The sequence below is a fragment of the Chthonomonas sp. genome (genome assembly GCF_035294165.1).
In the GTDB taxonomy this organism is placed as follows: Bacteria; Armatimonadota; Chthonomonadetes; order Chthonomonadales; family Chthonomonadaceae; genus Chthonomonas.
In genome coordinates, this window is record NZ_DATGLN010000267.1 from 1 (window position 1) to 47,791 (window position 47,791).

42 protein-coding genes, 1 tRNA gene and 1 pseudogene are annotated in these 47,791 nt (G+C 56.6%); 27 read left to right on the plus strand and 17 right to left on the minus strand.

The window, feature by feature from the left end; translation table 11 throughout:
- Positions 1–326: 326 nt before the first annotated feature.
- Complete coding sequence (locus VKV29_RS14945) at positions 327–2,444, plus strand: beta-galactosidase (protein ID WP_324202120.1); 2,118 nt, start codon at positions 327–329, stop codon at positions 2,442–2,444.
- Between the two features lie 32 nt (positions 2,445–2,476).
- Positions 2,477–4,681: a DUF5060 domain-containing protein gene (locus VKV29_RS14950; protein ID WP_324202121.1), complete on the plus strand. Its 2,205-nt coding sequence runs from the start codon at positions 2,477–2,479 to the stop codon at positions 4,679–4,681.
- A gap of 46 nt (positions 4,682–4,727) precedes the next feature.
- Here VKV29_RS14950 and VKV29_RS14955 read toward each other — a convergent pair whose 3' ends face one another.
- Positions 4,728–6,362, minus strand: coding sequence for a hypothetical protein (locus VKV29_RS14955; RefSeq protein WP_324202122.1), 1,635 nt, complete (start codon positions 6,360–6,362; stop codon positions 4,728–4,730).
- Between the two features lie 46 nt (positions 6,363–6,408).
- Complete coding sequence (locus VKV29_RS14960) at positions 6,409–8,751, minus strand: bifunctional (p)ppGpp synthetase/guanosine-3',5'-bis(diphosphate) 3'-pyrophosphohydrolase (RefSeq protein WP_324202123.1); 2,343 nt, start codon at positions 8,749–8,751, stop codon at positions 6,409–6,411.
- A 243-nt stretch (positions 8,752–8,994) separates the two neighbouring features.
- On the opposite strand from VKV29_RS14960, the gene VKV29_RS14965 reads away from it, so the two are divergent.
- The gene (locus VKV29_RS14965) at positions 8,995–10,224 is read left to right on the plus strand and encodes a hypothetical protein (protein ID WP_324202124.1); all 1,230 of its coding nucleotides are present in this window, start codon (positions 8,995–8,997) and stop codon (positions 10,222–10,224) included.
- A 73-nt stretch (positions 10,225–10,297) separates the two neighbouring features.
- Here VKV29_RS14965 and VKV29_RS14970 read toward each other — a convergent pair whose 3' ends face one another.
- Positions 10,298–10,984 (minus strand): type II secretion system protein, encoded by a 687-nt coding sequence (locus tag VKV29_RS14970; RefSeq protein ID WP_324202125.1) that lies wholly within the window; start codon positions 10,982–10,984, stop codon positions 10,298–10,300.
- Between the two features lie 364 nt (positions 10,985–11,348).
- Between VKV29_RS14970 and VKV29_RS14975 the strand changes: the two genes are divergently transcribed.
- Positions 11,349–12,047: a DUF1559 domain-containing protein gene (locus tag VKV29_RS14975; protein ID WP_324202126.1), complete on the plus strand. Its 699-nt coding sequence runs from the start codon at positions 11,349–11,351 to the stop codon at positions 12,045–12,047.
- Positions 12,048–12,062: 15 nt separating this feature from the next.
- Positions 12,063–12,239: pseudogene (locus VKV29_RS14980) on the plus strand (H-X9-DG-CTERM domain-containing protein); the annotation flags it as partial.
- A gap of 94 nt (positions 12,240–12,333) precedes the next feature.
- Here VKV29_RS14980 and VKV29_RS14985 read toward each other — a convergent pair.
- Positions 12,334–12,594, minus strand: coding sequence for a hypothetical protein (locus VKV29_RS14985; RefSeq protein ID WP_324202127.1), 261 nt, complete (start codon positions 12,592–12,594; stop codon positions 12,334–12,336).
- Between the two features lie 245 nt (positions 12,595–12,839).
- On the opposite strand from VKV29_RS14985, the gene VKV29_RS14990 reads away from it, so the two are divergent.
- From VKV29_RS14990 to VKV29_RS15015, 6 genes are all read left to right on the plus strand, one after another.
- Positions 12,840–15,512, plus strand: a complete 2,673-nt coding sequence (locus VKV29_RS14990; RefSeq protein ID WP_324202128.1) for a glycoside hydrolase family 78 protein — start codon at positions 12,840–12,842, stop codon at positions 15,510–15,512.
- Positions 15,513–15,633: 121 nt separating this feature from the next.
- Positions 15,634–16,518, plus strand: coding sequence for a regulatory iron-sulfur-containing complex subunit RicT (locus tag VKV29_RS14995; protein WP_324202129.1), 885 nt, complete (start codon positions 15,634–15,636; stop codon positions 16,516–16,518).
- Positions 16,519–16,542: 24 nt separating this feature from the next.
- The gene (locus tag VKV29_RS15000) at positions 16,543–16,734 is read left to right on the plus strand and encodes a zinc ribbon domain-containing protein (protein ID WP_324202130.1); all 192 of its coding nucleotides are present in this window, start codon (positions 16,543–16,545) and stop codon (positions 16,732–16,734) included.
- A 70-nt stretch (positions 16,735–16,804) separates the two neighbouring features.
- Entirely contained in the window at positions 16,805–17,092 is a 288-nt protein-coding gene (locus VKV29_RS15005; protein WP_324202131.1) for a hypothetical protein, read from the plus strand.
- Positions 17,093–17,099: 7 nt separating this feature from the next.
- Positions 17,100–19,121, plus strand: coding sequence for a methionine--tRNA ligase (gene metG, locus VKV29_RS15010; RefSeq protein ID WP_324202132.1), 2,022 nt, complete (start codon positions 17,100–17,102; stop codon positions 19,119–19,121).
- A 20-nt stretch (positions 19,122–19,141) separates the two neighbouring features.
- On the plus strand, positions 19,142–20,383 hold the full coding sequence (locus VKV29_RS15015) for an ABC transporter permease (protein WP_324202133.1): 1,242 nt from the start codon (positions 19,142–19,144) through the stop codon (positions 20,381–20,383).
- A gap of 69 nt (positions 20,384–20,452) precedes the next feature.
- Here the strand turns inward: VKV29_RS15015 and VKV29_RS15020 are convergent, their stop codons facing one another.
- Genes VKV29_RS15020 through VKV29_RS15035 form a run of 4 tightly spaced genes read right to left on the minus strand, consistent with a single transcriptional unit; the run spans position 20,453 to position 24,777 of the window.
- Entirely contained in the window at positions 20,453–21,601 is a 1,149-nt protein-coding gene (locus VKV29_RS15020; RefSeq protein WP_324202134.1) for a glycosyltransferase family 2 protein, read from the minus strand.
- Positions 21,602–21,617: 16 nt separating this feature from the next.
- Positions 21,618–22,784, minus strand: a complete 1,167-nt coding sequence (locus VKV29_RS15025) for a hypothetical protein (protein ID WP_324202135.1) — start codon at positions 22,782–22,784, stop codon at positions 21,618–21,620.
- A gap of 5 nt (positions 22,785–22,789) precedes the next feature.
- Positions 22,790–23,575, minus strand: a complete 786-nt coding sequence (locus tag VKV29_RS15030; RefSeq protein ID WP_324202136.1) for an alpha/beta hydrolase — start codon at positions 23,573–23,575, stop codon at positions 22,790–22,792.
- Positions 23,576–23,592: 17 nt separating this feature from the next.
- On the minus strand, positions 23,593–24,777 hold the full coding sequence (locus VKV29_RS15035; protein ID WP_324202137.1) for an LL-diaminopimelate aminotransferase: 1,185 nt from the start codon (positions 24,775–24,777) through the stop codon (positions 23,593–23,595).
- Between the two features lie 162 nt (positions 24,778–24,939).
- On the opposite strand from VKV29_RS15035, the gene folP reads away from it, so the two are divergent.
- Both folP and VKV29_RS15045 read left to right on the plus strand, forming a co-directional pair.
- Positions 24,940–25,812, plus strand: a complete 873-nt coding sequence (gene folP / locus VKV29_RS15040; RefSeq protein WP_324202138.1) for a dihydropteroate synthase — start codon at positions 24,940–24,942, stop codon at positions 25,810–25,812.
- Entirely contained in the window at positions 25,809–26,666 is an 858-nt protein-coding gene (locus tag VKV29_RS15045) for a 7-carboxy-7-deazaguanine synthase QueE (protein ID WP_324202139.1), read from the plus strand. The genes folP and VKV29_RS15045 overlap by 4 nt, the downstream gene beginning before the upstream one ends.
- On the opposite strand, the gene galT is transcribed toward VKV29_RS15045, so the two are convergent.
- The 7 genes from galT to VKV29_RS15080 form a co-directional block, all read right to left on the minus strand.
- Entirely contained in the window at positions 26,655–27,647 is a 993-nt protein-coding gene (galT, locus tag VKV29_RS15050; RefSeq protein WP_324202140.1) for a galactose-1-phosphate uridylyltransferase, read from the minus strand. The genes VKV29_RS15045 and galT overlap by 12 nt on opposite strands.
- Positions 27,640–27,801 carry a hypothetical protein gene (locus VKV29_RS15055; RefSeq protein WP_324202141.1) on the minus strand — a complete coding sequence of 54 codons (162 nt, stop codon included), beginning with the start codon at positions 27,799–27,801 and terminating at the stop codon, positions 27,640–27,642. Before VKV29_RS15055 ends, galT begins: the two co-directional genes overlap by 8 nt.
- Before the next feature lie 40 nt (positions 27,802–27,841).
- On the minus strand, positions 27,842–28,771 hold the full coding sequence (locus VKV29_RS15060; protein WP_324202142.1) for a GNAT family N-acetyltransferase: 930 nt from the start codon (positions 28,769–28,771) through the stop codon (positions 27,842–27,844).
- 20 nt (positions 28,772–28,791) lie between these two features.
- Positions 28,792–29,937, minus strand: coding sequence for a PLP-dependent aspartate aminotransferase family protein (locus VKV29_RS15065; protein WP_324202143.1), 1,146 nt, complete (start codon positions 29,935–29,937; stop codon positions 28,792–28,794).
- 319 nt (positions 29,938–30,256) lie between these two features.
- Positions 30,257–31,810 (minus strand): xylulokinase, encoded by a 1,554-nt coding sequence (gene xylB, locus VKV29_RS15070; protein WP_324202144.1) that lies wholly within the window; start codon positions 31,808–31,810, stop codon positions 30,257–30,259.
- A gap of 107 nt (positions 31,811–31,917) precedes the next feature.
- Entirely contained in the window at positions 31,918–33,279 is a 1,362-nt protein-coding gene (locus VKV29_RS15075) for an Nramp family divalent metal transporter (RefSeq protein WP_324202145.1), read from the minus strand.
- Between the two features lie 2 nt (positions 33,280–33,281).
- Positions 33,282–34,052, minus strand: coding sequence for a metal-dependent transcriptional regulator (locus VKV29_RS15080; RefSeq protein ID WP_324202146.1), 771 nt, complete (start codon positions 34,050–34,052; stop codon positions 33,282–33,284).
- Positions 34,053–34,251: 199 nt separating this feature from the next.
- Here VKV29_RS15080 and VKV29_RS15085 point away from each other — a divergent pair.
- Positions 34,252–34,324 (plus strand) — tRNA-Lys (locus VKV29_RS15085).
- Between the two features lie 77 nt (positions 34,325–34,401).
- Here the strand turns inward: VKV29_RS15085 and VKV29_RS15090 are convergent.
- On the minus strand, positions 34,402–35,625 hold the full coding sequence (locus tag VKV29_RS15090) for an MFS transporter (protein WP_324202147.1): 1,224 nt from the start codon (positions 35,623–35,625) through the stop codon (positions 34,402–34,404).
- 56 nt (positions 35,626–35,681) lie between these two features.
- The gene (locus VKV29_RS15095) at positions 35,682–36,521 is read right to left on the minus strand and encodes a sugar phosphate isomerase/epimerase family protein (RefSeq protein WP_324202148.1); all 840 of its coding nucleotides are present in this window, start codon (positions 36,519–36,521) and stop codon (positions 35,682–35,684) included.
- A gap of 140 nt (positions 36,522–36,661) precedes the next feature.
- On the opposite strand from VKV29_RS15095, the gene VKV29_RS15100 reads away from it, so the two are divergent.
- The 13 genes from VKV29_RS15100 to flgL form a co-directional block, all read left to right on the plus strand.
- Positions 36,662–37,618 carry a carbohydrate kinase family protein gene (locus tag VKV29_RS15100; RefSeq protein ID WP_324202149.1) on the plus strand — a complete coding sequence of 319 codons (957 nt, stop codon included), beginning with the start codon at positions 36,662–36,664 and terminating at the stop codon, positions 37,616–37,618.
- A 1-nt stretch (position 37,619) separates the two neighbouring features.
- On the plus strand, positions 37,620–38,774 hold the full coding sequence (locus VKV29_RS15105; protein ID WP_324202150.1) for a glycosyltransferase: 1,155 nt from the start codon (positions 37,620–37,622) through the stop codon (positions 38,772–38,774).
- Positions 38,775–38,780: 6 nt separating this feature from the next.
- Complete coding sequence (locus VKV29_RS15110; RefSeq protein ID WP_324202151.1) at positions 38,781–39,932, plus strand: glycosyltransferase family 1 protein; 1,152 nt, start codon at positions 38,781–38,783, stop codon at positions 39,930–39,932.
- 237 nt (positions 39,933–40,169) lie between these two features.
- Entirely contained in the window at positions 40,170–40,925 is a 756-nt protein-coding gene (locus tag VKV29_RS15115) for a flagellar hook-basal body protein (RefSeq protein WP_324202152.1), read from the plus strand.
- A 1-nt stretch (position 40,926) separates the two neighbouring features.
- The gene (locus tag VKV29_RS15120) at positions 40,927–41,088 is read left to right on the plus strand and encodes a hypothetical protein (RefSeq protein ID WP_324202153.1); all 162 of its coding nucleotides are present in this window, start codon (positions 40,927–40,929) and stop codon (positions 41,086–41,088) included.
- Positions 41,089–41,091: 3 nt separating this feature from the next.
- Positions 41,092–41,883, plus strand: a complete 792-nt coding sequence (gene flgG / locus VKV29_RS15125) for a flagellar basal-body rod protein FlgG (RefSeq protein WP_324202154.1) — start codon at positions 41,092–41,094, stop codon at positions 41,881–41,883.
- Between the two features lie 4 nt (positions 41,884–41,887).
- Positions 41,888–42,880, plus strand: coding sequence for a flagellar basal body P-ring formation chaperone FlgA (gene flgA, locus VKV29_RS15130; RefSeq protein WP_324202155.1), 993 nt, complete (start codon positions 41,888–41,890; stop codon positions 42,878–42,880).
- Positions 42,881–42,894: 14 nt separating this feature from the next.
- Complete coding sequence (locus VKV29_RS15135; RefSeq protein ID WP_324202156.1) at positions 42,895–43,533, plus strand: flagellar basal body L-ring protein FlgH; 639 nt, start codon at positions 42,895–42,897, stop codon at positions 43,531–43,533.
- 33 nt (positions 43,534–43,566) lie between these two features.
- Positions 43,567–44,784: a flagellar basal body P-ring protein FlgI gene (locus tag VKV29_RS15140; protein WP_324202157.1), complete on the plus strand. Its 1,218-nt coding sequence runs from the start codon at positions 43,567–43,569 to the stop codon at positions 44,782–44,784.
- A gap of 11 nt (positions 44,785–44,795) precedes the next feature.
- On the plus strand, positions 44,796–45,125 hold the full coding sequence (locus VKV29_RS15145) for a rod-binding protein (protein ID WP_324202158.1): 330 nt from the start codon (positions 44,796–44,798) through the stop codon (positions 45,123–45,125).
- 6 nt (positions 45,126–45,131) lie between these two features.
- Positions 45,132–45,638 (plus strand): flagellar protein FlgN, encoded by a 507-nt coding sequence (locus tag VKV29_RS15150; RefSeq protein ID WP_324202159.1) that lies wholly within the window; start codon positions 45,132–45,134, stop codon positions 45,636–45,638.
- Between the two features lie 90 nt (positions 45,639–45,728).
- Positions 45,729–47,195, plus strand: a complete 1,467-nt coding sequence (gene flgK / locus VKV29_RS15155; RefSeq protein WP_324202160.1) for a flagellar hook-associated protein FlgK — start codon at positions 45,729–45,731, stop codon at positions 47,193–47,195.
- A gap of 92 nt (positions 47,196–47,287) precedes the next feature.
- Positions 47,288–47,791: flagellar hook-associated protein FlgL (gene flgL / locus VKV29_RS15160; RefSeq protein WP_324202161.1), on the plus strand; the 504-nt coding region annotated here is incomplete at its 3' end.

Consider the following 47,791-nt stretch of genomic DNA (forward strand, 5'->3'; position numbering starts at 1 on the left):
TTCCAATTGGGTTAGACCGGGCACGATTTTCTGGTTCCGACTGGTTCTCAGAATAGGAATTCAGTGAATTCGTATTCTCAACTCCCATTATAACATAGCCTACGCAAATTGTCAAGGGCTGCCCTAAAAAATTTCGCGAACAGTCTCTCCATAACGAATTCCCTAATCTCATCTATTCTCAATCTCTCTCAAAATAGTCGCTATGCCAAAAATAAATACCGTCCCTTTCACTCTATGCGCCTGTCTTCCTTAAGCCTACCCTCAAGCGGGATCGCCCGAATCTCTGCTAAAATAGTACTAAACGTTTCAAGGATGGGAAAAAGCCCATGAAGCTCTATCCGCTGCTTTTGCTCCTAGGTACCTCTGCAACGCTTTGGGCGCGTGCGCAGGGGGCCACCGACCTGCACTTTTCCGGCCTCCCCTTGCAGCTAAGCGATGCTGACGGTACGGTAGTTACCGAACAGGGACAAACCGCATTGCGCATCACCTTTCACAAAAATGCGGAGTGGCCCCATGTGCTCTTTAAGCCCGCCAACCCTTTGGACTGGAGCGGAATGGAGGCTATCTCCTTCACCCTCCGCAACCCGGGAAAACGCCCTATCGCGTTCGGTTTTCGTATAGACGACTCGATAGAAGCTGACGGCTATAACCACTCGCGAACGGCAAACGGCAGCATCGCGCCCGGCCAAACCCAGACCTTTGCCGTGTGCTTTAGCCCAGACCCCATGAGCCTCGGAATGCGTGGGCTTCCTCCCATACCCGGCATGGTGACCCTGGGCGTCTCCGGTGGGAACCCCTTCAGCTTTGGGCATATAGTGCAGTTTCAGTTGTTCTTGCATAGCCCCCACCAAAACGAAACCCTGCTGCTTTCGCCCTTCAAAACCTTGCCGTTGCAACAAGAGGACCTCAGGGGTGTGGTGGACGCCTATGGCCAGTATGCTAAGGCCGACTGGCCGGGCAAAGTACATAGCGATGCCGACCTGATGCGACAACGAAGAGAGGAAGAGGCCGATCTGAAAGCCCATCCACCCCTGCCCGATCGCGATCCGTACGGCGGATGGGCACAAGGCCCCAAACTAGAGGCTACCGGCTATTTCCGAACGGCGAAGTACGACGGCAAATGGATGCTTGTGACGCCTTCGGGGCACCTATTCTTCTCATTGGGCATAGATGTGGTGCAGCTGAACTCCCCTACCTTTATCACCGGTCGCGAATCGCTGTTTGCCGCCCTTCCAGACCCTAACGGGCCGCTAGGTGCCTTTTACGGCCAGAGCAGCGCCTACATGGGGCCGCTGGCAGGCAAGCAGGGCAAGACTTTCGACTTTTATCGTGCCAACCTCTATCGTAAGTACGGCGCCGATTACCAAGCGGTATGGCAGCAGATGGCCTTAAAGCGTCTGCCTTCTTGGGGGTTCAACACCATAGGAAACTGGTCTGACCCTGTTTTCTATCAAAACCAACAGGTGCCCTTCGTGGCAACCGGCCGTGTTCACGGCGATTTCGCCACGGTGAGCAGCGGCTCCGACTATTGGGGGCGTATGCCCGATCCCTTCGACCCGCGCTTTGCAGCTGCCGCCGATAGTGATATGAAAGACCTCGCCGCCCGTGTGCGTAACTCCCCATGGTGCGTAGGCTACTTTGTAGACAATGAGCTAAGTTGGGCCAACTCCGGGCCGAATGGGGACGTGGGGCTTGCCATTGGCGCGCTGAAGGAGGAAGCGGCGAACTCGCCGGCCAAACGCGCTTTTCTGCATCAACTGCAACAGAAGTATGGCGACATCGCTAACTTCAATGCGGCGTGGAAGACCGATGTCGGCTCCTGGCAGCAGCTTGAGGCGCCCTACAAAGCATCGTTGCCGCTTACCCAGGAGGCGCACAAAGACGCCGAGACGTTTGTGCGCGCCTTTGCCGATAGGTATTTCCAAACCGTTCGGGAGGCGTTAAAACGATACGATCCCAACCATCTCTATCTCGGCTGCCGTTTCGCCTGGCACAGCCGTGCCGAAGTGGAGGAGGCCGCAAAGTACTGCGACGTGATAAGCTTCAACATCTATGCCCCGCGTGTGGATGCCAGCCAATGGGGCTATTTGGCCGATCTCAATCGTCCCTGCATTATCGGCGAGTTCCATTTTGGCGCACTTGATAGAGGAATGTGGCATCCGGGGCTTGTCTCCACGCCGAACCAGGAGGCGCGCGCGCAGATGTTCATTGACTATGTGCACAGCGTGCTCGATAACCCCGCTTTCGTGGGCTGCCACTGGTTCCAATACGTGGATGAGCCGCTAACGGGGCGAACGTGGGACGGTGAAAACTATAACATCGGGTTTGTGGCACAAACCGACAGGCCGTACCGCCACATGGTGGCTGCGGCACGTCATGTGGGGGCAGAGCTTTATACCTACCGCTTTGGGGCGTCACGTGCTGCCTCCGAATCGGGTAGATAGTCTCATTGAGATGTTTTAGAGAGGGCAGGATAATGCGAAATCGGCGGTGGTTTTGGTGGCTATGCGGGCTTTTCCCCGGCGTTCTGGTGGCGTTGTGTGCAGGGTGTGGCGGGGCCGACTTTGGAGGCCTTCAACAAAATCTTAGTGGCGACATTGCTCCAGGCTACAACACACCTATCGCGATGCAAAATCGAAACACGTCCGCCCGCCTCTTGCCCGGACAAGGATGTTATCCCATGATCGAAACCTCGTTTCAACTCGCTAAGGTGCCCGGCGACCCCTTCGATTTTGAAAAGGTGAACGTGCAGGTTGTCTTCCAGAGGCCGGATGGGGGCACCGTTTCGGTGCCGGCTTTCTACGATGGAGATCAAACCTGGCGTGCCCGCTATACACCCATCGCTCCTGGCCGGTATGTCGTGCAAAAGGTGCTCTTAAATGGCCAGATCGCCCATGAAACGAACCTGAACCCCACACAATGGAACGTCTCCGGCACACCCGAGCCAGGATTCATTCGCATCAACCCGGCCGATACCACACGCTTCGTTTTTGACAACGGCAACACCTACTATCCCGTGGGTAATAATGAGGCATGGCCTTCTCCGAATCTGCCCGATATCCCCGCTCTCTTTGCAAAGATGCACGTGGCCGGCGAAAACTGGTCGCGCGTGTGGATGACCCACTGGGCTAACCAAAATCTGGATTGGGTGCCGGGCAAAAAGATCGCTCCTGGAGATATCGATCTCGATGTGGCTCGGCGTTGGGATAAGATCGTGGAAGCCGCTCAGCAAAACGGCATCTACTTTCAGATGGTGCTGCAACATCACGGGCAGTACTCCTCGAACGTGAACCCGAACTGGAACGAGAACCCTTACAATGTGAAAAACGGCGGCTTTCTGCAAGCGCCGGACGATTTCTTTACCAACCCGCAGGCCATTGAGGCTACAAAGCGGAAGCTCTACTATATTCTCGCGAGATGGGGCTATTCGCCCAACATCATGGCATTTGAGCTTTTCAATGAGGTGCAGTTCACCGATGCCTACCAGCACAAACACGATGCCGCCATCGCGCAATGGCACCGTGAAATGGCCGATTTCCTTAGGCGCTACGACATCAATCATCATCTCATCACCACCAGTTCGGCGCCCGATGTGCCCTACGATAGCCCCATTTGGCAAAGTATGGACTACATCCAAGTACACTCCTATCCGCCCGACCCGCTAACCACATTGGCTGCCGGCCCGCCTGCGCAAGCCCTAAAGCTGAACAAACCGATCTTTGTGGGGGAGTTTGGGCCGGCAACTTTAGACGATCCCAACGGTGTGGCGCTACACAATGGCCTCTGGGCCGGCCTTATGCGCTGGCCGTCCGGTTCCCCCGAATACTGGTCATGGGACGTTATAGAACAACATGATCTCTACGGAAACTATGCGGCCGCTACCGCTTTTTTGAACGCCTCTGAGCTGCCGGAGCAGAGGGGGCTTCAGTCGCTCACCCTGTCGGTAGAGACCCAACAACATGCCGATCTGGTGCTCGCCCCGGGCGGCGGGTTCGAGCCGGCAAAACAGTCTACCTTTACCATAAGCCCGGAAGGCGCTCCTCCCGCTTTCGGAACCTATCCCTCCTTCTTACAAGGTCAGTTCCATCGTGACATGATGCCCGAACCGCTTGCCCTGCAGGTGAACTGTGCGGAGCCTATAAAAGGGGAGGTACAGGTTGATCGCGTTGCAAAGGCCGGTGCTGTTATTCAGATTGGCGTGGATGGGCAGGTGGTGGTCACGCGCAAATTTGACGCAGCGGATAGCGACTACACTCCGGATAAGGAGCAGGGCACACTTGCCTTCGACCTACCTGCAGGGCAGCACACGTTGACTCTGCAGAACACAGGGTCGGACTGGGTTCAGATACGCCGTATCGTTCTCAGGAACTATGCCTTGGCCCTACAGTGTTTGGCACGCGTTGGCAAGGACTATGTGGCGGGGTGGGTGTACAATCGCTCCGGTATCTATGCGCCTGCCGATGCGCAACCGGAGCCGGCCGATGGGCGACTTACACTGCCTGCGCTAACACCTGGAACCTATCGCCTCGTTTGGTGGGATACCCATGCCGGTAAGGCGCTATCGGAAACTCGGTTAACGGTGGGGGGCACAGAAAAGATGACGATAGCCATTCCGCCGATCGCACGCGATGTGGCCTTCTACGTTATCGCCTTACACAACGAGGCACGAAAGGCAAAATAGGCATCTGTCTGCAAAAAACGGGCATTCTGCCTTGTAAGGCGAAAGCTCAGAATACTTTCACCAAATGGGTAGTACCCTTGCCACAGCCACAAGGCCGCAACGCAGCAGGGGAGATGAGAAGAGCATAGTCGCCCCTTTGGCCTAAGGTCTCCGTGAAGGCAGGTGCGGGTGGTAACAAACTATGGCTCTCTGCCTTGATGAGTTTGAGGTAGCGTTCTTTGAGCACGTCGTCGTTGCCGGCAAGCAGTTTATGCGCCAACACCACCGATTTGCAGAGGCGTAGGAAACGAATTTGGCGTGCCTGCGCACAATCCGCCTGCTCTTCCTGGGCATCTAAGTCCTCTGTGCGCTTCTCCGCATCGAGTAGGTCTTTCCAAGGAGACTTTTGTGCATTTTGAGCAAGCCAATCTATGGCGGCCTTTTTGGCATCTTCTCTGTCGGCCCCGTGACCGCGCAGTTTAGGGAAGTTATCTAGGAGAATCTCTTTGGCGTCGCGCAGTTGGCCTTCCAGCTCCGATTCGGCGTTAGCAGAGCGGGCGCGCAGAGTTCTGAGGTTTGAATCGTCTTGTGCGAGGTTAAAGGCGGTTTGCGCCCGATTTTCGCCTTGAAGTTGTAGCTGGTCGGCAATCGCTTCGAGGGCAGCGCGCTGGGCCGGGGTGGCCCATGCCAACAGATCGTGCCATGGCGTGGAGAACACCTCCTGGTCGCTTGCTTGTACAAAATGTCGGAGGAAGACATCGGAAGTGCAGACGGGGGTATCTATGGAGGGGTCATGGATGAGGGTATAGTAGAAGGCCTCGTCCATTCCCACACGTCCATCGTGATTATAGTCGGCGCCGGTAACGGGGCGTCCTAGCCTGTCACGGCCGGTGAGGGCTGCAAAGAAATAGGAAGTAAAGTCGTGGTACTCGGCCTCGTTTACCTCGGAAGTGCAGCCGGCAGCCTCACGCTGCGGCACGGCAGCAAAAAATCCCACAAGGTCTCTATCGAGATAGGGGCGCTGTGGGTCGCCTCCACCGAAAAGGAGATCGCCGAAACCGCCGGAGAAGCATTGCACCATAATGAGTGTCACGGGCACGTTGGGCGGTATTTGTTCCAGGAGATTGGCCAGCGTGCGGACATCCAAATCGGGCCCCGGTTTCCAAAGGTCGTACCGATTGTTGGCATAGGTAGGGCGGTCTGGGCTGCCGTGGCCGGTGAAATAGAGCAGCAACGGCGCAGGATCGTCGGTAGATGTTGCATACTGTTGATGCATGCGCTCAAAAAAGCGACGGATGGCCGGAAGGCGCGAAGGGCCATCGGGGCCGTGGAGCAGATGTGGGGTGCGATAGCGATCGGCGGAGTAGGTGCTATCCTCATGGATGAGGAGATCGTAGAGGTGTTGCCCGACAGGGGTAGGAGCCGGATCGGTATAGTAGACGGTTTCATGGTTCGGATTGCCATCGGCAAAGAGGGTAGTGCATTGGGCGGCGGCCGGGAGAAGCCGTTGAACGTAGCGGACGTTGCTTTCTATCGCCACTTGGTTGTAGTTAGGCTCTGGCCCTCCGCCCACGATCAGCACATTGAGGGGGGAACCGGCATTTGAGGAAGGCAGCGTGGCTTGCGGAAGCGAAAGCCCCCCGAACAGGAGGAAGAACGCTCCAGAAAACAGCAGACGACGAACCCACGATGTGCCTTTCACCGCTCTTTCCCTTTACTTTTAGTTATAGGTTAGACAGATGAAAGGGCTATTTTGTTTTGCCTTCATCACGGCTACCGAAAGCGCGGTGTACGTCCAAAATATCGCCAATGGCGTAGACTTTCTTGATGATGTCGTCGAGGTGCTCGGTATTACGCACTTCAATGGCAAGTTCGAGTGTGGCGGTTTTATCGCGATGCGACTGGGTTCGTAGCGCGGTAATGTTGGTTTTGTTCTCCCCAAAAACGGAGCCAATGTCGGCCAATAGCCCGGTGCGATCCAAACAAACGATGGTCAGATAGACCTGATAGACCTGTCCATCGTTGCCCACATACTCTACCGGCACACAGCGGTCCGGCTCGTTTGCAAGATAGTAGCGTGCGTTGGGACACTCGCGGCGATGAAGGGCCATGCCGCGCCCGCGCGTGATATAGCCGATAACATCGTCGCCGGGGATAGGCAAGCAACAGCGAGAGCGGCGAAAGAGCAGATTTTCGGTGTCAAGCCCACCGGCCACGATGTGGAGCTTCTCTTCACTGGCGCGTTTTCCTCCGATAGGAATGCTCACTGCAAGGCCGGCGCCCTCCCCCTCGGTGGGAGCGACGGGGCGCAGGCGGTTCAACACGGTGAGAGGGGCGATGGTGCCATAGCCTATAGAGGCCAGCAGCTCGATCTCGCTCGGCACGTTGAACGAGGCGGCCACACTGCGCAGCGATTCATCTTTCAGGAGGTCACGTGGGTTTTCGCCCCACCTATGAGGGTCGCGCTCCAGTTGATTGGCCAGCTCCTTTTCCAGAAGGTCGCGCCCGCGCTGTACATTTTCGCGATGATGAAGCCGTTTAAAGTAGTTCTTGATCTTTGCGCGCGCATGGGAGGTCTTCACGAAGGCGAGCCAGTCCCGGCTTGGGGTGGCGCCTGGGCGGGTGATGATCTCCACCGTATCGCCGTTACGGAACTGGTAAGAGAGCGGCACCAGGCGCCCGTTTACCTTTGCTCCCACGCAGTGGTCACCCACCTCGCTATGCACCCGATAGGCAAAATCTATGGGGCAACTCCCTGCCGGCAGGTCTATAACATCGCCTTTCGGGGTTAGCACAAAGACCTGGTCGGTGAACAGGTCTTCCGTGATATTGCGTAAAAACTCTCCGCTATCTTTGCTATCGTTTTGCCAATCGAAGAGTTGCTGGCGCAGAAAAGCGAGACGACGCTCGAACTGATCGTTGGCTTTGCCGCCCTCTTTGTACTGCCAGTGCGCCGCCACACCGAACTCCGCGGTACGGTGCATCTCCCATGTACGAATCTGTACCTCTAGGGGCGTGCCCTTCGGCCCGATTACCTTAATGTGGATGGACTGGTACATATTGCTTTTGGGCTGGGCGATGTAGTCGGAAAACATGCCGGGAATAGGCGCCCAAAGTGCGCTCACCACTCCCAGAGCATGGTAGCAATCGGGGCGCGTTGGCACAATCACCCGGAGAGCAATAAGGTCATAGAGTTGGGTGAAATCCAGCCCTTGCTGTCGCATTTTGTTGTAGATGCTGTAGAGGTGTTTCGGGCGCCCCATGACTTGAGCATCTATCCCCTCCTCTTTCAGCTTCTGCTGGAGAATGGCGACGGCCTCATCCACCTCCGCTTGGCGTTCCGCCCGAGTGCGCGCCACCATAGCCGCCACCTGTTCGTAGGCTTCCGGTTCAACGTAGCGGAAAGCAAGGTCTTCTAGCTCCCATTTCAGGCGCCAAATTCCGAGCCGATGGGCTAAAGGGGCAAAAATCTGCAGGGTCTCTTGGGCGATGCGCATTTGGCGGGCGGGTGGCAGAGCCGAAAGGGTACGCATATTATGCAGCCTATCGGCCAATTTAATGACAATGACCCGCAGGTCGCGGGCCATCGCCAGAAAGATTTTACGTAAGTTGGCAGCCTTCTTGGCCATCTCGGCCTGCTTCTTGCGCCGGTCAATAGCGGTTGGCGTAAGCTCCTCTTCGTCTTCGGGCAGATTGGGGCGCGTTTTTCCTTCATCTACACCTATGATCTGCAGTTTCGTAACGCCGTCCACCAACTGCGCTACCGCGGGGCCAAATCGGCTTTGAATCTCCTCAAGGGGGACTCCGCAATCCTCTATCACATCGTGCAGAAGAGCGGCGGCCAACGTCGTTTCGTCCATCTCCAACTCGGCCAGAATGGCCGTAACGGCGAGGGGATGGGTAATGTAGGGCGAGCCATCGCTGCGGGTTTGCCCACAATGCTTTTCGGCGGCAAAAGCGTAGGCACGGCGCACAAGGTCTTTATCCGCCTCAGGCCGATAGGTTGCGAGACGTTCCAAAATGTTTTCCAGGTCTTGAGCGTTATCGGCACTCTGTGGAGTTATGGAGACCTCTTGGGTGGTTTCCGACATACGTGCGTTCCTTGTGCAACCGATACCGTATGAATAGAGCTTTCTATAAAGGTATGCTAGTATACCACATGCCGGCGCCAACTGCTCATGGGCTGTGTCCTTTGAAAAGGGCAGGCACGGTATCCTTTGAGAAGGGTAGGCGCAAGGCCTACCTCTACGGCAGCGGCACTGCATTCAAGAATCTATACGCTATTTGGGTACATAACTTTACCCTGGCAGACTCAACGCCAAAGGAAGCGTAAAATGCGTCTCGAATATTTAGGCCTCATCGGGCTTGGCTTTATCCTCCTACCGGGGCTGGCAGGGGACCGGCCTAAGACGTTTGCGGTGCCACCGACCCACACGGCAACAGATCGGGCACCCTATGCGCAATGGAAATACGGCCCTCCTGCGACACCCAACTATTTTCCGATCGCTGTTTGGCTTCAGTCTCCGGAGAACGCCTTAAAGTACAAGGCGGCCGGTTTCAACCTCTACGTGGGGCTTTGGCAAGGCCCTACAGAGGAGCAGCTTTCCGCGCTCAGGGCCGCCCATATGCCGGTGATCTGCGCACAAAACGCAGTAGGGCTGGCGCACCGAAACGATCCGATTATCGTTGGTTGGATGCACGACGATGAGCCAGACAATGCCCAACCGATGGTAGACCCCAACACGGGCAAACAGAGCTGGGGGCCTTGTGTGCCGCCGGAACGCATTGTGGCCGAGTATGAGAGGTTTCGCGCTGCCGACCCCACCCGCCCCATCATGCTCAACTTAGGACAGGGGGTAGCGAACGACGCCTGGTATGGACGCGGGCCGGGGGCAAAACTGTCGGACTATGAGACTTATGTCAAGGGGTGTGACATCGTTTCCTTTGATGTCTATCCGGTCGCCGGTTTAGATAGGCCGGATGGCGAGAACTACCTGTGGTATGTGGCCAAAGGCGTTGAACGGTTGGTTCGTTGGACAAAGGGGCAGAAGGTGGTGTGGAACTGCATTGAATGCACGCGGATAAGCGGCAACAAAAAGGCGACACCGCATGAGGTGCGCGCGGAGGTATGGATGGCGCTTATTCACGGCTCACGGGGGCTTATCTACTTTGTGCATCAGTTCAAACCGACCTTTGACGAACATGCACTGCTCGACGACCCTCCCATGTTGGCGGCAGTAACCCAGATCAACCAACAGGTTCATCGTCTTGCCCCTGTTTTAAACAGCCCTACCATAGAGCAGGCGGCCACGGTGGTCTCCTCCTCTGCCCAAGTGCCCATTCACATGATGGTAAAGCGCTACCGAGGCGCAACCTACCTTTTTGCGGTTGCCATGCGCAATGGAGCCACGAAGGGCACTTTCGAGGTGAGGAACCTACCTGCAAAGGCGACTGCAGAGGTGCTGGGCGAGAATCGAAGCATCTCGGTGGTTGGCGGCAAGTTTGAGGACGCCTTTCAGCCCTACGATGTGCATCTCTATCGCATCGTCGCCTCATCTTCTTGAGGATAAGGACATCGGCGTGGGGCGAAGGAACAGAAAGAGAGGCCACAGAGTTGGGCACCGTGAAACGGCTGCTTCACGGTAACGTGTCGTGGTAGGTATAGGGCGCGCTTTTGCCCTGTCCTATAAAAGGCCAATGAAGGTCGGGGCCGTTACCGTAGCGTGCGCTTGTAGTATCCTGCAACCAGACGCTTTTGGCATGTCCGTCCACAAACACCGTGTTGAGGTGGGCACGCGAGTCATGCTCCGAATAGTGCTCCGGATCGTGATAGTCCCACTGTTCCCAAACCATGGCCGTGTCGGCAGGATACTCCACGTCGTTGATGTGAACACCTTCGGATAGGAACATCTTGAACTCGTAGGAGGTTATAGGACGCGCTTTTCGGTCGGTATCTGCGGGGCAGAAGAGGGGGGAATCGCCCTGTGTTGACATGCCATAGAGGTCGCTAAGGGCATAGGGAAGAGCCAGGGAGGCCCACGATATCTGAGACGGTTTGAGGTCTTGGGCACGACAGAAATTGTTGTGCCAGGCGAGGAGGTCTTCCGGGTGCGCACGGTTATCTGGGTCTACGGTATAGGAGGGAAACGCTTCGTCGTAGTCCTGAACATAAAGCGCAAGGGCGATGCCGATTTGGTGCAGGTTCTGCAGGCAGGCCGCCTTTTGTGCCGAGCGCCTACCGGAGAGAAAAACAGGCAGAAGCAAGGCACCCAGCACCGCGAGAATGGCCATGACGAAGAGCAACTCGGTTAGCGTAAAGCCCAATAGCCGGTAAGCTCTTCGGTGTAAGATAGGAACCCAAGGCCTTTGATCAAGAGTACGAGTTTTCATGCGTCCTACGGAAGACTGTCGGTCTGTTCTTTTGTGATTCTTCTTCTGAATTCTATTCTAACACAAAAAGTCTGTTCGTGCAACTACCTATCGCTACACCTTATGGAAGTTGAGCAGAACGAGATAGCTTTCTGGAAACAGAGATACAGCGAATGGGACACACCGAATCTTAACGAAAAATTAACATGGTTTTAATTCATCCTTAATCGGCAGCGAGATAGGATATATTTGGTGAGTTTGCTGAGGCTGCCTACGCACAGTGAACGCGCCGTCAGCTTGGCCGAGAGGAGAACGACCTATGAAATTCGCGAGAAAAGCTTTCACACTGATTGAGTTGCTTGTAGTTATAGCAATAATTGCTATATTAGCAGCTATCCTTTTCCCGATTTTTGCCCAAGCAAGAGAGGCTGCCAGGAAAGCAACTTGTATCTCCAATCTCAGACAGATCAGCACCGCTGTGTTTATGTACGCTCAGGACTACGATGAGACACCGCCTGAAACGGGGTGGGAAGGCCCTTGCAGCAGCCCCATTCCGGATGCAAAGGGCAACTACCCACTCGGAGACCAGTATTTCAGCGGGGTTTTCTCTTTCCCTATCGCTACGGCCCCTTACATTAAAAATTGGCAGATATTTAGCTGCCCTAGCGACCCCGATAAAGGTGGGTTTAACAAGTACTATTCCTACTGCTATGAAGCTCAGCTGCTGGCAGTCCATATGCCGAACTCTTATGCGGGAATGAGAAAGGATGTTAACGCCTTCCTGCGTTCTTTTCCTCTCTCTTATGCAGGAAACTACTTTTTGAGTTCGGCCTACGATCCCACCTTGAACCCCTCTGGATATCGAGGAGGCAAGATGTATCCACTCGCCTACTACAAGTGTCCATCCAACGTGTTTTTTGCTACAGACGTAGGATCAAGGGTTTTATCGAACGGTGTTATCTTTGCAGGCTGGTATATCGCCCCTGGATACGATAACGATGCGGCAGGGCGAGGATGATGGCCAAAAGGCAAGCGGCATGCACTAGGACGCAACTGGATTTTCTGCGATGGGCACGTGAAATGGTTCAAAGACCCTCCATTCCTCAATCCAGATGGGTCTCCTAAAACACAAGCCCAAATCATGTGGGAGTACCAACATATGGGCATCTATACCTATCCAGAAGCCGAAAACTCAGACTACACCCGTTAAAGGCGAGAAAGCTTCGCTGCAGCTGCTTCAAGTGCTTCTTTGTTAAGGTGGAGGGGAGAGCCATAGGTTCCTCCTCTCCACCGTGCTGTCACTCTTAGGCGGCCGCTTTTTGCATGTTCATGGAGGAGGAAGCGGTTGGAGAGGCGCCGGCAGGTTCGGCCTCTAAAACGCGAACGCTTACGAGGCGGTCTAAACGGATGTCCTCTTGGGCCGTCATGAGGTAGCCGCCGTATAAAGGGACAAAGGTGGCGTCGTAGATCAGCGAAGTCGCTTTGTGCACATTGCCGAGCCTATCTTTCCATTCGAGTTCGCAGGTTTTTCCCACCAGCGCTTTTGCTTCCAAAATTCCCATCATTTTGCTGTAACCTCCTCAGGAGCCATCGAATATAACCGGTTCCTCGCCCTCAAGGGTATTCAGGTTATTGACAGAGAGATTAACGGCAGATTGAAGCCCTTCGTTTATCGGTGGAAATGCTAGTTTTTAGGAAGCCTCTCCTTGTCTATCTTAAGGTTAGAAAGATTTGCAGGAGAAACGCCTGCAAGAGGCGAACTTCTCTGCACAAAAGGCGAACCCTATTGAAGGAGAGCGTTCTTAGCCGCATGATCATAGAAAACCTGCGATGTGAATACCTTTCGAATCCGTTAGGCATTGATGTATTGCAACCGCGCCTTAGCTGGGAACTTCGTGAAGAACGGCGAGGGGCACGTCAAACCGCCTACGCCGTTCGTGTTGCCTCCTCCCGCGAGGCGCTTCTTGTCGGCGAGGCAGACCTGTGGGACAGCGGCACGATCGATTCGGATAGTACGTTTCACATTGTTTATGAAGGCAAGCCCCTGCGTTCCATGCAACGTGCCTGGTGGAGTGTGCGCGTTTGGGATGATCAAGGGCAACCCTCGGACTGGGCCGAGCCGGCCTGGTGGGAGATGGGGCTTTTGGAGCCTGACGACTGGAGAGCCGAGTGGATTGGTGCCCCCATTGTGGGGGGGCGTCGCGCCGGTGTTCCCTGCCCCTATCTCCGCAAAGAGTTCACCGTCGAGCGCTCCGTTCGGCAAGCGCGTCTTTACATCACCGCCCTTGGCCTCTACGAGGCCAGCATCAACGGGCAACCTGTGGGCGATGCCGCCCTCACCCCGGGCTGGACGGAGTACCACAAGCGCGTAGAGTATTTAGTCTACGATGTTACCGAGCAACTCCGCGCGGGTGCCAACGCGATTGGAGTTATTCTTGGTGATGGCTGGTTCTGTGGGCATGTCGCCTGGTGGGGACGGCAAATTTATGGGGAGGCACCGCGCCTTTTGGCACAGCTCGTCATTCATTATGAGAATGGCGAAACCCACTATGTCCCCACCGATTCCACCTGGCAGTTTTCCACCGGCCCGTTACTAGAGGCCGACCTTATTATGGGAGAGACGTACAACGCACGCCTTGAGATGCCCGGCTGGGACAGCCCCGGATTCGCGACAGAGGGCTGGAAACCGGTACAGGTATTTGCGCCGTGGCCGGCTCCGCTGTGTGCCCGCATGTGTCCCCCCGTGCGGCGCAAGGAGGAGCTGGCACCCATCGAAGAGCCGCGACTGGCCGCAAACTGGCCCGTTCCTCACTGGATATTCGACCTTGGGCAAAACATGGTGGGTCGTGTGCGCCTTAAGGTAAAGGGCGACCCTGGCACCACCGTTCGACTACGCTACGGTGAAATGCTCAATCCGAACGGTACCCTCTACACGGAAAACTTACGAACCGCCAAACAGACCGATACCTATGTGCTACGCGGCGGTGAGGAGGAGATTTACGAGCCTCACTTTACCTTTCACGGCTTTCGTTATGTTGAGGTAACCGGCCTAACAGAGAAGCCAAGTAAAGACCTTATCACGGGCATCGTGCTCCACACCGATATGCCCCTAACGGGTACATTCTCCTGCTCCGAACCCCTTCTAAACCAACTCCAACACAACATTGTATGGGGGCATAAGGGCAACTCCGTAGATATTCCTACCGACTGCCCTCAACGTGATGAACGATTAGGCTGGACGGGCGACGCTCAGGTGTTTGTGCGTACGGGGGCTTTTGTTCACGACATCGAAAGCTTCTTCGCTCGTTGGCTACAAACGGTGGAAGACTCGCAAAGTGAGGAGGGGGCCATTCCACCTGTTTGCCCAAATCCGTGTCCCACCGTGGTGGGAACAGATGGAGGGCCGGCGTGGGCCGATGCCGGCATCATCTGCCCCTGGACCCTCTATCTCTGCTACGGCGATAAACGGATATTAGAAGACCGCTATGCAAGTATGACGCGTTTTATGGCCTACTTAGAGAAGACGGCCATCAATGACATTCGCAGCCACCCAGAGTACAACGGCTTTCGTGGTTTTGGCGACTGGCTCTCCACAAACGCAGAGACTCCGTTAGACCTTATCGGCACCGCCTTCTACGCCTACGATGCCCTTCTCATGGCCGAGATCGCCAAGGTGCTTGGCAAGGAGGAGGATGAGAAGCGCTATCGGCGGCTGTACGAAGCCCTTCGGGGCGCCTTTCAAAGGCGCTTTCTTACGCCGGATGGGCTTTTGGTAAGCGGCACGCAGACGGCCTGTGTCCTGGCTTTGGAGTTCGATCTCGTTCCGGAGTCTGCACGGGCTGCCATCGCAAAAACGCTCGTAAACGACATTCGTGCACGTGGCAATCACCTTTCCACCGGCTTCGTCGGCACCCCTTATCTTCTTCATGTGCTTGCGCGAGAGGGCTATCTCGATGTGGCCTACACATTGCTTCTACAGCGAACCTGGCCTTCCTGGCTCTACCCGGTGACTAAGGGGGCGACTACAGTGTGGGAACGTTGGGATAGCTGGACGGAGGAGAAAGGGTTTCAAGACCCGGCCATGAACTCCTTTAACCACTATGCCTACGGCGCCGTAGGGGCGTGGCTTTATCAGGTTGTGGCCGGTATTGACCTCGACCCCAAATCGCCAGGCTACCGTCACATTCGGCTAGCGCCGAAGCCGGGCGGAGGGCTTACACGTGCCGAAGCCTCGCTAAAAACGGTTTGTGGCCTCGTTCGCAGCGCCTGGCGTATTGAAGAAGGGCGATTTTTGTGGGAGGTGGAGGTTCCCACAAACACCACAGCTACGGCGATTCTCCCCCTCGAATCCAATGCCGATGTGTTCGAGAGCGATAGACCTCTCTCTGAGAGTCCGGGTGTGAGGCAGCTGGAGGTGACGCAGGATGGCGTCGTTCTCCATCTCGACTCGGGCCGATACCGTTTTCTGGCACCGTGGAGATAACCCGAATGGGCAGCACGATCTTCAAAGCTGGATGATAGCGCCCTCCTGATTGGAGGGTGGAAGGCGCGTCGGTGTTGAAAAACGTGCCCTTTGCGACAAGCCATTTCAAGGACCATGTAAAATGCCCCACTGTGTTGGAGTTGCTTTTAAGAGAGTAGCAAAATCCTATTGGTTCGATGCCAATGGCATCGAGCTAAGAGAGGGCGATCAGGTGATCGTCGAGACATCGCGCGGGTTGGCGCTTGGCGTTGTGCGCATCGGTCCTCAGGAAGTGCCGGAGGAGGAGCTGCAGGCGCCGCTGCAGCGTGTTCTGCGCCGCGCCGAAGCGGCCGACCTGCAGCGTGAGCGCGAGTTGCGACAGAAGGCACAAGCGGATTTGGCCATCTTTAAGGAGGGAATTCGTCAGCGTGAGCTTCCCATGAAGGCGCTCTATGCGGAGTACACTTTCGATGGGGAGCAGCTTACCTTCTACTTCTCCTCAGAAACGCGGGTAGATTTTCGTGACCTGGTGCGTGACCTTGTGGCCCGTCTGAAGGTTCGTGTGATGCTCTATCAGGTGGGAGCACGTGATGAGACCAAGATGCTGGGGGGCATCGGCCCTTGCGGAAGAACGCTCTGTTGTGCCACGTTTCTAACGGAGTTCGCCTCCATCTCCATGAAGATGGCAAAAGACCAGAGCCTCTTCCTCAATCCGGTTAAGTTTTCCGGCATATGCGGTAAACTGATGTGCTGCTTGCGCTACGAACACGAGACCTATGTGGAGGCGCGCGAGCACCTGCCGCCCATCGGGCAACTGGTGATGTCGCCGCGCGGCCAGGGCAAGGTGGTAGAGCTGAACCTTTTAAAAGAGACGGCCATCGTGCAACTGCTAGAGAGCGGGGCCGAAATGGAGTTCCCTGCCACCGAACTACGTATAGAAAAAACGACTCGGTGCTCCGAATGCCGTGGCTGCCAGCTCGAGCGCATGCGGGAGGAGCTTGCCGAGGAAAACCCATCCGAAGAGTAAATTTGCCTGTTATAGGAGCAGCAGATGCCCATCTACGAGTTTCACTGCAAGGACTGCAACGAAAACTTTAAAGTGCTGCGCCGTGCCGATGCGTGCGAGGAGGTACTATGCAAGCATTGTGGCTCTAAGCGAACCGTGCGCCTCATTTCGGTAACGGCTCCGACAGCGACAAACGAAAACGCCGGTCTTTCGGCGTTCGCCGGCGGCGGGGGTTGAAGCCTCAATCCGGCCGCGTGCGGCTGTCGAGATCGCTAATTGCTACCAAAAGATATTTGTAGGGAAAGAGATGTCCGAGAACCAACCCGAAGAACAACAGAGTGCGTTCGTGGCCGTTTATGAGGCCGCGAACATAGAGGAGGCCTTGGCCCTTCGCGCCACGCTGGAAGCGGAAGGCTTTGCCGTGTTGCTTCCCTCTGATGGCGTGAACCCCGTGCTGGGGGCGCTCCACGCCTCCGTAGCCGACCTGGTGCCCCTCGCGCTTTACGTGCCTGCCGAGCAAGCTGCAGAGGCACGCGCCCGAATCGCCTCCCTGACTTCAGGAGAGGACTCCGCAACGGAGGAGGAAGAGAGCTAGAAACACGATGACGGTTTCTGCGAAAACGACTTACTACGTTACCACGCCCATCTACTATGTGAACGGTCAACCTCATATCGGCACGGCGTTAACGACGGTGGCCTGCGATGCCATTGCTCGCCATCGGCGACTGTGCGGTCAGGCAGCTTTCCTTCTAACGGGAACCGATGAGAACGGTACCAAAATTCAGGAGGCCGCCGAAAAGGCCAACACCGACACCATGCTCTTTGTGGATCGCCTATCGGCTGCCTTTCAAAAGAGCTGGCAAGAGCTGCATATCGCAGCCGATGGCTTCATTCGCACCACCGAGCCTCGCCATCGCCGCGCCGTGCAGGAGTTCTTTCGACGCCTGCGCGATAGAGGCTATGTTTACAAAGACATTTATGAGGGTTGGTACAGCGTTAGCGATGAGACCTTCTATCGTGATAGCGATGTGGAAAACGGCGTGGCCAAAGAGACAGGGAAACCGGTTGTAAGGGTAAAGGAAGAGAACTACTTTTTTCGCCTCTCTGCTTTTGCCGATAAACTCCTCGAACACATCCACGCCCACCCCGAATTCTTACTGCCGGACTTTCGCAGAAACGAGGTGATCCGTTTCATCGAGGAGGGGCTACGCGACATCTGCATTACGCGCGCCAACCGAGGTTGGGGCATTCCCTTCCCGGAGGATGAGAGCAAGGTCATCTATGTTTGGTTCGACGCCCTTATCAGCTATCTCTCCGGCATTGGTTGGCCGGATGACCCCGCCTGGCAGACCCGTTGGCCGGCAGACCTGCACTTCATGGGCAAAGAGATTTTCGTGCGATTTCACGCCACCCTTTGGCCGGCCATGCTCATGGCCGTAGGTCTGCCGCTGCCTAAACAGGTTTATGCGCACGGCTTCTGGACTATTCCGGGGCTGAAGCCTGGGGAAAAGGCGGGAAAATCCACCGGAGGGTTGCCGCATCCCACATCGTTCAGCCGCTTTTTGGCGGAGCGCGCCGGCATAGATTTTGACCTTGCCGCCGACGCACAGCGCTACCTGCTTTGCCGTGAGATGAACTTCGGGCTTGACACCGAGTTCAGTGTGGAAAGCTTTTTGCGGCGCTTCAACACCGATCTCGCCAACGATCTGGGCAACCTGCTAAACCGCACCTTAAATATGGTGAACCGCTATACCGGTGGCTTCATGGAGAACGTACAGCTTGACCCGGAGATCGGTGCGCTTGCCGCAACAGTGCATGAAGAGTATCAGAAGGCGATGGCCGAATTTCGCCTTAATGGGGCCCTCGAAGCCGTGTTTCGGCTGGTAGGGCGCATGAACAAATATTTGGATGAAAAAGCGCCTTGGTCGCTGGCAAAGGCTGCCGAGTCGGGCGACGCTGCCGCCGCGGCCCAGTTGCGCACAGTGCTTGGCACCAGCCTAGAAGCCACGCGTTTGAGTGCGCTGCTGCTCTCTCCGTTTATGCCTGTTGCATCGGAGCGGCTGCTGGCGCAGATGGGGCTTTCTCCGCCGTCTGCCGCCGGCCCTCAAGCTCTGAAGTGGGGGGCTGCAGGCAGCACCTGGCAGGTTAAGGCGCCCCAACCGCTCTTTCCACGCATTCAGAACCTTAATCTCTCAGAAAAGGATATCGCAACGCTAATGACACCTCCCGAAGATGCCGAAACACAAGCCCGTCCGGCGGGCGCGCCTGTGCCTCCTGAAGAGATCGCCACAAGTGCCCCGAACATCTCCATTGAGGAGTTTCAGCGCGTGCAGCTGGTGGTGGGCGAGGTGCTTGCTGCCGAGCCGGTGCCCAACACCACCAAACTGCTTCGCCTTACCGTCCAGCTCTCCGAAGAGGACGTGCGCACCATTCTGGCCGGCATCGCCGAGTTCTATAAACCGGAGGAGCTTGTGGGGCGCCAGGTGGTGATTGTGGCGAACCTGCAGCCGCGACGCATGCGCGGCATCGAGTCGCAGGGCATGTTGCTGGCTGCGGATGTGGATGGGCGGGCGGTGCTGCTTCAGCCCGATCGGCCCGTTCCTAACGGCACGCGCGTACGCTGAAGATTGGAAGGGTACGCCCAATGCCTCTCAAGCTATTGCCGTCTGGAGGCCCATCCTTTGCCTTCTGGTGGGTCATGCGCAAGGACTTGCGCATCCTTTTTCGCGACCGCACGGCCTTGGTCTTTATTTTTGGGCTGCCCCTCATCTTTGCATTGATCTTTGGACTTGTTTACTCCAAAGCCGGTAGGCAGGGTAGATCGGGCATTTCCTTGCGGCTTCTGGTGGTGAATAACGATGAGGGAAATAGCTCCAAAGTTTTCCTCACCGCATTACAGCAGATGGGGATGCAGGTGGTTCCAACGCAAAGCATCGCTCATCTCAGGGAGGCTGTGCTTACCGGCAAATATCCGGCTGGGCTTGTTATCCCCTCCTCCTTCACGGCGCTGCTGCAGGGGTGGGCCGATCGTGCGGTTGTGGGCCAGGATGCACCCTCCGTGCCACTGCTCGTCTACATTGATCCCGCTCAAACCCAATTCGAGCCGCTGACAAAGGCCTCTATTGAGAGCGCTGTTCAACGCGCCTTGGCGCCTCTTATTCGGAGTGCAGTTCTGCAGAAGGTTCCACCCCTCTACCGCAGCTTTGCCCAAAGGATGCTAGGGCGGCAAAGTCAGCAACCTCCGGTGGCTTTATTGGTGCACGACAAGGCACCTATTAAGGGGGCTGCTGCGCCAAGCCCGGGCGATCGGGTAATGCCGGGGCTGATTATCTACTTCATCTTCTTTATGGCCAACAGTGTGGCCGTAACGCTTATTCAGGAGCGTCAGGAGGGCACTTTGCGTCGCATGCGCTGTGCTCCCATCTCTCCCGGTCAAATTCTGGTGGGCAAAATGTTCGCTCGGGTTGTGATAGGGGCTGTTCAGGTCGCGATGTTGATGGAGCTTGGAAGGGCCTTGTTGCACTTCTCTATCGGCACGGCGTTTTTAGGCCAGGTGTTGATCATCGCCCTTTGTCTGTTTGCTGCCGTAGGGCTTGGCCTGCTGATTGCGGCCATTGGACGCACGCAGGAGCAGATACAGGGGCTTACCACGCTCGCCTTATTGCTCATGGGGTTTCTCTCTGGCTGTCTTATTCCCAGGGAGCTGTTGCCTCGTTTTGTGCAACAGGTCAGCTACATTACCCCTCACGCTTGGGCTTTGGATGCCTATAACGATCTCCTCCTGCGTCATCTTCCGTTTTCCGAGGCGGCCATGCCCATGGTCATCCTCGCCGGCTTTGGTGTCATCTTTTTTGTGCTTGCCCTCATGCGCTTTCAGTATGATTAGGATAACCTAATGGCTGCAGAGCATATCTTGTTTTGTATCTTACGCCTTGAAACAAGTGAAGACTTACCTTTAAGGCTCGTAGACTCTACCGCGCCACTGCGTGGGGATGCCATGTAGATGCCGCCACCATGAGGCCCACTGCACCGCAACCAGCAGCAAAATGGAAAGCGGATGTAGCCAAACAGCTTTTCTATGGCCAAACCGAGTTGCTTGCATCCAACGAAGAGACAGAATAAGCGCCACCTGAAGACAAACGAGCCACCCCCATAGAGGGAAGATACGTTTCGTCATCGCCTGGGCGACCGCATCTAGGAGGAAGAGGAAGGGCAGCAAGAAGAGGCTAAGCTGCAGACCCGTCATGATGAGCAAAGCAGGCAAGCTGCCTACGCCCTCGTAGGCGTTACGGGTGAACCCCCTCCACAGAGCGCGGCCACCCTCGTACATGCGACATGAGATAAGATGGCTGGCATCGCATAGGCGAACGGTATACCCGGCCGCTTTCACGCGCCGCGCCAGCTGTAACCCATCGTGAAACGAATGGGCAATGGCGGCATGTCCCCCACAAGCACGGTAGGCCTCTGCCGAAAACAGCTCCACCTGCCCGCAGGCGGCAGCAAATTGGGGGCGCGGGTTCTCCCATACCGACCGAATGGGTAGAAAAGTAAGCACGAGAAAATGAATCATGGGCACTGCAACCAACTCCCAAAAGGAGCCGGCCTCCTGGCGAGGAAAGGTCGAGACCATGCCGGCCTGATGCTGCTGCGCATAGGCGAGCAGAGTGCCCACGAGCTCCGGCGCAGCTCGGGTATCGGCATCGAGGAAGAGCAGCCACTCTGCCCCCTTCGCCAAAGCGTGTTCCGAAAGCTGATGGCAAGCCCACACTTTGCCTGCCCAACCGCCGGGCAAAGGCCTGCCGGTAAGCAGTTTTACACGAGCGTCGCGTTGGGCATAGGCGCCCACGATGGCTGACGTATCGTCCTCCGAGCCGTCGTCGAGCACACAAAGCGTGAAATGCGGCCAGCATTGGGCGAGCAGGCCCTCAAGACACGCCGCTATCTGCTCGGCTTCATTGCGGGCGGGTAGCAGGATGTAAAGAGCGGTAGGACTAGGTAGGGAGTAAGAGGGAGGCCTTGCATAATCCCTCAGGTTGCGCCGGCTTAGCCCCCAGAATGCGAGCAACAGCAGGGCGACCAGCGCCTGGTAGGCCAGAGATAACATCGTTTATGGCTCTTCTTCAAAATAAATCTTCTGCATTGTCAGAAACATCTACGTCGTCGGTTCTCTCGCCGGAGGCCCATTCAGGGAAACACCATATATCGGGCAAAATGGGGTCGGAGCGGCCTTCCATTTCGGCCTCAGCGATAAGACGCAGCAGTTTCTCCGCCTGTTCTTTGTAGAAGGCGTTTGTCTGCAGGTCGAGAATCTGGTGGCAAAGCGAGGCCGTACGAGCATAGTTAGCCCGTGCGGCGAAGGCGCCCGCCTGGATGATCAGGGCATCGGCATAGTCATCCGGATCCAAGTTAAGGACGATGGAGTGTTCTGCAAGGCTGCGGGCGCGATCAAAATCCCCTTGCAGAAGCGCCTTGAGGGCAAGCGCACGCAAAACAAAGGAGCGATAGGAACCCTCAAGAAGGGACAGTTTCTTGCCTATCTCTCGCTCGTAAACCTGAGCGACGTCAAAACGGCGACGGCAAGTCCAACAACGAAGTGCTTGCGCTTTCGCGCGTAAAATGGCCGGTTCGGGCCGAGGAACTTCCACGCGTAGCTTCTCCCACGCTTCCTGAGCCAGTTCCGTTGATTGCTTCAGATCGTTTTGGAAATAGCGGCACAAACTTTTCATCATAAGGGCATAGCGATAGACCGATTCCAGACCAACGACGAGCAGCGATGCGAGGGGGGTGCGTCCCAATCGGATGATCTTGTCCAAGAGTTCTTCCGCTTTGGCGAGGTTGCCTACGGCAAAGTAGACCTGCGAAGCCACTGCCAGCATGGTTAGCTCTTCTTGTACATTCTGACACGACTTTATCCCTTGTTCAACGAGGGAGATGGCTTCCTCATACCGGCGCTCGTAGAGCAGTTGCATGATCTTCACCGCCGGTGCTTCGGAGATGAAAGGCGGCTTAGGGTTTGCGCGTTCGTAGTAAGCGTAGGACTCGTCCACATAAGGTGCGGCACAGTCGAACATATAGAGATAGTGGTAGATTTTTGCCATCATTAGGGCTGCCTCTGCCCTCAGCTTTGTGGAGAAGGAGCTAACGGCGTAAAACCGGCGCGCCAGGTTTAAGGCTTTTTGAAACTGCCCGGTGTAAAGTTGTTTATAGGCGAGACGGCGCAAAAGAAACGGCAGACTCACCATTGCCATAACCGCTGCGAGCAGTAACTGTAGAAGGAGAAGCCCCATAGCACTTATCTCTTTCCTTTGGCTCCGTTGGGCGAGGCCAAATGATTCTTGTAGAAATCGAGGATGATGGCGATGGTGTCGTCTTCGTTAAGCAAGGCGGTTCCGTGCTCAGAACCGGGAAGCACCTTCAGCAAATGGTTTGTACCGGGCAGTAACTCGTTGATCTGTTGTGGCCCATTGTCGGCGATGGAATCGCCCTGATCGTGCAGAATGAGGGTGGGTGTGTGGCAGCGCCGGGCCGGCGTAAGGGCATCTAGCCCATGGTAGTTGGCACCTGGCGAGAGCAGGACAAGCGCTTTTACCTGTTGGGGGTGAGAGGCGGCATAGATGAGGGCGTTATTGGCTCCGTAGGAAGCGCCGGCCAACCCGATGGGGCCTTTCCCCTTTAGAAAAGCGATGGCGGCTGCGATGTCGCCGGAAGTATCCCACGGGGCATCCGCACCGGTCGGCCCCGGCCCTTGTGTAGAGCGCCCTGCCCCACGTTGATCGATGGCCAAAGCCACGTAGCCCGCTTTTTGAAGGGCTTCGGAGAGCGGCTCCCAGTCGGAAGCCTGCCCTCCCCGTTGGTGTAGCAGAATAACAGCACCCTGCGAAGGCCCTTTGGGTTGGTAGAGATCGCCCACGATCGTCCAGCCATCCGTTGTATGAAAAGAGACGGTTCGTACGGAACCGGCTGTCGGTGCCGAGGCATTGGGCGCTTTAGGAGCGCTGCCGGAGTGGGCCGAACAACCGCCGGTCGCTCCCACAAGCAACAGAGCTAGTATCAGAAGAGGTTGAAAGCGGCACTGCATCGTCTCCTCCTCAAGGCTTAGCTGCGATTTTTGTGGCCTAGCACGCGGCCAATGCGTTCCACCGCCTCTCTTAGGCGCTCTCCCTCGCGATCTCCGAGCACGGTAAGCGACATACGCACATAGCCCTCACCGTGCTGCCCATAACCGGTTCCTGGGATAACGTTCACGCTAGCTTCCTGAAGAAGGAAGCGCGCAAACTCCGCGCTGGTGAACCCTTCCGGCACACGCGCCCACACGTAGATGGTGGCCTCAGGCTTACGGACGCGCCAGCCCAGGGCATTCAATCCATCGCAAAGGATATCACGTCGCTTTTTATACAGGTTCAGCGTGGGGGTGTTGTCTACATGAAGCAGGGCGTGTGCTGCAGCCAACGAGATGGCCGGAAACTGCTTACTATCGAGGTTCGATTTCAACTTGTTCAGTAGGCCGACAGCATCGGGGTTCCCCACCGCAAAGCCGATTCGCCAGCCCGTCATGTTGTACATTTTGGAGAGGGAGTGTAGCTCGATGGCCACCTCTTTGGCACCTTCCACCTGCAATACGGAAGGGGGAGGCGATTCATAGTAAACATCCACGTAAGCAGCATCGTTTACCAGCAGCAGTTCATACTGTTTGGCAAAGTCCACGGCCTTACGGAAAAATTCGAGCGAAGCCACCGCCGATGTGGGGTTGTTGGGGTAGTTAAGCCAAAGAATCTTGGCGCGTTTTGCCACATCGGAAGGAATAGCCTCTAAATCCGGCAAAAAGTGGTTCTCTTCTAACAGGGGGAGAGCATAGGCCTCGGCACCGGCCAAGAGGGTATTGACTCTCGGCACCGGATAGGCCGGGTCGGGACAAAGCGCGAGATCGCCGGGGTCGAGATAAGCCCAGGCCAAATGCGCTAAACCCTCCTTGCTCCCTATCAGCAGAAGGGCCTCTTTGTCGGGGTCAATCTCCACTCCGAAACGGCGGCGCATCCAGGTAGCCACAGCCTGCAGGAAAGGGGTCCATCCCGCGGGAGTTTCGTCGTAGCGATGGGTGGTAGGGTCGTGTGCAGCCTGTTTAAGGGCTTCGATGATCGGTACCGGCGTGGGCTGATCGGGGTCACCGATGCCGAGGTCAATGAGGTCGCGCCCTTCCGCGAGGGCTTTTCGTTTTAAGGCGGCGATCTCCCCAAAAAGGTAGGGTGGTATCTTCTCCAAGCGTCGAGCGGGAGCTATCACGCAAACTATCTCCTTAGATATTGATTCCCTTTTAGTCTACCCGAATGCAGCCAGAGAAGCGAAAAGCTCCCTCATGGCGCAGCACCTCGCATTTTTCTACTTCCTTCGCGTATACTCTCTTTAAAGAGAAATGGTGGCGAGCACTTTGAAGGGTTCAAAACGATGAGCGCGCGAAAACGCTGGGCGGCATGTATGGATTCGGCACGTCGCGGCGCCCGTACGTTAGTGATGGGCGTGTTGAACGTAACCCCCGACTCGTTTTCGGACGGTGGGCGCTACTTTGCCCTAGAGAAGGCGGTGGAGCATGCTATCGAGATGACCAATGCGGGTGCCGATATTCTCGACATCGGGGGCGAATCCACACGGCCTGCTACCTTTGCTTCCAATCGCCCTTTGCCCGCCGAAGAGGAGTTGCGACGCATTCTCCCTGTTGTCGAGGCGCTGCGTGTGCATCTGCCGGATATGCCCCTATCGGTAGATACCTACAAAGCGGAGGTGGCCCAAGCTGCTTTGGAGCGAGGCGTCGTTTTGATCAACGACATCAGCGCGCTGCGTGCCGATGCACAGATGGCCTCGGTGGCACAACGATTCGACGCTTGGGTATGCCTCATGCACATGCCTGGGCTACCTACAGCCCTTCCGTCCGCACCTCATTATGAAGATGTGGTGCATGAAGTTGTTGAGCACCTGCGTGAACGGGTGAAAAGCGCGGAAACGGCCGGGATCGCGCCTAACAGAATCCTCATTGACCCCGGCATCGGGTTCGGCAAAACACCCGCTCAAAACCTGGAGCTGCTGCGTCGTTTGCCGGAACTGCTACAGCTAGGCTACCCTCTGCTCGTGGGCACCTCTCGAAAGTCGTTTATCGGAAAGGTGCTTGGAGGTCTACCGCCAGAAGAACGCCTGGAGGGGACGGCGGCCACGGTGGCGTTAGCCATTGCCGGTGGGGCGCATGTGGTGCGCGTGCATGATGTGAAGGCGATGGTGCGTGTGGTGCGCATGACCGATGCCATTGTTCGGGGGTGGCCGGGATGAGCGACTCGGTGAATAACTGTGCGGTGACACATCTCAAGGCCGACGCCCTTCCCCTCAAGGCCGACGCCCTCCCCCTCAATGAGGCGCCACGCCAGCCTAAGGCGCGCCTTGTAGAGGTTTTCTCTTCGGTGCAGGGGGAAGGCGTTTTGGTGGGCTATCGGCAAATATTTGTTCGCACATACGGGTGCAACCTGCGCTGTACCTATTGCGACAGCCCGGAAACGCTGAAAGAAAGCCCGCTGCCAACGGTTTGCCGCATTGAGTGGCCGGCAGGTACAGGACGTTTTGAAAAACTTCCCAATCCTGTTGGAGCGGAACAGCTTACCCAAGTGCTGGAGCGTTTTCTTCAGACGCCCCATCATTCGGTGGCCATCACCGGAGGGGAACCGCTTTTGCAGGTGCGTTTCTTGGAAGCCTGGCTGCCAACCGTGAGGGCGCTAGGCCTGAGAACCTTTTTGGAAACGAACGGCCTGCTACCGGAGCATCTTCAGCGAATTGTGGCTCTATTAGATTATGTATCTATGGACATCAAAGCCCCCTCGGCCACCGGTCTAAAGCCGGAGAAGACGTGGCCAACGCACCGCCGATTTTTGGAGGTGGCGCGTTGCACCAATGTCTACACCAAACTGGTTGTCACACCACGTACCGGCGACGATGAGCTAGATCGCGCAATAGAGCTGATCGAATCGGTGGATGCCTCCATTCCGCTTATCCTTCAGCCGGTTACGCCCTGCGGGTATGAGCCGGTGAGTGTCTCTCCGGTGCGTCTGCTAGAGCTGCAATCTCGTGCGGCCGTGCGCCTCAACGAGGTACGCGTTATTCCTCAGACGCACAAGCTCGTGTCACTCCTCTAGCAGGTGGGGCGGGGTGTCGCGTAGGGTACGACCTGTGTCTTCTGCATGGGTGTCGTTAATGAAAACACCTGCCCCTGCCTCCGAACCGGCCAGATATTTTAGTTTGTCCGGTGTACGGTAGGGCGGATAGAACTCGATGTGGAACCGATAGTAGTTATAGGTGCCCCCATCGGTTGGACGTTGATGCATCACCATGATATAGGGGAGTGAGGGCTTCGACGGCCAAAGGTTGTTGTATTTCTCCATCACCACCTTAAGAAGGCGTGCAAGATCGGCACGCTCGGAGCCATCGAGATCGGTAATGGCGGTATGGGGTGGGCGCGCTACCACATGCACCTCATAAGGGTAACGCGCATAGAAGGGCACGAAGGCCACAAAGGAGCGGTTTGCGGCCACGATGCGCCTTCCATCTTCTAGCTCGGCTTGAAGGATGTCGTCGTAAAGGTTTCTGCCGGTGCGTTCAAAATGCTTTTTGGCGGCGTTTAACTCTCGCTGTGGGATGGGGGGGATGAAAGGATAGGCGTAGATTTGGCCGTGCGGATGGGAGAGAGTGACCCCGATTTCGCGCCCTTTATTCTCAAAGATGAATACATATTGAACGAACTCACGTGCGCCAAGCGCAGCAAAACGATCGGCCCAAACCCAAATAAGCTCTTCTACCCTGGTTACCGAGAGCTGAGCCAGCTCTTTGTCGGCATGGGGGGTGTAACAGACGACTTCGCAGATTCCCTCTGCCGGCCTCACCGGTTCGAGCGGTGTTGAGGGCACAGAGGGCTCGGGGGGTGTTCGGCGAAAAGAGGGAAACTTATTTTCAAAGACCACGATCTCGTAGGTCGGCGCCGGTATCTCGGTGGGAAAGCCCCCCGGTTTGGTAGGGGCAAGCGGGTTGTAGTCGGGAGGCGGAAAGAAGGTGCGGTCTTGACGATGGGTGGCCGTTACGACCCACTCCTCCAAAGTAGGGTTCCAGCGCAGTTCAGACACGGGCTTTGCGCTCCTCCTCCGTTTCCGGTTCGATAGACTCCTCTGTCTCTTTCACAGCCTCGAAGGCCTCCGTCTCTTCCGGTGTGGCCGTGTCTGGAAAGTGGTAGTAGATCAGGTATCTTCCGTCCTCTTTTAGGGTTATTTTCTTCTGCATTCGCATAGGTTACTCCAACAAAATAGAGTGTACTCAAATTCTACCCCGTCTCGGGAAGGAAGGTGGGGAAGAGAAGGCCTTTAGGCTCTTGCCACGGGCCTCGCACTTGGGCAAAGTGCAGCTCACAGTTGCGCGCACCCCAGCCGTACAGCGTATGAACAAGCGTCGCGGCCTGAGAGGGGACGAGCACCACAGGGCTGCGCCCTCGATGTTGGTTCAGCTCCGCTGCAATAAGCGCCGCAGCCTGCTCTTGTGTGCGTGCCACCCCCGGGCCCAACATATTGCTTGCCGGTGCTGCAACGGATGTCATGAACCCGTCAACGGTGCCTTGTTCGGTCTCTAACACGGAAACGTGCCAGAAGCCATCGTTATTCTCTATAAAGTAGCGGTAGTCCTTCTCGCGCCGAATACCGGCGATCTCTCGTTCTAGGTCGGCGATGGCACTGGCATCCTCAAGGGTCGCGGGGCGTATGCGGTGGCCTTTTGGCAACGTATAGGAGATGCCTTCGGGCGGCACGGTGATCAGCATATCTTGATAGACCGTTCGGGGAACGAAGCCGACACGGTTGTAGAGGGAGAAGGAGTCGAGGTTGATGGCGCTAGAGACCAGTCGAAGCGGTTTATTGGCCTCTTCAGCAATGGTTATAATCGCCTGGAGAAGCCGCCTTGCCACTCCTTGGTGGAAATAGTTAGGATGGGCGTTCATAATCCCTAAGGAGACATGGGTCTCTCTGGGGTGGTAGAAACAGGAGCCGGCGATGCGCTCGGTGGCATGACTTACTGCCACAAGGCAACATCCGGGATCGAGGGCTTCATAGATTTGGCAAAAGGCCTGAGTGCTCTCCGGCGGCCCTGTGAAGATGGGCGGACGCCCGTGCGTTTGGTACCAAAAGTTCGTGGAGACGTAGATTAGCTCGGCGACCTCACTCCACTCTTCTCGACGCATGGGTCTTAAGGTGAACTCGGACATAGGCGCTCCTGACGAGAGATTTACCCGAGGGCTTGCTCTAGATCGGCGATTAGGTCTTCCACATTCTCCAGGCCAACGGAAAGGCGCACCAAGCCATCGCCGATGCCTCGTGCTCGGCGCTCCTCCGCGGGCAGGGCGGCGTGTGACATCTTTGCCGGGTAGCTGATGATGCTCTCAACACCGCCAAGGCTGCCCGCCAAAGTGAAAAGCGTGGTGCTTTTTAGCAGCTTTTCGGCATCGGCCACCTCTAGCTCTACCGACACCATGCCGCCCCCCATACCACGCATCTGTTTCTGCACCAAAGAGCGCTGGTTGGGGTCTGTTAGTCCGGGGTAGTAGACGGTGCGGACTCGCGGATGGCCCATAAGAAATTGAGCTATGCGCAGGGCATTTTCGCAGTGGGTTCGCATGCGTACGGCCAGCGTGCGAATGCCGCGCAGGGTTAGCCAGCAGTCAAAAGGGGAGGCCACGGCGCCGGTGACTTTTTGGATTTCCCATAGGCGGGCGCGCAAGGCGGGGTCGCGCAGAACGAGCGCACCACCCAGCGTATCGGAGTGGCCTCCAAGGTACTTGGTGGAGGAGTGCATCACGATGTCGGCTCCGAGCGCAAGCGGGTTTTGGAGGTAGGGGGTGGCGAAGGTGTTATCTACGGCGACGAGGGCACCCACATCGTGTGCCGCTTGCACCACGGCGGCGATATCGGTGAGTTGCAGAAGGGGGTTGGCAGGGGTTTCCAGCCAGACCATACAGGTGTCTGGAGTGATGGCCTCGATAAATAGCTCTGTATTTGAGGCATCGGCGTACTCTATGGTAACGCCGTTGGGGCGCAAAATGGTCTCGGCGAGGTGCGTAGTTCCTCCATACACGTCGCGTGCTAGCAGAAGCCGATCGTTGGGACGTAGCAGGCGAAAGGCTGCGTCTATGGCGGCCATGCCGGAACTAAAGCAAAGGGCGGGGCATTCGATCGGGGCCTCTTCGAGGGAGGCCAAACAGACCTCTAAGGCATGACGCGTGGGGTTACCATAACGGATATACTCATAGCCGGCTCGGCTTACGCCAGGCTCCTCGAAAGCGTAGATCGTCGTGGGGTAGATGGGAGGGATAACGGCACCGGTTGTCTCTTCCGGCTCTTGCCCCACATGAATAGCACGGGTGGCAAACTCCATCCAAAACAGCTCCTCAAATTTTGTCTACAAGTTTACCTGTTTTTGGGTGGCTTACAAGTTAAGGCATCTCCATGTCCGATTGCAGGAAAGAACTCCATTCGTCGAAAAGGCTTTTTTGTGGAGGATCGGCTTGACGAAAGCCTGGTAGCTGCTGCACGAGCCAACCCAGCTAGGCGTTCAAAACCGTCCTTTTTCCGCAACTACTCTCTGGCTTTGCCTGAAGTGGAAACATCACTAGGGTTACGGTTTTTCATGGGCGAGTTTTCACGGCACATGCCTTCAGGTATACGGTAATCAAGGCTGTCGGAAATAAGCCCTTTTAACCTGTCGTACCGGCCGCAAGAGCGCTTGCTGTAGAGGTAACTTCAGCAAAGCTTGTTTTAAGCTGACCGTACAGCGCTCGGTAGAGAGGGTAGTAGCGATCGTAGATGGCCTGGCTTTGTGGGTTCACTTGGGTGCGATGCGTAACCTGAATAACGCTCCGACAAGCGGTCTCGACGGAGGGATAGATTCCGGTTCCTACTCCGGCCAACAGAGCCACGCCCAGAGCTGGGCCTTCATCCACATTGATGGTAACGTGGTCTTGACCAATGATGTCGGTCTGAATTTGGCGCCAAAGGGAGCTGCGCGCACCCCCGCCCGAAGCACGCACCTGCCGAATGGGCACCTGCATCTCCCGCAGAATCTCGAAAGAGTCGCGCAATCCGTAGGCCACACCCTCAAGAACGGCGCGTGCCATATAGGCTCGATGACAACGCCGTGTGATGCCGAAGAACACGCCACGGGCGTTCGGATCGGGGTAGGGTGTGCGCTCGCCGGTGAGGTAAGGCAAAAACAGCAGTCCTTCACACCCTGCAGGCGCCCTTTCGGCCTCTGCACAGATGATCTCGTAAGGGTCGCGCCCTAGCGCTTGTGCCACTGCCTGCTCCGGCTCGCAGAAGGTGTCGCGATACCATTGCAACGAGCCACCCGCCGAAAGCATAACGCCCATGAGATGCCACTTTCCGGGCACCGCGTGGCAGAAGGTATGCAGCCGCAATTGGGGGTCTACGACAGGCGCATCGCTGTAGGCGAAAACCACCCCTGAGGTCCCTACAGTAGACGACACAATGCCGGTCTCCACAACGCCATTGCCCACGGCACCGGCAGCCTGATCACCACCGCCTCCTACTACCGGTGTTCCCTCCGCAAGGCCGGTTGCGGCGGCGGCTTCCGCCGTGATTCGCCCCGTTATTTCCGGCGATTCGTACACTTTAGGCATCCATTCCCGCGGGATGGCGATGGCGTCGAGCAACTCATCGGCCCAGGCGCGTTTACGTACATTGAAAAGGGCTGTTCCGCTGGCGTCGGAGACCTCCGTGGCGTACTCACCGGTAAGGCGAAACCGCACATAATCCTTAGGCAGCAGCACCTTGCGCACCTTTGCGTAGTGGTGAGGTTCGTGCTGGCGGAACCAGATGATCTTGCCGGCGGTAAAGCCGGTGAGCACCGGATTCGATATAAGCTCTATCACCTTCTCGCGTCCCACCGTCTGCATAATCCAGTCGCACTCCGCTTGGGTGCGCTGGTCGTTCCAGAGGATGGCGGGCCGAATGACGGCATCGTTCTCATCGAGAAAAACGGAGCCATGCATCTGTCCCGAAAGTCCGATACCTTTTATCTCTTTGGCATCTACTCCGGAATCATGCAACACACGTCGCAGTGTGGCGCAGGTCGCCTCCCACCAATCGTGTGGGTTCTGCTCGCTCCAAAGCGGGTGGGGGGTATAGAGCGGGTATTCGTAGGTAGCGCGCGCTTTTACCTGTCCGCTCTCATCTATCAAGATAGTTTTTGTGCCGCTCGTTCCTATATCTATTCCGATTAAGAAGGCCATACAATAGCTCCTGAAAAGAAGTGGGGATGCTGCCGCGAGGGAAACGTCGGCAGCATTGCTTAGATGTTACCTCAACGGGCACGCTCTTGGAGCGAGGCGCTTTCGTTTTAGTGACCGCCGTGGAGAGACGTTACGATAAGCCAGGCGTTAAGCACGACGATGAGCACGGCCAGGAGCACGCCCACTATCTGCACGATACGCCCGTTGACAAGGGGCCCCATGCGTCGCCGGTCGCCCGTTATCTGAATCAGGGGAATGACGGCCAAGGGCAGTTGCATGGAAAGCACAACTTGACTGAAAAGCATCAGCTGGTCTATCCCGCGCGCTCCATAGAGGATGACAGCCGTTGCCGCGGGCACAATGGCCAGCCCACGAGAGATAAGTCGTCGCAGCCAGGGGGCAATACGGATGTGCAGGAAGCCCTCCAGAATGATTTGGCCGGCCAGCGTTCCCGTGAGCGTGGAGTTCTGACCCGATGCCAGCAGGCCTATAGCGAAGAGAGGGGTGGCCAAGGAAACACCCAGCAGCGGCGTAAGCATGCGATAGGCATCTTGTATGCCGGTGATCTCGTGATGGCCGGTGCGATAGAAGGTGGCTGCGGCGAGGATGAGGATGGCGGCGTTGACGAAGAGGGCCAACATAAGCGCAACAAACGAGTCGGTTTGGGCCATGCGCACCGCATCTTTCTTGTCCTCCCAGCTCTCGCCGAAATCGCGGGTCTGCACCACGGAGGAGTGGAGATAGAGATTATGCGGCATAACGGTGGCGCCTAAGATGCCGAGCGCGATGTAGAGCATGCCGGCGTTTTGCACGATGTCCCTATGCGGCACAAAGCCGGCTATCACCGCATGGAAAGAAGGATGCGCGTAGAATAGCTCGATGCAGAAGACCGCCATGATGGTGGCGATGAGCGTAATGACGATGCCCTCTATCCAGCGGAAGCCTTTGTGTTGAAGGGCCAGCAGCAGAAGGACATCGAGGCCGGTTAGGATGACGCCGGCGGCCAAGGGAATATGAAACAAGAGGTTAAGCGCAATGGCAGCGCCGATGACCTCGGCAATGTCGCAGGCCACTATGCCGATCTCGGCAGAGAGCCAGAGGAAGATGACGATGGGTTTTTTATAGGTATCGCGACAGGCCTGTGCCAGATCGCGCCCTGTGGCGATGCCGAGTTTGGCCGAGAGCGCTTGAAGGAATACGGCCATAAGACTGGAGATGAGCACGACGCTTAGCAGCCGATAGGCAAAAGCTGCTCCACCGCCGATGTCGGTGGCCCAGTTGCCGGGGTCCATATAACCCACGGCCACAAGATAGCCCGGCCCCACGAAGGCCAGCAGCCGACGCCAGAAAGTGGCACTTTTAGGGACAGGTATGGAACGAAAGACCTCCGGTAGAGAGGGGAGACTTGGAAGAGTATGCCATCCGTTGAGGGCCGATCTCTCTGGTGTTTCGCTGCGTGCGGTATCCACTTTCACTCCTCCTGTTCCTTGCTCTGATAGTTTGCTATGGGTTCTTCAGAAGGTAGCACGAACACCTGGGCGGCCGCTTTGGGGGCGATGCGCACGATATCCTGCCCCACCTGTGCCGTGAAGTCGCCCCCAAACGGCTCGCGTTCTAAAAGCGCAACAACGGAACCGGGGACAAGCCCACGCTCTTTGAGATAACGCAACAGATCGGGGTCCTCATCCACCACGTGGTCTACGGTATAGCGACCGGGAACTGCCATCTCACCGAGCGGACGACTGGCAGAGGGCATAACTTCGAGGTCACGCGAGGGAATAGGGGCCCCATGCGGGCATGTTGTTGGGTGACCCAGTAGGTCATCTATACGCGATTCGAAGTCCTCGCTGATGTGATGTTCAAGTCGCTCGGCCTCGGCATGAACCTCTTCCCAGCTATAGCCTAAGGCGTCCACCAGGTAGCGCTCTAGCAGTCGGTGATGTCGAATAATTTCCAAAGCTACCTTGCGCCCACGGTCGGTGAGTTGAACAGCATGGTAGGGGGTGTGTTCCACCAGTTGCAGCTCCGTCATTCGACGCAGCATCTTGCTAACGGCGGGCGCACTTACGTGCAATCGGGAGGCCAAATCGGCCGTGTTGGCCGTACGGCCTTCAAATTCCATGTGGTAGATGGCTTTGAGATAGTCTTCTACAGACTGACCCGGAAGGTTTTCTTGTGTTTCCGTCATTGCCGCCTCTAGGTTCATTCCAAATTGAACTACGGTTAATATACCATATTTCATACGGCAAAGTTCCAGTTTGAATGCAGGTTTGGCCTCTTTTGGACAGGCTATGAACCTCAGGCTTTCCCACGTGGGAAAGTGAGGCGTTCTTCAATGAGCAGGCAATCAGGAAAACAGGGACTGCTTCCTTTATCTTTAGGGTAGAAGATGAGGTTTTTGACAATTGCGCGGGCTACGCAGTATACTAAGAAACGGGTGAGGGTCGTTAGCTCAGTTGGTAGAGCAGCTGACTCTTAATCAGCGGGCCACAGGTTCGAGTCCTGTACGACCCATAGGCTTTCCACGAGTACTTGCCGAGTTGCCGCCTCAAATAGGAGGTTCTTGGCGTTAACGGGTAGGTTCAAAGAACCTACCCGTTTGTATTTGGAGAGGGCAGTCTGGTAAGGAGCAGGGCGCTGAGGCTGGCCAGCAAGGCTCCTAGGATGAAGGGTAGAAAAGGACGATATTGATAGAGCGCTCCCGCAATAAGGCTGGCAGGCAGAAGCGCTAGGCCCACCACCATATGATAGGCTCCTATTTGAGTAGCCAGTTTGGTGGGGTCGGAAAAATCGGCGGCAAAGGCGCGCTGAACCCCCTGAGTTAGGGCATAGTAGAGACCGTACATCACGAAAAAGATGGCAAGAACGAGTTTCGACGGCGCTAACCCAATACCTAAATAGACCACAGCAAAGAGGAGGTAGCCGGCTATAACAAGCGGCCTGCGGCCAATGCGATCGCCGAGAATGCCGATGTTGTAGTCCAAAAGCGCCTCCACCACGTTAAAAAGGGCGTAAAGCGCCATAACTCCGATGGCCGTGTAGCCGATGTCTTGAGCACGCAAAAGAAGAAAAGCGTCGCTGAAATTGCCGAGATTGAATAGAAAGACGATGACGAGGAATCGCCGATAGAGCGGGCTTAACTCCGACCATTTGGGTAAGGGAAGAGCCGTTGCCGGTTTCTTGGGCGCCGAGTCGCGCTTTTCATGAACGAACAGCAGGAGGGTAAGAACGGCGAGGAGGCCGGGGATGCCGGCGAAGAGGAAGAGGACACGCAACTGATGCGATAGGTCGCCCCTTATTGCCTTCAATATAAGGATGCCGAGCAGCGGCCCCACCACAGCGCCGATGGTATCCATGGCACGATGCAGGCCGAAAGCCCGCCCTCTTAACGCGATTGGGGTGGCTTCCGTGATGAGGGCATCGCGTGGAGCTGTGCGAATGCCTTTGCCCAGCCTATCTATAAGGCGGAGTAGCAGCGCGAAGGGCCATAGGGTGACCAGCGCCATGAGAGGCTTGGCCAAAGCGCTGCTGCCGTAGCCGAAGACGGTGAGCGGCTTGCGTCGCCCAGAACGATCGGAAAGGTAGCCGGAAACAAGACGAAACAGGCTGGCAGCGCTTTCTGCAAGTCCCTCGATAAGCCCCACAATGGAGGCCGGTACGCCCAACACAAGGGTGAGAAATCGGGGGATCTGTGTGTAGGCCATCTCGGTAGACATATCCATGAAAAGGCTTACGAACCCAAGGGCTACCACCGTGCTGCTAAGGCGCTGTGATGTTTCCACCGCCTCGGTTTGTGTTTCCGCCTCGATAGACATAGTCCTAAACTCCTTAAGAATATCTCCCGGTCGCAACTTTTCGGGCGCAATGCCCTCTAGACATCGGCTCCATGAGAGTGGGGTGCAAAAAGTAAGCGCAGCGTTTCGGCGATATGCTTCAGCCCCAACGTCTGCAGGGTGCGATAGCCTTCTACCTCTGCAGTGATAGGCCCCTCATAGCCGATCTCCTGAAGGGCGATGCGTACCCGCTCCCAAGGAACATCGCCTTGTGCCGGATTGCAAAAACCGCTGATATTGCCTATAGCGGTTCGGAAATCCTTTACATGCACCTTGCGAATGCGTGTGTTCAAAATCCGAATCCACTGATCCGGATAGCCAAACACAAGCACATTGCCCACATCGAAGTAGGCTCCCACATAGGGGTGGGCTACGGCGTCGAGCAACTGGGCAAATTCAAGCGGAGACAGCAGGAAGCGATTCCACACGTTTTCCACTCCGATATGCACCCCGAGACGCTCGGCTTCCGGGGCAAGACGCTTTAACCCCTCTAAAGTCAACCGATAGACGGCATCGTAGGAGGAATCGGGGGTCACCACGCCCGGCACCACCAGCACGGTATCGGCGCCAAGCCACTGCGCCACCTGAAGCTGAAACCGCACCACCTCGAATCCCTTCTCGCGGATGGCGGGGTCTGGCGCGGCGATGGGGTATTTCCAGCCGAGACCGGTTGAAAGGCTAAGTAGTTTTACCCCACATTGCGCAGCGTCTTCGGCAATATGGCGGGCGCTTCGCTCGTCTAACTGTAAAGAGACTTCGCCCTCTTCAGCCAAATTCACCTCTACACAGTCGAACCCTGCCTCTTTGGCCACCTGAAAGGCCTGATGAAGCGGAAGACCGGAAGGCAGCGACCAAGCGTTGATCCCGATGAGAGGCATGAACGGTATCTCCTTCCCTTGTTTAATCGGCATTTCGGCAAAGCAGCGCCCAATTCCTACCTCGCATTTGCCGATGGCCCTTGCAGGAGGATGGGCTTTTGGGAAAGAATTAACTCTCAAGCAGTAGAAGGAGGACGTTCATGGTTGACGTTACCTGTGTAGGGGTGTTGGTTGCCGACGTGGTCGGGAAGCCGATAGATCGCTTTCCTGACAAAGGAAAGCTGGCATTAGTGGAGCGGATCGAACTGCACGCCGGAGGCGGGGTCTCCAATACCGGCACAGCGCTTGCCCGCTTGGGCATTTCAACGGCTGCCGTAGGGAAAGTGGGTAAGGACGGTTTTGGCGATTTTTTGACCCATCACCTGGCGGCACAGGGGCTTGATGTGTCGGGGATCGTGCGTGATACACAAGAGGCGACCTCTTCGACGATGGTTTTGGTGCATGGCGATGGGGAGAGAAGTTTTCTGCACTACTTGGGAGCCAACGCCGCGCTGACTTTAGAGGATATTGATTTTCAGAGGGTACGTCAAAGCCGTATCCTCCATATCGCATATGCGTTTCTGCTGCCCGGGTTGGATGGCCACCCGATGGTGGAACTGCTGAAACGGGCGCGTGAGGCTGGGGTGATCACAAGCCTGGATACGGCATGGGATGCCAAAGACCGTTGGTTCTCGCTCATACAGTCGTATTTGCCTCATGTAGACTACTTTGTGCCGAGTTGGGAAGAGGCACGGAAAATCGCGGGAGATCGCAACGACCCGCGGGATGTGGCCAAGTTCTTCCTCGACCATGGGGTGCGTGTCGTGGGGTTGAAATTGGGCGAAAGAGGCTGCTACGTACGCTCTGCTGCGGGCGAGGAGGTTCAACTTCCGGCTTTGAGGGTACCTGCTGTGGACGCACTAGGAGCGGGAGATGCCTGGGTGGCCGGCTTTTTAGCCGGCGTGGTGAAACAGTTGGATTTGGAGCGCTGCGCCTGGCTAGGCAACGCTGTGGGGGCTTCTTGCGTGATGGCGCTCGGAGCAACGAGCGGCGTGCGTGGGTGGGAAGAGACCCTGGAGCTGATCCGCAAACACGGCGGCCCAAACTTCGAACACTGAGATGCGTGCCGAATCGTCACTTCGCATCGCCATGTTCACTCCTTGGAAGGCGCAGTGTGGTATTAGCGATTACAGCCGCTATCTTGTAGAAGCTTTAAGGTCGCTTCCAGAGGTAGAGGAGGTCGTTATTGTGGAACCTCCCGGCGATGCTGCAAAGCTCTCCACAGGGCAGGCGCTTTGGCGGCGTGGTGAACGCAAACGGCTCTACCAGTCTCTGGGTCAGCAGATGAACCGGCAAGGCGTTCATATTGCCCATGTGCAGCATCAATATTTCTTCTTCGGCGGTGTCTCTCCGTTAAAGAGTCGCTTTCTAGACTTCCTCCAGGCGATTCGCCCTCCGGTTGTGATGACGGTGCATGAGCTTGCCCTACCGCAGGATTCTTCCTTGTTGAAAAGGATTGCACTTGCTAAAGTGAACCGGGACTCCTTTCTCGCGCCGAACCTTCAGCGCCTAGTAGTCCACACAGAAGCCGATCGCGTAGCACTGCAGAACATCGGGTGTGATCCGGATCGGGTGGTACGAATGCCGCATCCCGTACCTCCGGCCGCGCCCATGCCCGACTCGGAGCAGGCCAAACGGGTTTTGAATTTGCAGGGCAAGCGGGTGCTTACCATTTTTGGCTTTATTTCCAAAAAAAAAGGGCATATGGTGGCTCTGGAGGCGCTACGTCAGCTGCCCCCCAATGTGGTGCTTCTGCTTGCCGGAGGAAGGCACCCGGACGATCGCACCGACTACGTAGACCAGATTTATCGGCGAGCCGAAGCATGGAAGCTGAGAGACCGCCTTGTGGTTACCGACTATCTGCCTGAGGCCTCTATTCCCACCGTTATGGCGGCCACCGACATCGCCCTCGCGCCCTATTTGCAAACTTCAGGCTCTGGCTCGTTGGCCAACCTGCTTGCCTACGGGCGCGCCATTGTGGCCTCCGACGTTCCGCCACATATCGAGATCTCGGCCTCTACCGACCCTCCCTGCCTCCACCTCGTTGCGGCGGGCAACTCCAATGCGTTGGCGCGGGCCGTGGAGGGGCTGCTTGGCGACCCGCACGGAATGCGGATGCTGCAAGAGGCGGCGTTGCGCTATGCGAAGGCGCATCCCTACTTGCAGATGGCCCGCAACTTGGTGACTCTCTATCGGGATGTGCTGCGGAGATGAGCTAGATTGAGCAGTCGTGTTGGTATAGATGGGCGAACCCTCACCGGCCCCTTTACCGGTGACCGCACCTATTGGCGTGGTCTGCTTTCGGCCTTACCAGGGCTAGCGCCCGACCTTCAGTTTTATGTTTACAGCCACCGTCCTTTCCCCGCAGGTGTGCTGCCCTCGGCCTCCAACCTCGTTTTGCGCGTGATACCTTCCCGCAATGAGCGACTTTGGAGCCTGTTCACGCTGCCGGCCATCGCCCGAAACGACCGTTGTGCCCTGCTCCATGTGCAATACACCGTTCCTTTTGGTTGTTCCTGCCCGGTCATTACCACCGTGCACGACATCTCCTTTCGTCTCCATCCGGAATGGTTTCCATGGAAGCATCGTCTTCTACTCAATATGGGGGTCGCACTCGCTATAAGGCGTGCAACGAAAGTGATCACGGTCTCCGAGACATCGCGCCAGGACATATTGCGCCTATACCGATGCCCTCCCGAACGTGTTGTTGCTATTCCCAATGCTGTCTCTCCCCTCTTTTTCCAGCCGATTGCCCCTGCAGAGGCGCGGCGTTTGGTGATGGAGAAATACAAAGTCTCTGCTCCCTTTGTGCTTGCCGTGGGGGTTTTGCAGCCAAGAAAGAACATCGAAACGCTTGCTGCCGCCTTTGGGATCGCCCATGCTCGGTACGGCCAGCCCCTTTCCTTAGTGATTGTGGGCAAGAAGGGTTGGGGAGTTCAAGAGGAGACGATTCGCGCTCGGGTAGCTCAACACGGCGGTGCTGCCGCTGCCGAGTCCCTTGTGTTTACCGGTTATGTGCCGGATGAAGACCTGCCTTTCCTCTACACGGCCTGCGCCGTTTTCGCCTATCCGTCGCTTTATGAGGGCTTTGGCATTCCGCCACTTGAGGCCATGGCGTGTGGTGCGCCGACCCTCGTTGCCCAAGCGCCTCCCATGCCCGAAGTGGTGGACGAGGCGGCGCTTCTCATCTCACCTAGCGATCCGCGGGCATGGGCCGATGCCCTCCTCTCTGTGCTACAGGATGCAGACCTGCGAGACAGTTTGAGGGAAAAGGGGCCGATTCGCGCACGTTGCTTCACCTGGGAAGAGAGTGCACGTCGCACTTTGGCGCTCTATCGGCAGATACTCACTTCCACGTCTTCCTTAGCCTAGCTAACCGAAACCAGATGCCGTCTGCTACTAATCCTCCTCTCTCCGCATTTCGGTCCCTTATGCCGATGAGGCAGAAAGAGTGCGGGCCGGGAAAGTTCTGCAAAATCGGGATGCAACTACCAATAATCCCCTTATGAGGAACGCAGACCGGCGTCTTTCGAGAGGATTCCTCGAAAAAGCCTTCCTGCACATTTTCAGCGATCAGGATAAACCCTGGATGTTTCAAGGAGTAACGTTATGGAACGTGGGCTTTATGCCGCCGCTTCCGCCATGGTCGCCCAACAGACCATTCAAGACGTGATAGCGCAAAATATAGCCAACGCGACTACGGTGGGTTATAAGCAGGACGTGCCTACTTTCCGTTCGCTCACGGCTTTGGAGCTTGAGCGTCTGAACGGGAATAACGCCCAAGGGGTGCCCATAGGGGAGCTTGGGACGGGAGTAATGCCCGACCGAATCTATACGGACTGGAGCGTTGGCCCTATCGAGCAGACCGGCAACCCGCTAGATGCCAGCCTTGGCCAAGGGCTTTTCTTTGCGGTGAACACCCCGGCAGGAGAACGCTATACACGAGCCGGTAACTTCCGCTTAGACGGTCAGGGCAACCTTTATACGGCTGCCGGCTTTCCTGTGCTCGACGATCGGGGGCAACCGATCAACGTGGGACGCGGGCCGAATGTGGCTATCGATCGTATGGGCAATGTTACGGTGAACAATCGGCCGGTGGCGCGCCTACGCATCGTGCGCATCGATCCCAACTTTCTACAAAAGCAGGGCGATTCGCTCTTCGCCCTGACCGGCGGCCCGGCGCCTGTTCAGGTGCCTAATCCACAGGTGCTTCCGGGAACCCTCGAGCAATCCAACGTTAACGTGGTAACCGGTCTAGTAGACCTCATCGTCGTACAGCGCAACTATGAGATGGCTCAGAAGGCCATTCTCACACACGATGAGTTGTTAAAGCAGACCACTAACAATGTAGGCAGTGTTTCCTAGTGTGGCTAGGGGCGAGGGTGTAACCCGCTCTTTTACGGCCGGACTTTCGGCATGGCGCGTGCCGAAGGAGGCCGTTCGCGCTCGTCCGATTGACAGCGCTCTACTCAACCTTTCAAGGGCTTTTGGCCCTTCACAACTCTACAATTTTGGAGGAACGGCATAAACTATGGATCGCGCGCTTTTTACCGCCGCAACAGGGCTTGCGGCACAACAGCTCAGCCTCGATGTCATCGCGAACAACCTCGCCAACGTCAGCACAGCGGGCTTTAAGGCCAGTCGAGTAGACTTCGAGGACCTGATCTACCAAACCCCTCAGGAGCCGGGCACACAGACAGGCCCCAACTCCATGCTTCCCACCGGCCAGCAGATAGGGCTTGGCGTATCCTCTGGAACCACCACTACGGTGAACACACAAGGCACTCTACAGCAGACGGGACGGCAATACGATCTGGCCATACAGGGAAACGGCTACTTCAAAATTCTTATGCCAGATGGAACGACTGCCTACACCCGAGCCGGCAACTTCGCAGTGGATGGAACCGGCAAACTGGTTACACCAGATGGCTATGCGTTGCAGCCGGAGATCGTGATACCGCCCGACGCGGTCTCGTTCTCCGTCAGCCCCGACGGGCAGGTGAGTGTGCGACGTGCAGGCCAGCAACAGGCGACCGTTGTGGGGCAGCTTCAGCTCACCACATTTGTGAACCCCGCCGGCCTTCGTGCGATGGGGGGCAATCTCTTCATGCCCACTCCGGCCTCCGGCCCGGCGGTAGACAGCACACCGGGAACCCAGGGGGCGGGCACACTGCAACAGGGGGTCATCGAATCGTCCAATGTGGATATCGTCTCCGAGATGGTGCGGATGATCATTCTACAACGGGCTTACGAGACCAACTCTAAGGTCATTCAATCTGCCGACAGCATGCTCGGCATCGCAAACTCCATCAAGCAGGGTTAAGGTCATGAAGCGCTTCGCGTTCGTTCTTGCCATTTGGCTCGTGCTCGGCTTTCATGGTAAGGGGTATGCGGCCAAAAAGCCCGAAAAGTCCACCTCTACTGGGGTTACCATCGTTGCCAAAGCCGAAAGCGTTGTGAGCGGCAACCTTATTCACGTGGGCGACATCGCCACCATTCAGGGCGGAAGCCCTGCGCTACAGCAGGCCATCGCTGCCGTTGTTGTGGGGGTAGCACCCCTGCCAGGATTATCACGCTCGATCATGGCAGGCGACATATTGGTGCATTTGCGTGAAGCGCAGTTGGCCAATTCCTCCGTTCACATTAAGGCACCGACGATGATTTTGGTGCGACGCGCTGCCAACAACGTGGCCGCGAACCAGATCGTACAGGCCGCTTTGGTCGCCGCGCAAAAAGCGGTTCAGGGCATTACAGGGGCCGTGCTCGTGCCCGATCCGGTGGAAGGGAACGTGGTGTTGCCCACAGGGCAGCTTCAGATAGTCGCCGGCCAGGCAAGTGGAGACCCCAGCCTCGGAACGCTTTTCGTGCCTGTTAGCCTTTGTGTGGATGGCAAGCCGGTGCAGGCCACCACCGTGACGTTTCATGTGCATCGAAAGTTGCAGGCTTTAGTGGCGAACCGAACGCTTGAGCCGCGCGATATTCTTCAGCCCGATGATGTTTCGCTGGTGACCGTGGATCTTCCACCAGGCTTTAACGACCCCATTACCGACGCCAAAGAGGCGATAGGAAAACGGGCTACGCGCCGCATTTTGGCCGGTGCACCCATCCCCGCATCCGCTCTTGAGGTGCCACCGGTGGTGCAGGCTGGAAATATCATCACCGTGCTGTATGTTGTGGGGCAGGCGCGCATTACCGCCTATGGCACCGCACAACAGTCGGCACGGGTGGGCGATACCATCCACGTCTATATCACCTCAACGCACAAGATCATTGATGCTGTGGTGCTAGACGCCCATACCGCAGAGGTGATGGACAACTGAAAGGAGATAGAAAGATGCGAAGAAACTATAGGTGCTTTCTTTCTTTTGCGATTTTTGCGCTATGGCTGCTGCTTGCAGTCCCTCAAGGAAAGGCCCAGTCGCTCTTTCCGGTGAAGGAGGCCAACGAGGAGCTTAAGGGAAGCAGCAGTGCCTCTGCCGCCTCTCTTTTCAGCGACCTTCGCGCCCATAACGTAGGCGATGTCCTTACCATTACGGTGGAGGAGAGCACGACGGCCCAAACCACGGCCAGCACCAAGGCCTCGCAGACCGATTCGGTGGACGCTTTCGGCGGAACGGGGCTTATCCACAACTTTTTCCGTAGCTTGGCGCTCACGGCCTCGAACTCGCGCAACGCTACCGGCGATGGCACCACATCGCGCTCCGGCACATTTGTTACCACCCTCTCGGTGCGCGTGAAAAAGGTACTACCGAACGGGACCCTGCTCGTGGAGGGCACCCGCATGATGAAGATCAACAAAGAGACGCAGAAGATCACCTTTACAGGCATCGTCCGTCCAGAGGACATTGGGCCTGACAATACGGTGCCCTCGAGCTTGGTGGCCGATGTAAAAGTGGCCTACGATGGCAAGGGGATCGTGGGGGATACCCAGCATGAAGGCATTCTTACACGCATCTTTCGCTTTCTCTTTTAAGCGTGGGGAAGCACGGATAGTGAGGCAATGAGAATGGCACGACTTACCGTTCTATGGATCGCTGGGACGATGGCGTTTGGGCTTTGTGGTGCCGCCTGGGCCGATGCACCGCCCCCCACCACTCCGGCTCAAAATAGCTCGAAGCCCTCAAGGCCTGCGCCGTCCTCTTCAGAGGCAACGGCTAACGCCGGTTTCGCTCCTATTGATGGATTGACTCGGGTGAAAGACATCGCGAATCTGCAGGGAGTGCGAGGCAACCAGCTCATCGGCTACGGCCTTGTGGTGGGGCTGGAAGGCACCGGCGACGGACAGACCACCCAGTTCACGCAGGCCTCTTTGGTGAACATGCTGCGGCGCTTCGGAATAGATGTGCCCACTTCGGCGGTGATGGTCAAAAATGTGGCGGCCGTTATGGTCACCGCCGACCTGCCTCCATTCGTCAAGCCGGGCAGCCGCATAGATGTGGTGGTCTCCTCGATGGGCGACGCCAAATCTCTGCAGGGGGGCACGCTTTTGCAGACGCCCCTGCGTGCTGCAAACGGCCAAATCTACGCGGTAGCACAAGGCCCTATCTCCATCGGAGGCTTCAACTATGAGGCGGGTGGTTCTAAGGTGCAAAAGAACGATGTGAACGTGGGGCGCATCCCCGGAGGGGCCTATGTGGAGCAGGCCGTGCCGATGCCGCTGAGCCAAGATGGGACCACATTGGAGTTCACCCTGCAGTCGCCCGACTTTACTACGGCGAGCCGTATGGCCAGCGCCATTCGCCAGCAGCTTAATGTGAGCACATTGGCGGAGGATGGTGCCACCGTGGAGGTGGTGGTGCCGAACCAATGGCGACAAAACCTCGTGGGCTTTATCTCGAAAGTGGAAGAGGTAACCCTCACGCCGGATGTGGTCGCGCGAATTGTGGTAGATGAACGCACCGGCACGGTGGTGATAGGCGGCAATGTAAGGCTTGGCACAGGGGCTGTGGCTCACGGCGACATCAATGTGGAGGTGAGCAACACGCCCGTGGTGGTGCCACCACCTCCGTTTTCGGTCAACCCGCCGCCGGCCACCGTCGTGCCGTTAAAGAGCACCCAGGCCACCGAACATGGCGGGCAACTTGCCGTTATTCCACAAACAACAACGGTAGACCAGCTCGTGCATGCCCTCAATGCGCTGGGAGTAACTCCGCGTGACCTCATCGCCATTCTCCAGGGCATGCGTGCTGCCGGCATGATACAGGCCGAGATAGATATTCAATAGGGAGTGCCACTATGAGCACAGTGTCATCGCCAACACCGGCCGTTTCGACAACACAGGGAAACACCACCCTGCAGCAACAGCAGGAGCGGCTGAAGAAAGCTACCCAAGAGTTTGAGGCGCTCTTTCTCACCACGCTGCTGCGCCCTACGTTGAAAGAGATGGTGGGCGGCGATTCGCTTTCTGACAACAGCTATGAGATGGGCTACTACCAAGATATGATGGAGCGTCGCCTTGCCGAGGTGCTTGCCAAGAACGGCGGTTTAGGTCTGGCAAAAACGCTCTACGATGAGCTTGCACCCCATCTACTCGGGACGAGCACCGCCGCAGAAAGGAAGAGGTAACCAACGATGTCGGCAACATCCACCGGTCAGCTGACCACAAGCCTGCGCAAAACATTACAGCGCCAACTCGTGCTGTCACAGCAGCTGCTTGAACTCGCCAAAGAGCAGAACGCAGCGCTGGTAAAGAACGATGTCGCCTTGTTGCAGCAGTTGAACGAGCGACAGCAGACCTGCCTAAGCGAACAAGAGGTGCTCGAACGCACCCGCGTGGAGATCGCGTGCAAGCTGGGCAAGGCGTTTGGGCTAAAAGGGGTGCCACCGCTGCAGCAGCTCGTACCGCATTTAACAAAACCCGACCAGGAGGCGCTGCTCGCGCTGCGAAAAGAGTTGGTTTGCGTGCATGACGAGATAACGGCCGTGCATGAGCGCAATCGCCTGCTGCTTCGCAACGGCCTTAACTACATCGTCTTCAGCTTACGCCTGCTCACCGCCGCAGCGCTGCAGCCGGCCCGCTATGGAACGAATCTTAACGAGGTGGTGACACCCAGTTTTTACATAGATAGCAAGGCCTAAAGGCTTTGCTCGTATTCTCAAACTTGTGGACGCACGGAAGCGTCGGGGCCAAAAATACGGTTGGCCTACATCCTTCAAGGAGAAGAAACCATGCCATCTAGCTTTTTCGGATTAGAGATCGGTTATTCGGCGCTGGCCTCCAGCCAGATCGCCCTCGATGTCGTTTCTAACAACGTATCGAACATCAACACTCCCGGCTATGCGCGAGAAACGGTGGCCTTCGATGAGACCGTTCCGTTTACCCTGCCCGGCCTAGATAGCTTTTCGCCGGGGCAACTGGGCACGGGTACCACGATCACGGCTATTAACGAAGTGCGCGATCAGTTTCTTGATCGCCAAATTTTGGCTGCCAACTCCGATCAGAGCGCTTACAACACGCTTCAACAGGTGCTCGGCCAAGCACAAACGGCCTTCTCCGAGCCTAGCTCGAGCGGCATAGGGCAGCAGCTAACGAACTTTTTTAACGCTTTCAGCAATCTCGCCGCCAATCCAGAAGACCCCGGCATTCGCGCCACGGTTGTCAATCAGGCGATAACCCTCACCAATGCATTCCATAACGTGAGCAATTCGCTGAGCCAACTGCTGCCCAACCTCAGTTCACGTATTCAACTAGATGTGCAGCAGCTCAATAACATCACAACGCAGATCGCCACTCTGAACCACCAGATCGGGGTAAGCATCGCTGCAGGGCAACATCCGAACGATCTTATTGATAAACGCAGCGCGTTGCTTTCTCAACTAAGCGGTTTGGTGAACCTGCAGATTGTGGATGAGATCAACCCACAAACCGGGCAACCGAACGGGGAGATAGATGTGCATGTGGGCGGGTTTACTCTTGTTCAAGGAGATACGGCCGAACCGCTTTCCTACACCTCAACTTCGGTCGGCAGCGCCAATACCCTGGGGCTTATGGACGCGCAAGGAAACGCCATCCCGCTTTTAGGAGGTGAGGTTTACGGACTTTTGAAAGCGTCGGCGATGGTTAAGGGCTACCAGAGCCAGCTCGATACTCTTGCCTATAACCTCATCAATGCGGTGAACAACATTCATCAAACCGGCATGGGACTAGATGGTTCTACCGGCACGCTCTTCTTCTCCTCACCGCCTCCCCCGCCGGGAACCGGCGCAGCTGCCTCCATCTCGGTGAACTCGGCCATTATCGCCGACCCTCAAAAGATCGCTGCGGCTTCAGTTCCCACACCACCCAACCCGCTTGCTCCGGGAAACGGTGATGTAGCGAGCCAAATTGCCAACCTGGCCAACACGGCCGTTATCGGCGGCGCCACGTTAAACGACTACTATAACGCGCTGATATCCACGATTGGCTCGGACACACAGACGGCGCAATCACAAGCCAATAACCAACAGCAGATCGTCTCGCAGTTGCAAAGCCAACAACAGTCGGTTTCGGGCGTGAACCTAGATGAGGAGCTAACCAACATGCTGCAGTATCAGCGCACCTACCAGGCGGCAGCACGGGTGATCAACATGGCCGATACCTTCCTCAACACGATTATCAACGGACTTGGCGCCGGCAGCACTTCGGTAGCAGCCTAATTTTTACCGATAATCTCTAGGGAAAGACGGCATGGAGGCCGTTTTCCTTGAAACCGTTCGGGCGATTCGCCCCTCTGAAAGGAGTCAGAACCATGCGAATTAGCACACAACAGATCGTACAAGATACTATTCTCGGCGTAGAAGACGCCTACTCGCGCTTTGGTGTGGCGGAAAAACAGGTGAGCACCGGAAAGCGAATCAATCAGCCTTCCGACGACCCGGTGGGTACGGGCGAGGTGCTAAAGCTAAAACAGCTTAACTCGCAAATCGATCAGTACAACAACATTATTGACCTGGCCGTAAACTTTCTGTCCACCACCGATTCTGCGTTGAGCAGCACCAACAATCTGTTGCAGCAGGCACGCACCATCGCTTTACAGGCGGCCAACAGCAGCCTCGACGATTCGGCGCGGGCGAACCTGGCCGATCAAATAGGCCAGATCATCACGCAGGTTATCAGTTTGGGGAACAGCAGCTATGAGGGGCGCTACATTTTTGCCGGTCAGCGCACGAAAACGGCGCCTCTCGCGCAAACCCCTTCGGGGTTTGTATATTCCGGCGGCTCGGCAGCCACCGGAGATGGGGACATTAGCCTC

Bases quoted from the DNA above. Each gene is read 5' to 3' on its own strand.
- VKV29_RS14945 (WP_324202120.1), top strand. From the start codon at position 327: ATGAAGCTCTATCCGCTGCTTTTGCTCCTAGGTACCTCTGCAACGCTT.
- VKV29_RS14950 (WP_324202121.1), top strand. From the start codon at position 2,477: ATGCGAAATCGGCGGTGGTTTTGGTGGCTATGCGGGCTTTTCCCCGGC.
- VKV29_RS14960 (WP_324202123.1), bottom strand. From the start codon at position 8,751: ATGTCGGAAACCACCCAAGAGGTCTCCATAACTCCACAGAGTGCCGAT.
- VKV29_RS14965 (WP_324202124.1), top strand. From the start codon at position 8,995: ATGCGTCTCGAATATTTAGGCCTCATCGGGCTTGGCTTTATCCTCCTA.
- VKV29_RS14975 (WP_324202126.1), top strand. From the start codon at position 11,349: ATGAAATTCGCGAGAAAAGCTTTCACACTGATTGAGTTGCTTGTAGTT.
- VKV29_RS14985 (WP_324202127.1), bottom strand. From the start codon at position 12,594: ATGATGGGAATTTTGGAAGCAAAAGCGCTGGTGGGAAAAACCTGCGAA.
- VKV29_RS14990 (WP_324202128.1), top strand. From the start codon at position 12,840: ATGATCATAGAAAACCTGCGATGTGAATACCTTTCGAATCCGTTAGGC.
- VKV29_RS14995 (WP_324202129.1), top strand. From the start codon at position 15,634: ATGCCCCACTGTGTTGGAGTTGCTTTTAAGAGAGTAGCAAAATCCTAT.
- VKV29_RS15000 (WP_324202130.1), top strand. From the start codon at position 16,543: ATGCCCATCTACGAGTTTCACTGCAAGGACTGCAACGAAAACTTTAAA.
- VKV29_RS15005 (WP_324202131.1), top strand. From the start codon at position 16,805: ATGTCCGAGAACCAACCCGAAGAACAACAGAGTGCGTTCGTGGCCGTT.
- metG (WP_324202132.1), top strand. From the start codon at position 17,100: ATGACGGTTTCTGCGAAAACGACTTACTACGTTACCACGCCCATCTAC.
- VKV29_RS15015 (WP_324202133.1), top strand. From the start codon at position 19,142: ATGCCTCTCAAGCTATTGCCGTCTGGAGGCCCATCCTTTGCCTTCTGG.
- VKV29_RS15020 (WP_324202134.1), bottom strand. From the start codon at position 21,601: ATGTTATCTCTGGCCTACCAGGCGCTGGTCGCCCTGCTGTTGCTCGCA.
- VKV29_RS15025 (WP_324202135.1), bottom strand. From the start codon at position 22,784: ATGGGGCTTCTCCTTCTACAGTTACTGCTCGCAGCGGTTATGGCAATG.
- VKV29_RS15030 (WP_324202136.1), bottom strand. From the start codon at position 23,575: ATGCAGTGCCGCTTTCAACCTCTTCTGATACTAGCTCTGTTGCTTGTG.
- folP (WP_324202138.1), top strand. From the start codon at position 24,940: ATGAGCGCGCGAAAACGCTGGGCGGCATGTATGGATTCGGCACGTCGC.
- VKV29_RS15045 (WP_324202139.1), top strand. From the start codon at position 25,809: ATGAGCGACTCGGTGAATAACTGTGCGGTGACACATCTCAAGGCCGAC.
- VKV29_RS15055 (WP_324202141.1), bottom strand. From the start codon at position 27,801: ATGCAGAAGAAAATAACCCTAAAAGAGGACGGAAGATACCTGATCTAC.
- VKV29_RS15060 (WP_324202142.1), bottom strand. From the start codon at position 28,771: ATGTCCGAGTTCACCTTAAGACCCATGCGTCGAGAAGAGTGGAGTGAG.
- VKV29_RS15065 (WP_324202143.1), bottom strand. From the start codon at position 29,937: ATGGAGTTTGCCACCCGTGCTATTCATGTGGGGCAAGAGCCGGAAGAG.
- xylB (WP_324202144.1), bottom strand. From the start codon at position 31,810: ATGGCCTTCTTAATCGGAATAGATATAGGAACGAGCGGCACAAAAACT.
- VKV29_RS15080 (WP_324202146.1), bottom strand. From the start codon at position 34,052: ATGAAATATGGTATATTAACCGTAGTTCAATTTGGAATGAACCTAGAG.
- VKV29_RS15090 (WP_324202147.1), bottom strand. From the start codon at position 35,625: ATGTCTATCGAGGCGGAAACACAAACCGAGGCGGTGGAAACATCACAG.
- VKV29_RS15095 (WP_324202148.1), bottom strand. From the start codon at position 36,521: ATGCCTCTCATCGGGATCAACGCTTGGTCGCTGCCTTCCGGTCTTCCG.
- VKV29_RS15100 (WP_324202149.1), top strand. From the start codon at position 36,662: ATGGTTGACGTTACCTGTGTAGGGGTGTTGGTTGCCGACGTGGTCGGG.
- VKV29_RS15105 (WP_324202150.1), top strand. From the start codon at position 37,620: ATGCGTGCCGAATCGTCACTTCGCATCGCCATGTTCACTCCTTGGAAG.
- VKV29_RS15115 (WP_324202152.1), top strand. From the start codon at position 40,170: ATGGAACGTGGGCTTTATGCCGCCGCTTCCGCCATGGTCGCCCAACAG.
- flgG (WP_324202154.1), top strand. From the start codon at position 41,092: ATGGATCGCGCGCTTTTTACCGCCGCAACAGGGCTTGCGGCACAACAG.
- flgA (WP_324202155.1), top strand. From the start codon at position 41,888: ATGAAGCGCTTCGCGTTCGTTCTTGCCATTTGGCTCGTGCTCGGCTTT.
- VKV29_RS15135 (WP_324202156.1), top strand. From the start codon at position 42,895: ATGCGAAGAAACTATAGGTGCTTTCTTTCTTTTGCGATTTTTGCGCTA.
- VKV29_RS15140 (WP_324202157.1), top strand. From the start codon at position 43,567: ATGGCACGACTTACCGTTCTATGGATCGCTGGGACGATGGCGTTTGGG.
- VKV29_RS15145 (WP_324202158.1), top strand. From the start codon at position 44,796: ATGAGCACAGTGTCATCGCCAACACCGGCCGTTTCGACAACACAGGGA.
- VKV29_RS15150 (WP_324202159.1), top strand. From the start codon at position 45,132: ATGTCGGCAACATCCACCGGTCAGCTGACCACAAGCCTGCGCAAAACA.
- flgK (WP_324202160.1), top strand. From the start codon at position 45,729: ATGCCATCTAGCTTTTTCGGATTAGAGATCGGTTATTCGGCGCTGGCC.